At 54.7% G+C, this 57,671-nt stretch carries 49 protein-coding genes (2 of these 49 running past the window's edge); 27 read left to right on the top strand and 22 right to left on the bottom strand.

All coding sequences use genetic code 11. The features are described from left to right. The 10 genes from fhuB to hrpB all read right to left on the bottom strand — a co-directional run. Positions 1 to 145: the start of a Fe(3+)-hydroxamate ABC transporter permease FhuB gene (gene fhuB / locus IM303_RS12945; protein ID WP_192986847.1), read on the bottom strand. It extends 1,838 nt beyond the left edge of the window; 145 of the gene's 1,983 nt are visible here — the first part of the coding sequence; the start codon lies at positions 143 to 145; its stop codon lies beyond the left edge, outside the window. Continuing rightward, entirely contained in the window at positions 142 to 1,032 is an 891-nt protein-coding gene (gene fhuD, locus IM303_RS12940; RefSeq protein ID WP_126326324.1) for a Fe(3+)-hydroxamate ABC transporter substrate-binding protein FhuD, read from the bottom strand. The genes fhuB and fhuD overlap by 4 nt, the downstream gene beginning before the upstream one ends. After that, positions 1,032 to 1,829, bottom strand: coding sequence for a Fe3+-hydroxamate ABC transporter ATP-binding protein FhuC (gene fhuC / locus IM303_RS12935; protein ID WP_048961424.1), 798 nt, complete (start codon positions 1,827 to 1,829; stop codon positions 1,032 to 1,034). The genes fhuD and fhuC overlap by 1 nt, the downstream gene beginning before the upstream one ends. A gap of 50 nt (positions 1,830 to 1,879) precedes the next feature. Further along, on the bottom strand, positions 1,880 to 4,135 hold the full coding sequence (gene fhuA / locus IM303_RS12930; RefSeq protein WP_193052997.1) for a ferrichrome porin FhuA: 2,256 nt from the start codon (positions 4,133 to 4,135) through the stop codon (positions 1,880 to 1,882). Between the two features lie 201 nt (positions 4,136 to 4,336). After that, entirely contained in the window at positions 4,337 to 5,341 is a 1,005-nt protein-coding gene (locus tag IM303_RS12925) for a fimbrial protein (RefSeq protein WP_192971620.1), read from the bottom strand. A gap of 8 nt (positions 5,342 to 5,349) precedes the next feature. Further along, positions 5,350 to 7,830, bottom strand: a complete 2,481-nt coding sequence (locus IM303_RS12920; RefSeq protein WP_192971619.1) for a fimbria/pilus outer membrane usher protein — start codon at positions 7,828 to 7,830, stop codon at positions 5,350 to 5,352. Positions 7,831 to 7,849: 19 nt separating this feature from the next. Next, positions 7,850 to 8,563, bottom strand: coding sequence for a molecular chaperone (locus IM303_RS12915; protein WP_028015559.1), 714 nt, complete (start codon positions 8,561 to 8,563; stop codon positions 7,850 to 7,852). Between the two features lie 43 nt (positions 8,564 to 8,606). Continuing rightward, positions 8,607 to 9,179: a fimbrial protein gene (locus IM303_RS12910; protein WP_028015558.1), complete on the bottom strand. Its 573-nt coding sequence runs from the start codon at positions 9,177 to 9,179 to the stop codon at positions 8,607 to 8,609. 333 nt (positions 9,180 to 9,512) lie between these two features. Then, positions 9,513 to 12,038, bottom strand: coding sequence for a bifunctional glycosyl transferase/transpeptidase (mrcB, locus tag IM303_RS12905; RefSeq protein WP_045631651.1), 2,526 nt, complete (start codon positions 12,036 to 12,038; stop codon positions 9,513 to 9,515). A gap of 145 nt (positions 12,039 to 12,183) precedes the next feature. After that, positions 12,184 to 14,613 (bottom strand): ATP-dependent helicase HrpB, encoded by a 2,430-nt coding sequence (hrpB, locus tag IM303_RS12900; RefSeq protein WP_193360003.1) that lies wholly within the window; start codon positions 14,611 to 14,613, stop codon positions 12,184 to 12,186. A gap of 73 nt (positions 14,614 to 14,686) precedes the next feature. Between hrpB and thpR the strand changes: the two genes are divergently transcribed. From thpR to IM303_RS12820, 16 genes are all read left to right on the top strand, one after another. Beyond that, positions 14,687 to 15,241: an RNA 2',3'-cyclic phosphodiesterase gene (gene thpR / locus IM303_RS12895; protein WP_049000544.1), complete on the top strand. Its 555-nt coding sequence runs from the start codon at positions 14,687 to 14,689 to the stop codon at positions 15,239 to 15,241. Further along, a complete protein-coding gene (gene sfsA, locus IM303_RS12890; protein ID WP_049000542.1) occupies positions 15,231 to 15,935 on the top strand; it encodes a DNA/RNA nuclease SfsA in 705 nt (234 codons plus the stop codon). Before thpR ends, sfsA begins: the two co-directional genes overlap by 11 nt. Positions 15,936 to 16,111: 176 nt before the next feature. Further along, the gene (gene dksA, locus IM303_RS12885) at positions 16,112 to 16,567 is read left to right on the top strand and encodes an RNA polymerase-binding protein DksA (protein WP_013095632.1); all 456 of its coding nucleotides are present in this window, start codon (positions 16,112 to 16,114) and stop codon (positions 16,565 to 16,567) included. A 59-nt stretch (positions 16,568 to 16,626) separates the two neighbouring features. After that, complete coding sequence (gluQRS, locus tag IM303_RS12880; RefSeq protein WP_049000540.1) at positions 16,627 to 17,517, top strand: tRNA glutamyl-Q(34) synthetase GluQRS; 891 nt, start codon at positions 16,627 to 16,629, stop codon at positions 17,515 to 17,517. A gap of 42 nt (positions 17,518 to 17,559) precedes the next feature. Beyond that, positions 17,560 to 18,957, top strand: coding sequence for a polynucleotide adenylyltransferase PcnB (pcnB, locus tag IM303_RS12875; RefSeq protein WP_028015552.1), 1,398 nt, complete (start codon positions 17,560 to 17,562; stop codon positions 18,955 to 18,957). Then, the gene (folK, locus tag IM303_RS12870; protein ID WP_047367349.1) at positions 18,954 to 19,433 is read left to right on the top strand and encodes a 2-amino-4-hydroxy-6-hydroxymethyldihydropteridine diphosphokinase; all 480 of its coding nucleotides are present in this window, start codon (positions 18,954 to 18,956) and stop codon (positions 19,431 to 19,433) included. Before pcnB ends, folK begins: the two co-directional genes overlap by 4 nt. A gap of 123 nt (positions 19,434 to 19,556) precedes the next feature. Continuing rightward, the gene (gene panB, locus IM303_RS12865; protein WP_045259479.1) at positions 19,557 to 20,348 is read left to right on the top strand and encodes a 3-methyl-2-oxobutanoate hydroxymethyltransferase; all 792 of its coding nucleotides are present in this window, start codon (positions 19,557 to 19,559) and stop codon (positions 20,346 to 20,348) included. Between the two features lie 11 nt (positions 20,349 to 20,359). Next, entirely contained in the window at positions 20,360 to 21,211 is an 852-nt protein-coding gene (panC, locus tag IM303_RS12860) for a pantoate--beta-alanine ligase (protein ID WP_008501942.1), read from the top strand. A 32-nt stretch (positions 21,212 to 21,243) separates the two neighbouring features. Beyond that, entirely contained in the window at positions 21,244 to 21,624 is a 381-nt protein-coding gene (gene panD / locus IM303_RS12855; protein WP_003856284.1) for an aspartate 1-decarboxylase, read from the top strand. Between the two features lie 399 nt (positions 21,625 to 22,023). After that, complete coding sequence (locus IM303_RS12850; protein WP_047367348.1) at positions 22,024 to 22,611, top strand: fimbrial protein; 588 nt, start codon at positions 22,024 to 22,026, stop codon at positions 22,609 to 22,611. Between the two features lie 62 nt (positions 22,612 to 22,673). Beyond that, positions 22,674 to 23,411 carry a fimbrial chaperone gene (locus IM303_RS12845; protein WP_047367347.1) on the top strand — a complete coding sequence of 246 codons (738 nt, stop codon included), beginning with the start codon at positions 22,674 to 22,676 and terminating at the stop codon, positions 23,409 to 23,411. A gap of 65 nt (positions 23,412 to 23,476) precedes the next feature. Next, positions 23,477 to 26,056: an outer membrane usher protein gene (locus IM303_RS12840; protein WP_048961414.1), complete on the top strand. Its 2,580-nt coding sequence runs from the start codon at positions 23,477 to 23,479 to the stop codon at positions 26,054 to 26,056. A gap of 13 nt (positions 26,057 to 26,069) precedes the next feature. After that, positions 26,070 to 26,648: a fimbrial protein gene (locus IM303_RS12835; protein WP_193360002.1), complete on the top strand. Its 579-nt coding sequence runs from the start codon at positions 26,070 to 26,072 to the stop codon at positions 26,646 to 26,648. A gap of 23 nt (positions 26,649 to 26,671) precedes the next feature. Next, positions 26,672 to 27,229, top strand: a complete 558-nt coding sequence (locus IM303_RS12830; protein ID WP_193360001.1) for a fimbrial protein — start codon at positions 26,672 to 26,674, stop codon at positions 27,227 to 27,229. Continuing rightward, on the top strand, positions 27,229 to 27,861 hold the full coding sequence (locus IM303_RS12825) for a fimbrial-like protein (RefSeq protein ID WP_350372277.1): 633 nt from the start codon (positions 27,229 to 27,231) through the stop codon (positions 27,859 to 27,861). The genes IM303_RS12830 and IM303_RS12825 overlap by 1 nt, the downstream gene beginning before the upstream one ends. 34 nt (positions 27,862 to 27,895) lie before the next feature. After that, positions 27,896 to 28,978, top strand: coding sequence for a fimbrial protein StkG (locus tag IM303_RS12820; protein ID WP_192971616.1), 1,083 nt, complete (start codon positions 27,896 to 27,898; stop codon positions 28,976 to 28,978). 1 nt (position 28,979) lies between these two features. Here the strand turns inward: IM303_RS12820 and IM303_RS12815 are convergent, their stop codons facing one another. The 4 genes from IM303_RS12815 to IM303_RS12800 form a co-directional block, all read right to left on the bottom strand. Beyond that, positions 28,980 to 30,227: a polysaccharide deacetylase family protein gene (locus IM303_RS12815; RefSeq protein ID WP_193360000.1), complete on the bottom strand. Its 1,248-nt coding sequence runs from the start codon at positions 30,225 to 30,227 to the stop codon at positions 28,980 to 28,982. A 63-nt stretch (positions 30,228 to 30,290) separates the two neighbouring features. Then, complete coding sequence (locus IM303_RS12810; RefSeq protein WP_049000526.1) at positions 30,291 to 30,731, bottom strand: PTS sugar transporter subunit IIA; 441 nt, start codon at positions 30,729 to 30,731, stop codon at positions 30,291 to 30,293. A gap of 104 nt (positions 30,732 to 30,835) precedes the next feature. Continuing rightward, entirely contained in the window at positions 30,836 to 31,606 is a 771-nt protein-coding gene (locus IM303_RS12805) for an ABC transporter permease (protein WP_023334536.1), read from the bottom strand. After that, the gene (locus IM303_RS12800) at positions 31,603 to 32,529 is read right to left on the bottom strand and encodes an ABC transporter ATP-binding protein (protein WP_028015540.1); all 927 of its coding nucleotides are present in this window, start codon (positions 32,527 to 32,529) and stop codon (positions 31,603 to 31,605) included. The genes IM303_RS12805 and IM303_RS12800 overlap by 4 nt, the downstream gene beginning before the upstream one ends. A 107-nt stretch (positions 32,530 to 32,636) precedes the next feature. On the opposite strand from IM303_RS12800, the gene can reads away from it, so the two are divergent. Then, entirely contained in the window at positions 32,637 to 33,299 is a 663-nt protein-coding gene (gene can, locus IM303_RS12795) for a carbonate dehydratase (protein WP_014882586.1), read from the top strand. Positions 33,300 to 33,360: 61 nt separating this feature from the next. Here the strand turns inward: can and hpt are convergent, their stop codons facing one another. Then, the gene (gene hpt / locus IM303_RS12790; protein WP_032644976.1) at positions 33,361 to 33,897 is read right to left on the bottom strand and encodes a hypoxanthine phosphoribosyltransferase; all 537 of its coding nucleotides are present in this window, start codon (positions 33,895 to 33,897) and stop codon (positions 33,361 to 33,363) included. A 208-nt stretch (positions 33,898 to 34,105) separates the two neighbouring features. Between hpt and IM303_RS12785 the strand changes: the two genes are divergently transcribed. Then, positions 34,106 to 36,496, top strand: coding sequence for a glucose/quinate/shikimate family membrane-bound PQQ-dependent dehydrogenase (locus IM303_RS12785; protein WP_049000524.1), 2,391 nt, complete (start codon positions 34,106 to 34,108; stop codon positions 36,494 to 36,496). A gap of 74 nt (positions 36,497 to 36,570) precedes the next feature. Here IM303_RS12785 and cueO read toward each other — a convergent pair whose 3' ends face one another. After that, on the bottom strand, positions 36,571 to 38,130 hold the full coding sequence (gene cueO / locus IM303_RS12780) for a multicopper oxidase CueO (RefSeq protein ID WP_193359999.1): 1,560 nt from the start codon (positions 38,128 to 38,130) through the stop codon (positions 36,571 to 36,573). A 145-nt stretch (positions 38,131 to 38,275) separates the two neighbouring features. Here cueO and IM303_RS12775 point away from each other — a divergent pair, with 145 nt between their 5' ends. The 3 genes from IM303_RS12775 (at position 38,276) to speD (ending at position 40,403) form a co-directional block, all read left to right on the top strand. Beyond that, positions 38,276 to 38,623, top strand: a complete 348-nt coding sequence (locus tag IM303_RS12775; protein ID WP_014882582.1) for a YacC family pilotin-like protein — start codon at positions 38,276 to 38,278, stop codon at positions 38,621 to 38,623. A gap of 115 nt (positions 38,624 to 38,738) precedes the next feature. After that, entirely contained in the window at positions 38,739 to 39,608 is an 870-nt protein-coding gene (gene speE, locus IM303_RS12770; RefSeq protein WP_028015536.1) for a polyamine aminopropyltransferase, read from the top strand. Beyond that, entirely contained in the window at positions 39,609 to 40,403 is a 795-nt protein-coding gene (speD, locus tag IM303_RS12765; RefSeq protein WP_192986832.1) for an adenosylmethionine decarboxylase, read from the top strand. Positions 40,404 to 40,434: 31 nt separating this feature from the next. On the opposite strand, the gene yacL is transcribed toward speD, so the two are convergent. Together yacL and acnB are read right to left on the bottom strand one after the other, a co-directional pair. Further along, a complete protein-coding gene (yacL, locus tag IM303_RS12760) occupies positions 40,435 to 40,797 on the bottom strand; it encodes a protein YacL (protein WP_041911228.1) in 363 nt (120 codons plus the stop codon). Positions 40,798 to 40,987: 190 nt separating this feature from the next. After that, positions 40,988 to 43,585 (bottom strand): bifunctional aconitate hydratase 2/2-methylisocitrate dehydratase, encoded by a 2,598-nt coding sequence (gene acnB, locus IM303_RS12755; RefSeq protein ID WP_193359998.1) that lies wholly within the window; start codon positions 43,583 to 43,585, stop codon positions 40,988 to 40,990. An 893-nt stretch (positions 43,586 to 44,478) separates the two neighbouring features. Here acnB and IM303_RS12750 point away from each other — a divergent pair. Together IM303_RS12750 and IM303_RS12745 are read left to right on the top strand one after the other, a co-directional pair. Beyond that, positions 44,479 to 46,035: a DUF3300 domain-containing protein gene (locus IM303_RS12750; protein ID WP_193359997.1), complete on the top strand. Its 1,557-nt coding sequence runs from the start codon at positions 44,479 to 44,481 to the stop codon at positions 46,033 to 46,035. A 10-nt stretch (positions 46,036 to 46,045) separates the two neighbouring features. Next, the gene (locus IM303_RS12745; protein ID WP_048961410.1) at positions 46,046 to 46,837 is read left to right on the top strand and encodes a DUF2950 family protein; all 792 of its coding nucleotides are present in this window, start codon (positions 46,046 to 46,048) and stop codon (positions 46,835 to 46,837) included. Between the two features lie 52 nt (positions 46,838 to 46,889). Here the strand turns inward: IM303_RS12745 and lpdA are convergent, their stop codons facing one another. From lpdA to pdhR, 4 genes are all read right to left on the bottom strand, one after another. After that, positions 46,890 to 48,314 carry a dihydrolipoyl dehydrogenase gene (lpdA, locus tag IM303_RS12740; protein WP_023332094.1) on the bottom strand — a complete coding sequence of 475 codons (1,425 nt, stop codon included), beginning with the start codon at positions 48,312 to 48,314 and terminating at the stop codon, positions 46,890 to 46,892. A 175-nt stretch (positions 48,315 to 48,489) separates the two neighbouring features. Beyond that, complete coding sequence (gene aceF / locus IM303_RS12735; RefSeq protein WP_136486631.1) at positions 48,490 to 50,388, bottom strand: pyruvate dehydrogenase complex dihydrolipoyllysine-residue acetyltransferase; 1,899 nt, start codon at positions 50,386 to 50,388, stop codon at positions 48,490 to 48,492. A 14-nt stretch (positions 50,389 to 50,402) separates the two neighbouring features. Continuing rightward, positions 50,403 to 53,066 carry a pyruvate dehydrogenase (acetyl-transferring), homodimeric type gene (aceE, locus tag IM303_RS12730; protein ID WP_028015529.1) on the bottom strand — a complete coding sequence of 888 codons (2,664 nt, stop codon included), beginning with the start codon at positions 53,064 to 53,066 and terminating at the stop codon, positions 50,403 to 50,405. A 123-nt stretch (positions 53,067 to 53,189) separates the two neighbouring features. Next, positions 53,190 to 53,954 carry a pyruvate dehydrogenase complex transcriptional repressor PdhR gene (gene pdhR / locus IM303_RS12725; protein ID WP_006173806.1) on the bottom strand — a complete coding sequence of 255 codons (765 nt, stop codon included), beginning with the start codon at positions 53,952 to 53,954 and terminating at the stop codon, positions 53,190 to 53,192. 263 nt (positions 53,955 to 54,217) lie between these two features. Here pdhR and IM303_RS12720 point away from each other — a divergent pair, with 263 nt between their 5' ends. The 4 genes from IM303_RS12720 to IM303_RS12705 form a co-directional block, all read left to right on the top strand. Further along, positions 54,218 to 54,445: a hypothetical protein gene (locus IM303_RS12720; protein WP_080351077.1), complete on the top strand. Its 228-nt coding sequence runs from the start codon at positions 54,218 to 54,220 to the stop codon at positions 54,443 to 54,445. A 46-nt stretch (positions 54,446 to 54,491) separates the two neighbouring features. Beyond that, a complete protein-coding gene (gene aroP, locus IM303_RS12715) occupies positions 54,492 to 55,862 on the top strand; it encodes an aromatic amino acid transporter AroP (protein WP_028015528.1) in 1,371 nt (456 codons plus the stop codon). Between the two features lie 164 nt (positions 55,863 to 56,026). Beyond that, positions 56,027 to 57,424, top strand: coding sequence for a glycoside-pentoside-hexuronide (GPH):cation symporter (locus IM303_RS12710; protein WP_049000515.1), 1,398 nt, complete (start codon positions 56,027 to 56,029; stop codon positions 57,422 to 57,424). 10 nt (positions 57,425 to 57,434) lie between these two features. Then, positions 57,435 to 57,671 carry the beginning of a family 43 glycosylhydrolase gene (locus IM303_RS12705; RefSeq protein WP_049000513.1) on the top strand. 714 nt of this gene lie beyond the right edge of the window, so the window shows 237 of its 951 coding nt (coding positions 1–237); the start codon lies at positions 57,435 to 57,437; its stop codon lies off the right edge, out of view.

The following is a 57,671-nucleotide window of genomic DNA, read 5'->3' as shown; positions in this document are numbered from 1 at the left end:
TATTGTCGATATCCGGAGCGGCAAACGCGGCCGCCCACTGCTCGCGCGGCAGTGCCGTGGAGAGGTTGAACCCGGTTAGCGCCAGCGCCGCCAGAAAAATCAGCCCCAGCAGCAGCGCCGGGAAACGGGCAATACGCGTACTCATGCTTTGCCCCCCATCACGTTGTCCAGCACGCGGGCAAAGTGCATTGCCGACAGCGTCGCGCCGTAAAACCATACCGCAGGGGCGCGCAGGAAGCGCTGCTCGCGCACGAACGGCATCGCCTGCCATAGCGGGGTCGCCATCAGGGTTTGCATTTCACGCTCGTTGCCGTGGTCAAAGCACAGCACGTCGACGTCTCGAAACGCCGCCAGGCGGTCGATGCCCACGGCGGTGCTTCCCCAGAACGTCATCTCGCCTTCCCAGGCGTTGCGAATGCCGAAGTTGTCGAGCACTTCCTGGAACAGGCAGTTCTTTCCAAAGACCAGCATATGGCGGGCATCCAGCAGCGTCACCATCAGCAAAGGCCGATCGCCACGGCGGGCAAAGCGCGGCTTAAGAGACTCAATCAGCGCGTCAAACTCATCGAGATGCTGTTTTGCTTCCGCTTCCCGGTTGAGGAACTGGGCCATCTCGTGGATGGAATTTTTTGCCATGGTCAGCGGCTTTTTACCGTCGCTAAAGGAAAAGCCTCGTCCCGGCGCAATCTTCGCCATGATCTCTTCCGACGGGCCATACCCCGCAGACCAGAATAAATAAGACGGTTTCATCTGCGTGAGAAGCTCAAGGTTTGGCTCCGTGCGCAGACCGATGTCGATGACCGATTCCGGCAGTTTTGGCTCATTCACCCACAGGGTGTAGTTGGGAATGTCGGCCACGCCGTAGGGCGTGATACCCAGGGCCATCATCAGCTCGACGGGTAACCACTCCAGCGCCACGATGCGGTGCGGATCGATAGCGGCGGCGCGGGCCGGGGCCATCTTCAACAGCAGCGGCGAGAGCGCCATGGCCGTCAGCAGGCGACGGCGGCTAATGTATGTTGAATCCAGCATCAGTAGACAAAGCTCACGGGAGCAGCCCCGGCCGGGTGAGGCAAAATACCCATCGGAATACCGTAAATATGTTCCAGCGTTTCGCTGCGCATCAGCTCAGACGGCGTGCCCTGAGCGATCATTTCACCGCCGCGCAGCGCGACGAGGTAGTCACAGTAGCGCGCCGCCATGTTGATATCGTGCAGGACAGCGATCACCGTCAGGCCGCGCTGCTGGCTTAAGCGATGCACCAGCGCCAGCACGTCGACCTGATGGGCGATATCCAGCGCCGAGGTCGGTTCATCCAGCAGCAGGCAGCGGCTGTCCTGCGCCACCAGCATCGCAATCCACGCCCGCTGACGTTCCCCCCCGGACAGACTATCCACCAGGCGATGCGCCAGCGGTTTTAGCCCTACCAGCGCAATCGCCTCCTCTACTTTCTCCCGGTCGGCGACGCCGAAGCGGCCAAGCGCCCCGTGCCACGGATAGCGGCCAATCGCTACCAGTTCACGCACCGTCATCCCTTCCGCCTGCGGCAGCTGCTGCGGCAAGTAGGCCACCTTGCGGGCAAAGGCTTTACTGCTCCAGCCCTCCAGCGGCCGATCGTCCAGCAGAATATCCCCTTCAGAAGGTGGCTGGTGGCGTCCCAGCATCTTGAGCAGCGTGGATTTACCGGAACCGTTGTGGCCAATCAGGCCCGTCACTTTACCGGCAGGGAACGACAGAGAGAGCGGATGCAGCAGGGTGCGCCCGGGTACGCGAAAGGAGAGATTATTGAGCGTAAAGGTGGTGTCGGATTGCGTTTTATTATCCTGCATGTCAGCCAACTTAAATAAAAAGGGCACGGCGAACCGTGCCCATAAAGAGGTTAGAAGCGGAAGGTCGCGGTGGCGACAACCTGGCGTTCAGCACCCCAGAAGCAACCGTAGGTGTTGAAGCAGCTGGCAACGTACTCACGATCGAACAGGTTGTTCACGTGAAGCGCGACGTTTGATCCGGCCATGCCTACACGCGCCAGATCGTATCTGACCAGTGCATCAACCAGTGTATAGCTCCCAACAGTGAAGCTATTCGCCGGGTCACCTTTGCTGGAGCCGGTATAACGCACGCCGGTACCCAGCGTCAGGCCAGACAGTGGGCCGTCAAACATCGTGTAATCACCCCACAGGGATGCCATATGTTTTGGCACCTGCGCCGGCGTGTTGCCTTTGTAGTTGGTGTCGGTGGTGTATTCCGCATCGGTATAGGTATAAGAACCGACAACGTTCACGCTGGCAGATAACGCCGCTTTGGCTTCCAGCTCTACGCCACGGGCGCGGATCTCGCCGCCTTCAACGGAGAAGGGTGAGCCAGTTGGGTCAGCCATCAGGTTGTTGGTTTTGGTCAGCTGATACACTGCACCGGTGATCACGATCGGACGATCGTTAGGCACGTATTTCACGCCCGCTTCGTACTGTTTGCCTTTAGACGGTGAGAATGGTTTACCTTGAGCGTCGGTCAGGGAAGCCGGTTCAAAGGATTCGCTGTAGCTGAAATAAGGAGTTACCCCGTTGTCGAACAGGTAGTTAACGCCGCCACGCCAGGTGAACTGAGTATCATCACGCTTGGCGGTGGTATTTAATACGCGGTTGTAGGACTCCTGATCGGCCCAATCGTAACGGCCGCCCAGTGTCACCAGCACTTTATCCCATTCGATCTGATCCTGAGCGTAAACGCCGGTCTGCTTCTGCTTGTTCAGCACCTGGTAAGCACCAGACGGTCCAGGGTGTGAACCGAAATCGAAATCGCCACGATCGAGATCGTAAATATCGGATGGCGCAACGGAGCCGGCGTAGCCGAACCAGGAGTTAATGTCATTACGCATGCGCATGAAATCAACGCCTGTCAGCAGAGTATGGTCGAGAGCCCCCGTCGCGAACTTGCTCTGAAGCTGCGTATCAACGGTGAAGTTTTGCAGCTTCTCGTCATCGATCACATACTGGCGAGTCAGCGTATGCCCCCATTGTGACTGAGGAATGCTCGCGCAAGGGCTGGATGCCGGATTATTCGAATAGAGCGGATCGGAACACATGCCGTAGCCGTAAACGCTGTTTTGCGAGGTTTTGTTCTCGGCAAAGCGCAGATTCTGACGCACGGTGAAAGTATCGTTGAATTCGTGGTCGAAGCTGTATCCCACCATTTTCTGGTTACGGGAATAGGTGTTGTTCTTCGCGCCTTCATTGAAGTTAGTCGGCAGACGATCGCCGTTTGGCAGCGGGTCAACCGTCCCCTCTTTTGGTAGCCAGCCGTAGTAGCCCGTTTCAGGCTCGTTCTGGAAGTAGGAGAGGAACGTGAAGGTGGTTTTGTCATCCGGACGCCAGGAGAAGGATGGCGCGATGGCATAACGCTGCTCGCCCTTATCTTCCTGCTGCGAATTGTTCGAGCGCGCAACGCCCGTCAGGCGGTATGAATAGACACCCTCATCGTCGATCGCATCGCTGAAGTCAAAGCCTGTCTGGAACAGGCTGTCGGTACCCACTTTAAACTGGATCTCTTTCAGCGGCTCGGTTGTTGGGCGCTTACTTACCATGTTCAGCAGGCCGCCCGGGCTGCTTTTACCGTACAGAACGGAAACCGGACCGCGCATGATTTCGGCGCGCTCCAGCATGTACGGGTCTATCACCGCGTCGTTATAGAAGTTGCCCTGCATCTTCATGCCGTCGAGGTAGTTGTTCTGGCTCTGGCCATCGGCCGCGAAACCGCGAATAACCAGATAATCATAGGTGTTGGACGCACCACGCGTGCCCACCGCAACGCCCGGCGTGTAGCTCAGGGCTTCTTTAACCGAACGCGGCTGGTGCAGCGCCATCTCTTCGGCCGTCACCACAGAAATAGACTGTGGAACCTTTTGAATTGGGGTGTCTGTTTTGGTACCGGTCGCAGATTGGCGGGCGGCGATAGTCGCAGCAGGTCCCCAGGCACTTTCCTGTGCAGCAGGTGCAGCGGTAACGGTAATAGTATCTTCTTTTTTCGGGGTTTCGGCAGCGTGAGCAAATGCAGACATGCCAGCAACCGCTGTGGCTACGACAACCGCGACTTTACGCAGCGACGTGTTAATTGGCTGAGCAGTATTGGAAAGCGCCATGTTTATCTCTGATGGAAAAGTGAATGATAACGTAAACGAGAATTATTATTATGACCGCAGAATAATATGCGAAACGCTGGATGCATAGCAAGCAGTAAGCGGCCCTACAAGATTTAAGGGTTTAAGAATTAACCAGATGAAAAGAGAGGGTTAACGAAGTTAGTGAAATGATCCTTAGCCCGCCAGAGCGGGCAGGATGAATCAACGGTAAAAGAGCTCGAACGTCGCGACAGAATCGACTTTGCCGGCTTTTATCTCCCCCGTCCTGACGTAGCGAGCCTTGAGTGGGATCTCGACAGGAACGTTGTCCTGCGCGCCAGTTATCGCCGTATAGTTCCGATCGAACTGCAGCACCGTATCATTCTGGTCAAGGATCTGAATGCCGACGCCTTCAGCGGCGGAATCTCCGGAGGCGATCCCCAAAATATTGCCGTTCGTGACGCCCGTTGAGCCCGCGCTGGTAAACTGATAATCCACCTTTGTGCCTGCCGCGCAGTCGGTGATCTCAATCTTAAAGCTGTCGTCCGTGAGGATGTCAGAGTATTGGCCGCTAAAGTCCTGGGTATTGACCGTTTTCAGCGGCACATAGATGTTGCGATCGACCAGGTTACAGGTATTTGTGGTGATGCGAATAGTGGTGGGAGAGAAGCGCATTTCACCGATCGGCGCGTTGCCCAGGATATCCATTGAGGTTAACCGTGAGGTATCAAGATCGCCCTCCTGGATAGCGCCCGTGACGACCAGCTGGGCAGCGGCGCGAAATACAGATGTACTTTGCGAATAACCGTGGATCGATCCCAGAAATTGCATGGGCCGGACTAAATCCTGTTCAGTGTAACCGGGAAGCCGTTCGGTCGACGACGCCGCGCGGATGCCAATACCAGGCACGTTGGTCTGATAAACCCCGCTCATCACACCTTCGCGCGCATCCGCATCCGTGAGGTACAAATACCCGCGTCGAATTTGCGCGTCACCGCTACAATCCACCGTTACCGCTTTACTCTCGACGCTGGCGTCATAAAGCACGGTGCCGACGGGCGTGTCGGGGGCGACAATAATGACCGGAGGAAGCTGGAACGTCACCACGGCATCCGCGTCAGCGCTGCCGTTGAAGGTACAATCTGCCCTGGCTGAATGGCAAAATGCCCCCGCCAGCACAAGCAGTATCGGTGGCAGGAAAGTGTTAACGATACGACGTAGATTCATGAAATACCTCAGTTAAGGCAGTTGACCGTGGCTTTTACAATCCCTGCCGGGCTGTGCGAGGGAAGATCCAGCGTCCCCTGACACTGCCGATCGCGCTCTTCTCCCCACTGCACGCTAAACGTTGTTTTGCCGGACAGCCCGGTCAGGTAAACCTCCCCGTCATCGCCCACGATGGCCGTGGTGTTGTCCAGCGCCACCAGGGCACCAAACGGCACGGGCTTACCCGCGTAGAGCAAGGTCACCAGCGCGCGTCGTCCCACGCGCGCGTCGAACGTGGCCGGCACTGCCGCCCCTTTCGTCGGCACGAGATCCAGCGTTGCCGCGTCGATATCAATATCTTCCCGATCCTGCGTATTCACGGTGATGATGTTGTGCCGGTAGGCCGTCAGAGAAGGAACAATCGCGTTACCAAAACGGTCCGTCGCGATACCGCGCCCGTTTTGCACTTTGACGTTATCACCATCTTTAATGTGCACAATGGCGAAGGCGTCGCGTACGGGTTGACCCAGCGTCACGCCATGCTCGTGAGCAACGATTGACCCCTGAGCGCTGTAGTTCCACTGCCGATTGTTACCACCGTAGCTGTACCCCATCCCTACCTCACCGGAAGCCCCGCGATAACGCCCGGACAGGCTGCCGCCGTAGCCCGTATCCTGGTTGGCATAGGTCTGCTGGAGGTTGTAGCTCAGCTTATTGTCTTCCAGCGCGGTACCGCCAAGCCCAACCTGATGCGAGACAAATCCGCCACTGGAGGTATTGGCACTGTAGGTTGCCCAGGAATTCGGCAGCCACTTTGATAACGGAATGTTGACCGTCAACGCCATTTGCCGGTCGGTATCGGCATCTGGCGTGCGGGTCAGGTTGTAACTTATCGACCAGGTGATGTCGCGCCAGCTGGAGCTGAACCCCGCGCTGACGCTACGCTCATGGCCGTCCATATCCCAGTAGTCCTGCTGATAGCCGTTGAGATAGGCCGAGCCCCAGTCAGAAACCCGCTGGGAAAGGTTGAGCTGCATGCGGCTACGGCGGTTATTAGTTCTGCGGTAGGTATAAATGCCGTCATCGATTTCGCTGTCACGCTGATCGATAGCTTCCTGAAAGGTATAGAACCCCGATGTGGAGTAGCGATAGCTGGCAAGCGTAATGGTGGTATCCGTGTCGGGAATATCTTTTGAATACTGCGCCCGCCAGGATAAACCGCTGGCATCGTCACGCCCGTCATCAAACGCGGTACGCGCGGCCGTGAGGTCGACAGAGGCGGAGCCGAAATGCCCCAGATCGGCACCGAGCCCCAGCAGCAGCGCGTGATACAGTGATGAACCCAGCGCGCCGGTATACGCCGTGACGCCGTAAGGCAGACCATAGATGGCCGTGCCTTGCGCAAAGGTGGGTTCGTCTTCACCTTCATTACCGCGATAGCGCCCTGCGGCCAGCGAATACTTAAAGCCGCCTTCCCGCTGTAACACTGGCACCGACGCGCTGGCCTGGATGAAGCTATGCTCGCTGCCGTCCGCCTCTTCGACAGTCACTTCCAGATCGGCTCCGGATGTTACCTGGCTTAAATCGCGGATCTCGAACGGCCCCGGTGAGACGTTTGTCTGATAGATGGTGTAACCGTTTTGCTTGATAGTGACTTTCGCATCGCTATTGGCAATACCGCGCACGACGGGCGCAAAGCCCTGCTGACTAACAGGCAGCATAGAAGTATCCGTTTCCAGCTTCACGCCGGTCATCTGGACGCTGTCAAAAAGCTCACCATTGGTATATGTCTGACCAATCTCAAGCTGGCTTTTCAGCGTTTTGATGTCGCGTTGTAACGTGCTGGCAATGGCCTCCCAGCCGGAAGCGTCGCTCCAGGTGCTGTTATTTCGCAGCCGCCACGCCCCAAGGTTAATCCCCGACTCCAGGCCAAGCCAGGTCGAAGAGGTTTTGCCCGAACTGTAGTGCTGCTGAGAACCGCTGAGTTGATAGCTTGTCCAGGCGGCAGGCGCGCCGTCATCCCAGAATTTTGGATGTATCGCGCCAGCGGCAGCATGGTCGCGATACGCCTGCGGGATGACCAGCTTCAGGGTCTGGTCATCCTGATTGTATTCGTAACGGGCATTTTCAATGAAATGGGAGATATCGCGGACATAAGCGCCGTCATCCAGATCTTTTAAGTCCGGGATCGTGTCGACTTTCACGCCGTAATCGCGCAGATCCGCTTTCGTCAGCTCCGGCAGCAGGCGCTGTTTATCGTCAGACAGCACGAAAGCGATGGGACGTTTATCCACTACATCCCGATCCCACATAACAGTCGTAAGATAGCTTCCGGCAAGTAGCCCGTTATCATTGATGAAGTTTTCTAGCGTAGAGGTATTTTCGAGGGGCGTATCCAGCTCAAGGATCCGCAGGTTAAATTCGTCATCAGCACTTGCAGGCTGGATCGCGGCGAGCAGCGTCAGCGCGATCCCGTACAGTACCTGTTTGTGAAGCAGAGATGACGACATAAAACACCAACATGATGATTTAAAGAGCCTGCTTGCGCTGCGGGGTTTGCCCACCGAAATCATTGATTGCCGTCCAGGTCACCGCGCCCTTTGCTGAATTCGGTAACGCGAAACGCTGCTCGCTGAACGGAGCCACCATCATTGAAATGGCGCCTGGCGTGGTTTTGGTCTCTTTCACCGGAACACTTTTCCCACCAACGGCCAGCTCGCCAAACGAGACGTAAAACGGGGTCGGGTTGTTTGCAATTAGCGTGTCGCCCTGACGCTGGAATGTGATTTTTGTGTAGGCTTCCAGGGCATCGCTTTCCTTCAGCTGAGCCGGACGCCAGAAAAGCTTCAGGCGCGTTTTCATCGCAAATTGCAGCGTATTTTTCTCTTTCAGCTCCGGCGAGAGTGCCGATACGGATTTAACGTTTGCCAGAAACAGAGATTCCCGGTCTGCGGGCAGGCTTTTTTTATCGCCGGTAAAAATAACGTGCAAAAGGGTTTGACGATTTTCCTGCAATTTGTAAACAGGAGGAGTAATAATAAATGGCGCTTTCGCATCATTGGGGTAACTTACCCAGCTTTGCACCAGATAACGTGTATGCGGATCTTTATTTTTAAGTGCTATCTGAACTTCTGATTTATTCGATGGATAAATAATTCGCGTACCACCGAGAACAACACTTGCCTGTACTGAACAGCAGGAAATAATTAAACAACCACATAACAATTTAAATAAAGTCTTCATACAATGTTCCAAAAAGGCAGCCGTTCAGGCTGCCCGTCATTGCTTAGCGATAGACAACCTCGAATGTTGCAGAGGAGGAGTAATGGCCCGCGGTTGGCGCGGTATCCCCCACCTGAATCACTTTCGCGGTGTAGTTAAAGACAGAAGCCGTTGCCCCGGTTGCGTCGTTGTTCACATCGGTACCCGCATCCGGTACTGAACCGTCGAAAACAACATCGCCTTTAGCGCCGTTCTCATTGCTGACGATGATGCCAACGTTGGTCGCATTGCCTGCGCCAGTCAGATCGTTCTTCAAACGCTTGTTAGCGGCGTCTGTTGTCGTGCCGCTAAACTTGAGGTTCAGTTTAGCGACCAGCGGATCACATTTTTTCACTTCAATCTTAAAGGCTTTTGAGGTGCCAACCGTACCGTCAGCGCCAAAATCCGAAGGATAGGTATCTGCGAAAGTGACGGTGGAAGTGTTAGTCCCTGTGCCATCAACGTTAATTTCACAGGTATCGGCAACAATTTTTCCGGCGAAGTTCACCGTACCGGAATCGTTTGATGCAAATACAGGCAGAGACAGCGCGGCCATAACGCTTCCGGCTAAAAATGTAGAGACAATTTTTTTGTTCATGAAAAATATCCTTATATTTGACAATTGTGGCATCCATTCGCACTACAAATATTTTGAGTCGAAATGTTATCCAGCATGTTACACATGACTGACTAAATAGGAATATCCTATGAGCCAGTGAATTTCTTATGGCGATTACATCAGATTATTCTTCATTGTGTCCAGAGAGGATAAAGTTACGCAACATGTAGAAGATTTCAAATGCATGTTTTAGATGCAAAAAATGAGAACTTAAAAATTCTAAATTAGATATTTAATTTTTTTAAAAATTGCAGGATGTAAAAAACAAAAAAGCCGCTTTATATTAAAGCGGCTTTTTATTCAGGGAATTAATTAATTCCCACCAAACATATCCTTGATCCAGCCGGCCACGCCATCACTGTCTTTCTTCTCGTTCTGCTGCTGGGCCGGTTGTTGCTGCGGCTGCTGCGGCTGAGAAGATTGATCGAACGGGTTGCCCGTTGGCTGTTCAGGCTGGCTCTGCTGGCACAGTGAGTCCGGGTTGGTCGTCCAGACCGGGAGGGTTCGCATCCCGCCGCCGCAGATAAAGTTCCCGGAACCATCCACGCCCATATCGACGATATCTTCCGGCGCGACCAGGTTCAGCGGCACAGGTGACTGGTTCGCCAGGTAGCGCTGGTAAATCGACATCGCCCCGCTCGCCCCGTAAAGTTTGGTCGGCTGGTTGTTGTCACGGCCTACCCAGGTGATCACCACTTCACGGCCATCAATACCGGCAAACCAGGTATCGACGTTGTTGTTGGTGGTCCCGGTTTTACCCGCCAGATGCAGACCAGGATACTTCGCCCCCAGCTGACGACCGGTACCGCGCTGTACAACCTGCTGCATCGTCCACAGCGTCATGTAGGCCGCCTGCGCAGGAACGGCACGTTCAGCCTGCGGGAAGCTCTGATACAGCACGGAGCCATCTTCGGCAATCACCGAACGCAGGGCAGAGAGCGGTGCGCGGTTACCCCCGCTGGCAATAGTCTGGAACGCCTGCGCCACTTCGATCGGCGTCAGGTTAAGCGCCCCCAGAATCATCGCCGGAACAGGGTGCAGCTGATCTTTCGGTACGCCCAGCTTCTGCCAGGTGTCGACAATGGCCGGCAGGCCCAGCGCCATACCGAGATTAACCGTAGGTACGTTCATGGAGCGGGTTAACGCATCCACCAGCATCACCTGGCCGCTGAACTGTTTATCATCGTTCTGCGGTGACCAGACCTGGCCGTTAGGCTGACGCAGGGAGATTGGCGCATCGGCGATCCAGGTGTTCAGGCGATACAAATTCGGCTGGCTCAGCGCGGTGAGATAGGTCGCCGGTTTAGCCAGAGAGCCAATCGAACGACGCGCCTGCATCGCGCGGTTGTAGCCCGCATACTGCGGCTCTGCGCCGCCCACCATCGCGCGCACTTCGCCGGTATTGCGGTCAACCACCACCATCGCGGTTTCCAGATCGCTCAGCTTGCGCTGTTTCTTCAGCGCCGGAATGCCTTCCACCGCCGCTTTTTCTGCCGCGTCCTGGGCTACCGAGTCAAAGGTTGTGAAGATCTTCACGCCGGAGAGATCTTTGACCTTATCACCGAGCTTGCTTTGCAGCTCCTGGCGCACCATCTGCATGAAAGCAGGCTGCGGAGAGATCACCCCACCGCGCGGCTGCACGCCCAGCGGACGTGCGCTAAGCATGTCGTATAATTCCTGGTCAATCACCTGCTGCTGTTGCAGCAGACGCAGTACCAGGTTACGACGCTCCAGCGCCAGTTTCGGGTTGCGCCACGGGTTATAAATGGACGCCCCTTTCACCATGCCCACCAGCAGAGCCTGCTGGTCAAGGCTGAGCTCTTCCACCGGACGGCCAAAGTAGTACAGGCTCGCCAGCGGGAAGCCGCGGATCTCGTTATCGCCGCTCTGGCCGAGGTACACCTCGTTCATGTACAGCTCAAGGATACGATCCTTGCTGTAGCGCGCATCCATCAGCACGGCCATATACGCTTCGTTGGCTTTACGCCAGTAAGAACGCTCGCTGGAGAGGAACAGGTTCTTCACCAGCTGCTGGGTAAGCGTACTCGCCCCCTGCACGGTACGACCCGCAGTCAGGTTCGCCAGCACCGCACGGCCGATGGAGTAGAGACTGATACCGTCGTGCTCGTAGAAATGGCGGTCTTCGGTTGCCAGCAGGGTATCCACCAGCAGATCCGGGAAGCCGTTACGCGCCACGAACAGGCGCTGTTCGCCATTGGCGGACGAGAGCATGGTGATCAGACGCGGATCAAGACGGAAGAAACCGAACTGGCGGTTATTGTCCATGTTCTCAATGGTTTCCAGCCGATCGCCGTCAAAAGTCAGACGCGCGCGCACCTGCCCCTCTTTGCTGTCCGGGAAGTCGAACGGGCGGCGGATCATCTCAATGCTCTTCGCCTGGACGGTAAATTCGCCCGGGCGGGTCATTTTCGTGACCTGACGATACTGCGTAGCTTGCAGCAGTTTCACCATCTCGTTCTTGCTAATGGACATGTCCGGCTCAAGGTTCACCATGCGACCATACACTGCCGCCGGCAATTGCCAGACTTTCCCGTCGATACGGCTGCGGATCTTCTGATCCAGATAAACGCCGTAAATCGCGATCAGCACAACAAAAACAATGAACAGCTTCAGCAGCAGCCAGAACCAGCCGCGCTTCCCACGAGGCTTACGCCCTTTGCCTTTTCCTTTACGCGGCATGGGTTCTTCATCCTCATAATCGTCTTCATAGTCATCGTCATACTCCTCATCTCTGAGGCGACGACGGCTTACCTTTTCTTTCGCCGGACGCGCGGGTTTTCCCTTACGTCCTATTGGCTCGCGGTCATTCCCCGCCATGCTTTTTCTCCGCAACTTTCAGGCGCAAAGGCCAGATTTTCTTTTCTTCCACAGGCCTGTGAAAGAAGAAATCTCTCAAAATTGGTTTTCTCCCTCTCTCCGTGGGAGAGGGTCGGGGTGAGGGCATCAGGCCGCACTTTCCCCACTACGAATATTTCTTCGTCCGCCGCGTCGGCGCCGTATTCGCCGGATCGTCCGGCCATACGTGTTTGGGGTAGCGCCCTTTCATCTCTTTCTGCACTTCACGGTAGCTTCCCGCCCAGAACGCCCCCAGATCGCGGGTGATCTGCAACGGACGATGCGCAGGCGAGAGCAGCTCAAGCACCAACGGCACCCGCCCTTCCGCAATAGACGGCGTGGTTGCCTCACCAAACATCTCCTGCATCCGAACCGCCAGCGCCGGAGGATTATCCTCATGATAACGAATGGCAATCCGGCTCCCGGTGGGCACAGTGTAATGCCCAGGAAGCTCACTATCCAGACGTTGACGTAATGACCAGTCCAGTAAATTCTGTAACGCGGTCTTAACATCAAGCGTCTTAAGGGCGCGCAGAGAGTGCACGCCGCTCATTTGCGGCAGCAGCCACTGCTCAAGCGTCGCGAGCAGCGTCTCATCATCCACCGCGGGCCAGCCGTATTCCGGTAGCCACTTCGCGGCGCAGTGCAGACGAATGCGATACTGTTCAGCTTCCGGCGTCCAGTTCAGGACGTTAAGGCCCTTTTCCCGAATGCCGTTCAGCATTGCCTGGTGTAACTCTTCTTCCGACGGCTTCGCCAGCGGTTTCGTCCCGAGGATCAGTTTGCCAATCTGACTACGCCGAAACGCCTTTAGCGTCCCCTGAGCGTCATCCCATTCCACGATGTCCGATTGCTGGAGCAGCTGCGGGCAGGTACGCGTCAGGGCATCTATGTCCACGGCAATCGCCTGTAAAATACGGGCATCAGGAGACTGGCTGCCCTGAAGCAGGAGCGGCGCGATCAGCCATTCATGTCGCGTCAGGGCATCATCGCTGTCCAGCATCGCCCCCATGCCGTTTGCCAGCTGGTAGCGTCCATCCAGCCCGCGGCGGCGCGCAATCCTGTCCGGGAAGGCCAGCGCCAGAAGGGAGGCAATCTTATCGCCGTCAGGTGAACCGCCCCGGCAGTTCAGGCCTTTGCACAGCTGCTGCGCCCGCTGCTGCCAGTTTCCCTGATTGCGCGAAAACGCCTGCCCCAGATCGCTGCTGCCTCCGCGCGGCGGCTCCTCAAGAATAGCCACCAGTTTCGCCGCTGTGGCAATTTCATCTTCGCCCTGAGCGGCCACCAGCATCGCCGCCAGACGCGGATCGTTGCCCAGCGCCGCCATTTTCTGACCGCGCGCCGTCAGACGTTCCCCTTCCAGCGCGCCAAGCTGGGTGAGCAGGCTGCGCGCGGCGGCGAGATTCACGACAGGCGGTGGATTAAGCCAGGTGAGCTGTTCAGGATCCGGGCAGCCCCACAGCAGGAGATCCATCACCAGCCCGGAGAGATCGCTTTGTAAAATCTCCGGCGTGCTTTGCTGTGCCACGCGTTCAGCCTGCTCCGCGCTGGTCAAATGCAGGCAAATACCCGGCTCTAGACGCCCCGCACGGCCCGCGCGCTGCACCATTGACGCCTGACTGATGCGTTGTGTCAGCAATTTAGTCAGCCCGGTGCGCGGATCAAAGCTCGCCACCCTCTCCTGCGCGCTATCCACCACCAGGCGAATGCCTTCGATGGTTAAACTGGTTTCGGCAATGTTGGTTGCCAGCACGACTTTACGCTGCCCCGCCGGGGCGGGAAGGATGGCTTTACGCTGCTCGGTCAACGACAGGGCGCCATAGAGCGGGCAAAGCAGTACGTCACTGCCCACCCTGGAGGCCAGCCGCTCCTGCACGCGCTGAATCTCCCCCACGCCGGGCAAAAACAGCAGCAGCGAGCCGGGCGCCTGGCGAAGCAGGTCAGCAGTAGCAATAGCTACCGCTTCGTCAAAGCGCTGATGGGCAGGAAGCGGCTGATAGCGACGCTCAACAGGAAATGCCCGTCCTTCTGAGCTGATGACCGGCGCATCGGGTAATACCTGTCGTAGCCGCTCGTTATCCAGCGTCGCCGACATAATCAGCAGCCGCAGATCGTCGCGCAGCCCCTGCTGAACGTCGAGCAACAGCGCGAGGGCCAGATCGGCCTGCAGGCTGCGCTCGTGGAATTCATCCAGGATCACCAGCCCGACACCGTTCAACTCCGGGTCGTTTTGCAGCATGCGGGTAAGAATGCCCTCGGTGACCACCTCAAGCCGCGTGGACGGGCCGACGCAGGTTTCGGCGCGCATCCGGTAGCCTACCGTTTCGCCCGGTTTTTCATTCAGCAGTTCCGCCAGGCGCTGCGCCACGTTGCGCGCGGCCAGCCTGCGCGGCTCCAGCAGGATAATTTTCCCGGCAATCTTCCCCTCTTTAAGGATCTGCAGCGGCAGCCAGGTAGATTTACCCGCCCCCGTAGGCGCGTTAAGCAAAACCTGCGGGGCATGTTGTAAGGCAGCGAGAAGCTCAGGAAGAACGACGGCGACCGGCAATGAGGACACTAACAGCTCCAAAGAGTTAACATTAGTCGGCGTACATTGTAGCATCGGCGCATATCATTACCGAGTCCCCCGTATGTCTGATTCGAAACGGCTGTTTTTTGCCATTGAATTGCCCACCCCCCTTCAGCGGCAAATCGTTCGCTGGCGCGCGGAACATTTTCCACCGGAAGCGGGCCGACCCGTTGCGGCGGCAAACCTGCACCTGACGCTGGCCTTTTTGGGTGACGTGAGCGCCGAAAAACAGCGGGCATTAGCCGCCATGGCCGAGCGTATTGTCCAGCCGGCGTTTACGCTGCACCTTGACGATGCGGGTCAGTGGCTGCGTTCGCGCGTGGTCTGGCTGGGTACGCGCCAGCCGCCGCGCGGGTTGTTACAGCTCGCCAATATGTTGCGCGCGCAGGCAGCGCGCAGCGGCTGTTACCAGAGCCCGCAGCCGTTTCATCCGCACGTCACGCTGCTGCGCGATGCCGGTCAGGCTGTTGCCATTCCGCCGCCGGGTTTTCACTGGGCTTTTCCGGTTAATGAATTCGCGCTTTATGAATCCGTCTTTGCACGGGGACGCACCCGCTACAGGCCGCTACAGCGCTGGACGTTGGGCGACACCACAAGGAATTCCGATGAAGTTTAGTCCTGCACTCCAGTCCGCCACGCTGATCCAACGCTACAAACGCTTCCTCGCCGACGTGGTGACGCCGGCAGGCGAAGAGCTCACCCTGCACTGCCCCAACACCGGCGCCATGACCGGTTGCGCCGCGCCGGGTGACACGGTCTGGTATTCCACTTCAGAAAATACTAAACGCAAATATCCCCATACCTGGGAAATAACCGAAACGCAAAACGGGGCGTTTATTTGTGTTAATACTCTGCGTGCAAATCAGCTGGTTAAGGAAGCGCTGACGAATGGCGCCATTCCCGAACTGGTGGGTTACGGTACGCATAAAACAGAAGTGAAATACGGCGATGAAGGCAGCAGAATTGACTTCATGTTACAGGCGGAAGGCCGTCCTGAGTGCTATATTGAAGTAAAATCAGTGACGTTAGCGGAACAGGGAAACGGCTTCTTTCCGGATGCGGTAACGCTACGCGGGCAGAAGCATCTGCGAGAGCTAATGAGTGTTGCGGCGGCGGGCAAACGCGCCGTATTGCTGTTTGCGGTGTTGCATACAGCGATTGAACGGTTTTCCCCTGCCCGCCATATCGATCCTAAATACGCACAACTGTTGAATGAGGCACAAAAGCAGGGGGTAGAGGTTTTAGCTTATAAAGCGGAACTTTCTGCCGATAATATGACTCTGAGATCGTCTCTTCCCATTGTCTTATAAGGGATTAGACGATTGATGAATAAGTGTTCTGGCCGCGTGCGCAAATACGCTTTTCCTCACAGGCTTGTCAAGTGTTACGTTTAGATAATTGCCATACGGAAAAGCATCTGCTATTTATAGCGACCTGATTTTTCCCCCAACACGGGGATCGATAGTGCGTGTTAAGGAGAAGCAACATGCAAGAAGGGCAAAACCGTAAAACATCGTCCCTGAGTATTCTCGCCATCGCTGGGGTGGAGCCGTATCAAGAGAAGCCGGGCGAAGAGTATATGAACGAAGCCCAGCTGTCGCACTTCAAGCGTATTCTTGAAGCATGGCGTAATCAACTCAGGGATGAAGTGGATCGCACCGTTTCGCATATGCAGGATGAAGCTGCTAACTTCCCGGATCCGGTAGACCGTGCCGCTCAGGAAGAAGAGTTCAGCCTCGAACTGCGTAACCGTGACCGCGAACGCAAGCTGATCAAAAAGATCGAGAAAACGCTGAAAAAAGTCGAAGACGAAGATTTTGGCTACTGCGAATCCTGCGGTGTTGAAATCGGTATTCGTCGCCTGGAAGCGCGTCCAACCGCCGATCTGTGCATCGACTGTAAAACGCTGGCCGAAATCCGCGAAAAACAGATGGCCGGCTAACGCCAGCGCTGTTTATACACTTCAAAGGCGGGAGTCTCTCCCGCCTTGTTACTGTTGATATGTCTGAATCACACTATATCGGGCGCTTTGCGCCATCTCCTTCCGGTGAATTACACTTCGGCTCATTAATTGCCGCGCTTGGCAGCTACCTGCAGGCTCGCGCCAGTCAGGGTAAATGGCTCGTCCGCATCGAAGATATTGACCCTCCGCGTGAAGTTCCCGGTGCTGCAGACACCATTCTGCGTCAGCTGGAACATTACGGTCTTCACTGGGACGGCAACGTTCTGTGGCAGTCACAACGTCATGAGGCTTATCGGGAACGTCTGGCCTGGCTCAGCGCTCAGGGGCTCTCCTATAACTGCACCTGCACCCGCGCGCGTATCCAGAGCGTGGGAGGTGTGTATGACGGCCACTGCCGCACGCTGAATCTTCCCCCGGAAAATGCCGCCGTACGCTTGCTACAGCGCGCGCCCGTCACCCGCTTCCACGATCGGCTCTCCGGTGAGATTAGGGCAGATGAACGTCTGGCATGTGAAGATTTTATTATTCACCGTCGTGATGGTCTGTTTGCGTATAACCTGGCGGTGGTCATCGACGATCATTTCCAGGGCGTGACGGAAATTGTGCGCGGGGCGGACCTGGTCGAACCGACCGTACGGCAAATCTCGCTTTATCATCAGTTTGGCTGGACGGCGCCGGATTACATTCATCTGCCGCTGGCGGTCAATGCGCAGGGCGTTAAGCTCTCCAAGCAAAACCACGCCCCGGCCCTGCCAGACGGCGATCCGCGTCCTGTTTTGATCGACGCGCTGCGATTTCTCAACCAGAATGTAACCAACGAATGGCAGGATCTGCGCATTGACGAATTGCTGAAAATAGCCATTGCCAACTGGACGCTCGCGGCAGTGCCAAAAATCCAGCATTCTCAAATGCGTTGCGCTGAGCTATGATTAGCCGCTTTTTTCATAACAAAACACACTACGAGGTGTACCATTTTTACCCGAGTCGCTAATTTTTGCCGTAAAGTGCTAAGCCGCGAAGAGAGCATGGCGAACGACGCTATTGCACAGCCACACATGTCGGTTATTCCGCGTGAGCAGCACAATATTTCCCGCAAAGATATCAGTGAAAATGCCCTCAAGGTACTCTATCGTCTGAATAAAGCGGGCTACGAGGCCTATCTCGTTGGCGGTGGGGTGCGTGATTTACTGCTGGGCAAAAAACCGAAAGATTTCGACGTGACGACCAGCGCCACGCCCGAGCAGGTGCGTAAATTATTCCGCAACTGCCGTCTCGTTGGCCGCCGTTTCCGTCTGGCTCACGTGATGTTTGGGCCGGAAATCATCGAAGTGGCGACCTTCCGCGGCCACCACGAAGCGGGTGCATCCGACCGCACCACGTCACAGCGCGGCCAGAACGGTATGCTGCTGCGCGACAATATCTTCGGCTCTATCGAAGAAGATGCCCAGCGTCGCGACTTCACCATCAACAGCCTTTATTACAGCGTGGCGGATTTCACCGTGCGTGATTACGTCGGCGGCATGCAGGACCTGAAAGAGGGTTTGATCCGCCTGATCGGCACGCCGGAAACGCGCTATCGTGAAGATCCGGTGCGCATGCTGCGCGCCGTGCGTTTTGCCGCCAAGCTGAACATGCGCATCAGCCCGGAAACCGCAGAGCCGATCCCGCGTCTGGCGACGCTGATTAACGACGTGCCGCCTGCCCGCCTGTTTGAAGAGGCGCTGAAGCTGCTGCAGGCCGGCTACGGGTTCGAAACCTACAATCTGCTGCGCGAATACAACCTGTTCCAGCCGCTGTTCCCGACCATTACCCGTTACTTCACCGAGAACGGCGACAGCCCAATGGAACGGATGATTGCGCAGGTACTGAAAAATACCGACACCCGCATCCATAACGATATGCGCGTGAACCCGGCATTCCTGTTTGCGGCAATGTTTTGGTACCCGCTGCTGGAAACGGCTCAAAGAATCACCCAGGAGAGCGGCCTCGCCTATTACGATGCCTTCGCGCTGGCCGCGAACGATGTATTGGACGAAGGGTGCCGCACGCTGGCTATCCCAAAACGTATTACTACCCTGGTGCGCGACATCTGGCAGCTTCAGCTGCGCATGTCCCGCCGTCAGGGCAAACGTGCCTGGAAGCTGATGGAGCATCCAAAGTTCCGCGCCGCCTTCGACCTGCTGTCGCTGCGTGCGGAAACTGAACGCAATCAGGAGCTGCAGCGCCTGGCGCAGTGGTGGGCCGAATTCCAGGTTTCCGCCCCGCCGGAGCAGAAAGATATGCTGACCGGGCTGGATGAAGAACCTGCCCCGCGTCGCCGTCATCGTCGTCCGCGCAAACGCGCACCGCGTCGTGAAGGGACAGCATGACCCTCGCGTATATCGCCATCGGCAGCAATTTAGCCTCTCCACTGGAGCAGGTGAATGCTGCCGTACAGGCGCTGGGTGAGATCCCGCAAAGCCGTATCGTGGCGGTCTCCTCCTTCTACCGCACGCCGCCGCTAGGCCCGCAGGATCAGCCTGATTATCTGAACGCCGCCGTGGTGCTGGAAACATCCCTCGATGCCGAAACGCTGCTGGACAACACTCAGCGCATCGAACTGCAGCAGGGGCGCGTACGCAAAGCCGAACGCTGGGGGCCGCGCACGCTTGATCTCGATATTATGCTGTTCGGCCATGAGGTGATTAACACTGAACGCCTCACCGTACCGCATTACGACATGAAAAATCGTGGCTTTATGCTCTGGCCGCTCTTTGAAGTGGCGCCCGATCTCACCTTCCCGGAAGGCATCCCGCTCAAGGCCGTTCTGGACAACCTGAACGCGGAAAGACCCGCTCGCTGGTGATCCTCTTTCCTCACCGGTTGACCACAAAATAATTGTGGTTAATCGATTGCCTAAAATCATTGTTCCCTCGAATGTTACTGTTAGAATGCGCAAAGATTCGCTTTTGGGCTATCAGGAAACAGTATGAAACCAACCACCATCTCCTTACTGCAGAAATGCAAACAGGAAAAAAAACGCTTCGCCACCATCACCGCGTATGACTACAGCTTCGCCAAACTGTTTGCCGAAGAGGGGATCAACGTCATGCTGGTCGGGGATTCGTTAGGGATGACGGTACAAGGACATGATTCCACCCTGCCGGTCACGGTCGAAGATATTGCATATCACACCCGCGCGGTACGCCGCGGTGCGCCAGGCTGCCTTCTGCTTTCCGACCTGCCGTTTATGGCCTATGCCACGCCAGAGCAGGCATTTGAAAACGCGGCGGCAGTGATGCGCGCTGGCGCTAACATGGTCAAAATTGAAGGCGGCGCCTGGCTGGTGGAGACGGTGAAAATGCTCACCGAACGCGCCGTGCCGGTGTGTGGTCATTTGGGCCTGACCCCGCAGTCCGTCAACATCTTTGGCGGGTATAAGGTGCAGGGCCGCGGCGACGCAGCGCAGACGCTGTTTGAGGATGCCCTGGCGCTGGAAGCCGCTGGCGCACAACTGCTGGTGCTGGAGTGCGTGCCGGTTGAGCTGGCGAAACGCATCACCGACGCACTCTCCATTCCGGTGATTGGTATTGGTGCAGGCAACGTGACCGACGGTCAGATTCTGGTGATGCACGACGCCTTTGGTATTACTGGCGGGCATATCCCGAAATTTGCCAAAAATTTCCTCACTGAAGCGGGCGACATGCGCGCTGCGGTCAGGCAGTATATTGCCGACGTTGAATCCGGTGTTTACCCGGGTGAAGAACACAGTTTCCATTAAGGAGTCTCGTTGTGCTAATCATTGAAACCCTGCCGCTGCTTCGCCAGCATATCCGCCGCGCGCGTCAGGAAGGTAAACGTATCGCACTGGTCCCGACCATGGGCAATCTGCATGACGGCCACATGAAGCTCGTCGACGAAGCCCGTGCGCGAGCAGATATCGTGGTGGTCAGTATCTTCGTGAACCCCATGCAGTTTGACCGCGCCGACGATCTGGCACGCTATCCGCGCACCCTGCAGGAAGATTGCGAGAAGCTCAAAAAACGCCACGCGGATATCGTCTTCTCACCTGCACCGGCGGACGTTTACCCGCAGGGTACCGAAGAGGCGACCTACGTTGACGTCCCGGGCATTTCTACCATGCTGGAAGGAGCCAGCCGTCCGGGCCACTTCCGCGGCGTCTCCACCATCGTCAGCAAGCTATTTAACCTGGTGCAGCCGGACGTTGCCTGCTTCGGTGAGAAAGATTTCCAGCAGCTGGCGCTGATCCGCAAGATGGTTGCTGACATGGGTTACGATATTGAGATCGTCGGCGTACCGATTGTGCGTGCGAAAGACGGTCTGGCGCTCAGCTCGCGGAATGGTTACCTGACCGCCGAACAGCGTAAAATCGCGCCGGGCCTGAGCAAGGTTATGAACACCATGGCAGAGCAGATGCTGGCAAAAGAGTTAACAGCAGAAGAGATTATTGCCCTTGCCGAGCAGGCGCTTAACGATAAGGGCCTTCGTGCTGACGACGTACAAATTCGTGATGCTGATACGCTGCTGGAATTAACCCAGAACAGCAAGCGCGCAGTCATCCTGGTGGCGGCATGGCTCGGCCAGGCACGCCTGATTGACAATAAAGTGGTTGAGCTGGCGTAGTTCTTCACCCTTGATAATTAAAGGTAAACGTAATGATTCGCAAAATGCTGCAAGGTAAGCTTCACCGTGTGAAAGTCACGCAGGCCGACCTGCACTATGAAGGCTCCTGCGCCATTGACCAGGATTTTCTCGACGCGGCGGGTATTCTTGAAAACGAAGCGATTGATATCTGGAACGTGAACAACGGTAAACGCTTCTCTACTTATGCGATTGCCGCCGAGCGCGGTTCTAAAATCATCTCCGTTAACGGCGCTGCGGCGCACTGTGCGGACGTGGGCGACATTGTGATCATCGCCAGCTTCGTGATGATGTCTGACGAAGAAGCCCGCCGCTGGCAGCCTAAAGTGGCCTACTTCGAAGGCGACAATGAAATGAAGCGCACCGCAAAGGCGATTCCGGTTCAGGTTGCCTGATTCCAACAAGGAGCGGAACCCTCTGGATCCGCTCCTTAACAGGAAAAAACACATCATTCTGAATTATGTAAATAGCATCTCTTTACTCATTTCACTTATTTTCACCTCTCTTTTCGCGTCTCCTTTCTTAAATAAACATTCCCCTCAATTATATACAAAGGGAAAATGATCAATGTCATTAATAATCCAAGCCTGCCAATAGCATATCAACGCAATAAAAAATAACCCCCAGTGTTTTTTTTGAGATCATTTTCAAGATCTTTTTCAATGACTTATCAATCTTTAATTTTTTCTAATTATAACTTTTAGTAATTCTAAATACCCAACGTATACAGAGATCCCTATCATCATTTTGCTTGTATTAAATCATTACAATGTTTTTTAAATGGAATTTCAATTATGTTAAAAAAAACGTTATTAGCTTCAGCTGTAGCTTTGTTTGCAGTAGGTTCTTTTTCAGCAATCGCAGATACGGATCTTGGTTTAATCACCTTTGATGGTGCGGTAACAGACACAACATGTAATATTTCCACCTCTAATGGTGAATCACAAAGCAATATTACTATTACCTTACCCGTCGTTAAAAAATCTGAAGTTGAATCCACAACTATTGATACTGGCGTCGGTTCCAAAAACTTTGAACTGCTGCTCACCAATTGCCCTGAGACATTAAAGAATGCCTCTGCAAGCTTCATGTCAAAAAATATGGGCGCTATTGCGAACGGTACTATTGAACCCGATGCTAACGTACAAGGCTCTGCAACCAACGTTGCACTTGCCCTGTTTAACAATGCCCCAACCATTTCATCTCGTATTATGGTAGGCCAGCCTGACAATAATACGCAGAAAACAGACCTGAAAGCCGGCTCCGGTAAACTGTTCTACCGTGTTGCTTATGTCCCTGGCTCCAATTGGGTGAAAGATACTAGCCCTGTGCAGTCAGGTAAAGTTAGCGCCAACGCTTACTTCACCATGAGCTACGAATAATTTTATTCGTCCTGTTAATGTGCCCAGCCGGGCACATTTTTTCGTATTATTTGAGAGTAGACATGTACTTACTGAATATTAAGAGCGGATTAAAAGCCCTGCTGCTGGCCTCGGTGAGCGTTTTTGCTCTTAACGCCAGTGCAGATATTGTGATTTCCGGCACCCGTGTCATTTATCCAGAATCAGCAAAAGACGTAACGGTGTCTATGGATAACCGTGGCACCAGACCTTTACTGGTACAAACCTGGCTCGATGACGGAAGAGATACCACTAATCCTCAAGAGCTGAAACTTCCCTTTATTGTCACGCCTCCTGTATCGCGTGTAGAACCGCAAAAAGGGCAAACGGTCAGAATCACCTGGCTTGGTCAGTCATTGCCAAAAGATAAAGAATCTCTGTTCTGGTTTAACGTTCTGGAAGTTCCGCCAAAGGCAAAGGAAAGCGATACGCAAAGCATGCTTCAGCTGGCATTCCGTACCCGCATAAAACTCTTTTTCCGGCCTACAGGTTTGAAAGGAGAACCGACAGATGCGGCTAAAAATCTTAAATGGACTGAAACCCGGCAAGGTCAAAATATCGTTTTAAGTGCGAAGAATGATTCACCTTATTATGTATCACTGGCGGGGGCAACGCTTATTGCTGGTGCTAAAAGCTACGATATTGAAACGCATTATATTGAGCCATTCTCAAGCCAGACTATGAACGTAAAAAATCATAACACCTTGGGGTATAACAAAATCACCTGGCAAGCCATCAATGATTTCGGTGGAATTGATAAGTATGAATCCATACAGAATTGATTATTTATCCGCCTCGTATCATTCGGAATAACTATAATTAGCTTAACTCTGGGACAGAGTACATCATGCGGTTTAAACGTTCACTACTATGTTTATCGATAAGTGCGGTATTGCCGTTTTGTGCATTTGCTGCTGAAAATAATAAAGAAGAAGACGTGCAGTTTAACGATCAGTTTCTTTATAACACCGGTACATCAATTGATGTCAGCCGTTTTTCAAAAGGCAACCCTGTTCTTGCCGGGACGTATAAGGTGAAGGTGGTTATTAACGGGAAACCTTCCATTACCACGGATCTTGTATTTAAGGAGAATGGTACACCGCGCGCCACGCCCTGCATCACGCGTAAACTGCTCACCCAGACAAATGTAGCAACCGAGCAACTTAAACCAGCAGGGGATGATTCCGAAGATACGTGCATCTCTGTGTCAGACGCCTATCCCGGCTCACGTGTGGCTTACGATCCTTCCACGCAGGAGTTGGACCTTTCTATTCCCCAGGCTTTCGTCATTCAGCGCCCGGCGGGATTTGTCGATCCTTCACTTTGGGAAGACGGGATCCCGGCGGCGATGCTCTCCTGGGATCTTAACGGCTGGCACGCGGACACGTCTGATTACAGCACCGATACGGCCTACGCAGGGTTGCGCTATGGAGCAAACCTGGGCCCGTGGCGGCTTCGGGCACGAGGTAATCTGAACTGGGATCGGGATTCCGGTACTCATTACGCCAGCCAGGACATTTATCTCCAGCGTGATATCACGCCGCTGAAAGCACAGTTTATCGCGGGAGATTCCTACACCCGTGGAGATGCTTTCGATTCCATTAGTCTGCGCGGGGCGCGTTTATATAACGATGATCGTATGCTTCCTAATGGCATATCGACTTATGCGCCGGTGATTCGGGGTGTGGCAAACAGCAACGCCAAAGTCACGATCGCCCAGAGCGGAAACACGATTTACGAAACCTCCGTCCCGCCGGGGCCCTTTGAAATCTCAGATCTCAGTACGACGGGTTATGGCAGCGATCTTATCGTCACTGTAGAAGAAGCGGATGGCAGCAAACGTTCCTTCTCGGTCGCGTATTCCTCGGTCGCGCAAATGCTGCGCCCGGGCTACTCCCGATGGGATGTCGGCGTGGGTGAACTGCGTGACGATAACCTACGTGACAAGCCAAAGGTAGGTTACGCCACGGGCTATTATGGATTAACCAATACCTTCACAGGTTATGCGGGTCTGGAGTACACCGATAGCGATTTTTACGCCGCATTGGTGGGTTTGGCTATGAACACCCGCATTGGCGCATTCGCCTTTGATGTCACGCATTCTGATGCCCGGATCGACGGCTTACGGCATCTTAAGGGTGAGAGTTATCGTATCTCCTACAGCAAACTCATGGAAGCCACGAATACCTCTTTCAACGTAGCAGCATACCGGTTTTCGACATCTGACTATCTCAGCCTGAGCGATGCAGCTTCCTTGACCAACGAGATCAAATACCGTGACAGGGAGCTTAACCCTGACCGCGATAACAGCGATGTGTACCAGACTTTCCAGCGCATGAAGAACCAGATCCAGGTGAACATCAGCCAGCCGTTGGCCTTTAACGGCCTTGATTTGGGATCGCTGTATGTCAACTCCACCTGGCAGGACTACTGGAATGAAAGCAGCTCATCAGCGCAGTACTCGGTTGGCCACAGTCAATCGTTAAGCTGGGGAAGTTACAGCCTCTCCGTGCAGCGCACCTACAACGAGTTCGGGGAAAAGGATGATAGTGTCTATCTGAGCCTCACAATTCCTTTCGACACGCTGATGGGTAACGGCAAGCGTGCAGGCGGGTTCTCATCCCTCACCACGGGCATCGGCAGCGATCTAAAAGGCGGTGGAAGTTTTAACGCCAGCGCCAACGGCAACACCGAAGATAACCGGTTCAGTTACAGCATCACTGAAAGCACCACGCGTAACGACGATACATTAAATCAGCTAAGCGGTTACGGGAGTTATAACGGCCCGCATGGACCGGTGAGTCTTTCCGTCTCCGCATCCGATGACGATAGCCGACAATATTCCGCCAGCTATAGCGGCGGGATGATTCTGCACTCTGGTGGCATAACACTCGCCCCTGGCAGCATTAGCGAAAGCGATACGCTTGCGCTGATTAAAGCTGAGGGAGCAGAAGGTGCCCGAGTCTCCATCGGTAACGGTGAAATTGGCTCTTCAGGCTATGCCCTTATGCCCTATCTGTCTGCCTACCGTGAAAACAACGTCGGTCTTGATATCAGCGATATGCGCTCTGACGTTGAAGTGAAAAATACCCGTTCCACTACTGTCCCGCGTAGCGGTGCCGTTGTGCTGGTTAATTTTGAGACCGATCAAGGGCGTTCAGTGTTAATGGAACTGACGCGTGACGACGGTGGGTTTATTCCGCTTGGTGCCGATGTTCAAACTGAGCAAGGCGTATCCGTAGGTAGCGTAGGCCAGGCCGGGCAAGCCTGGATTCGCGGAATTGAAGATAAAGGGTTGTTAAAAATCGTCTGGGGAAGTGAGTCCGGCACATCCTGTACTGTCTCCTATCAGATTCCGCCCAATGCGAAAAAGATTGGACCAACAACGCTGCTGACAGGCCAGACCTGCCGCATCACAGTATTATAAAAGGAGTTAGAGCATGCTTTTTAAACCTGGGAAAAAAACAGGATTATGGGTATTAAGTTCGAGTCTGATGGCGCTGTCGCTCGGAACATACGCCGATAATCTCGATATTACCTTTACCGCTAATATCCGTGACACCACCTGCGATATGAAAATTGAAGGTGGCAGCGGTGATGGCTCCAGCAACGTTATTCCCATTGGCACCGACGGCAAGGTACGCCTGGATTACATCATCCTCAAAAATGCCAAAGCAACAACAAATTTTAAACTCAAAATGGTCTCATGCCCTTCGAGTCTGACAAAGCTGAACACGACCATTAGTGGTAGTGCCAGCCCACTGAATACGGCAATTAAAAATTCACTCTCCGGTGAGGGCAGCGCAGAAAATATTGGCGTGGCGATTTCCCGCACCGCCACTCCGGATGCCCCTTTTGTCATTAATTCATCCACTGATACTCAGCGCCTCGTCTGGTCGAGCGGAGAAATAAGTGCTGGCGAAATTCAACTCCTGGCGACGCTGGTGGAAACTGCAAGCGGGCAAGGCATGACCGGCAACTTTAGCGGTATCGCTACGTTTAATTTCACCTATGAATAACTGGCGCAATACGGAGCGTTAATATGAAAAAGAAAATGACATCACTGGTGTTTGCGATGACTGCCATCCTGCCTTCCGTTTGTTTGAGCGCCATTACGGGTACGACGAGCGTTCAGGCCACCTTTACGTCCACCATTGAAGCCGGAACCTGTAATGCCGAGATTCAGGATGCGAGCGGGGCTCCCATTAGCATTTTGCAGTTTGGCGATGTATTTAAGTCCGATCTGGTGAGCCAGAACCGAACAGGGGCATTCAAAATCGCGTTCACTAACTGTGCCGGGGTCAAAAATGCCTCCGTTCAAGCCACGCCGGGTGCTGGCGGGTCCTGTACTGGCAATGCCAAAAATGGGAACTCATATGCAGCCGGGCATAACGTTGGTTTTGAAATCTGGAAAGGTTCTGTCGACTCAGGTTCCCTGCTGAACTGCGCCACGGCCCCAACTTCTATCGTCAACCTGTCTAACGGGGCGGGAAAATTTGAAATGGATGCGCGCATCGTTATTGCTAAAGATAAAACCATTTCTGACGTGACCACTGGTTCGGTCAGCGCCCCTGTGACTTTTATCGTGACCTATCAATAATGTTTATTAAGACTGATAGCTTAAACAGGATGTTCCACTCCCGCTTAAACTTTAGAAGTGCGATGTTATGGCTCGCCTGCTGTCTGGGGTTTCCCGCAGCAGGTTTTGCCTCGAGCCTGGAGATGGATATGACGGCAAACATCATCAACAATACGTGTCAGGTAAGTATTCCGAATGATGGCAAAGTTATTTTACCGATCGTTGGCAAAGGTTGGTTTTATAACTCCGACGGCAGCCCACGGCTACAACCCGGTGACGCAGCTGGGGGAACTCGCTTCGAAATACAGCTGAAAAGCTGTGCGGAAAGTGAATCTGGACTGGCAAAAACCCTGCATTTTGAGTTTAAACCTCAAAGTGGGATAGTTATCGGAAGCTCTCAACAGGTGTTCGCCAATGAAATTCCCGCCTCCGGGGGAGGAGCAGAGAACGTCGGCATTGTGATTTTCTCAGAAAAAGACAATACCAATGTGGTCAATGCGTCAGGAACGTCAGATGTTATTTTTGATGTATCTAACCAAACCGAAAGCCAGTATTTAACAAATTATAATTTCTATGCCCGTTATCAAGACACAGGGATTGTCAGCGCGGGGAAAGTTACCACAAGCGTGCTGGTCAGCGTTATTTACAATTAAAATATACCAAGCATCCGATATAAGGAATTTTTGAATGTGTTATATAGCAGGAGCCGGAACAAGTCATTTCTTCATAAAAGGTGCAGGCCTTGCTTTGTCAATTCTTGCAATAAGTTTCTCTGCATCGGCCGATTTATGGGAATGCAAATTTAATAGTTACAGTGTTCAGCCTATTTCGGATGTCAAAGGTGCAAAGCCCAAGATCGTTCCCCTGGAGAGCGTCAGCGCGCCAACAAAAATAAGCGGCCTTATTGAGTTGCAGGTGACTCCCGGCCTCTACTCCTGGTGCTCAATGGGTAATGATGGCGAGCGCGTCTATCAGAAAACGGACAGTACACTGGTTGTCGGTGGCGTGGACGGAAAAGCACTCTTTAAAACTAACGTAACGGGGATCGCCTATACGCTGGCCATGTACCCGACCAACAACGCTTTTAATGCCTTTTTCCCTTCGACTACAGGAAGTTATGTAGTAACGGCCAATCAGGGAGATAATTCAGATCTGGTTAAAGCAGTATGGTGGTCTGCCCGTATGGAATTTTATCAATTACCCTCATATGCTGGCGTGCCCGCAAGCGTCACACAGATTGGTCCAGTGGCCGGGAATATTGGCAATATTGTCGTAGGTAACCCCAACACATCAGATGAACAGGACCATCCACGTCCGTTAATCACGATACCCGATATGGCCTTCAATGTTCCTGTTGAAAAACCGACCTGCACTCTTACGGCCCCTAAAACCGTAGATCTGGGGGAGTATGATGTTTCCGATGTCGAGAACGATAACACGCAAAAAGTCTCTGCTACCGTGTCAGGGAATTGCACCAACACACGCAAAATTACGATGAAGTTGACCACCAGCAAGACAACCGGGACTGATGGCTCTTTACTCGCGAACACTGCATCGTCGAATGCGGCAAAAGGCGTGGGCGTGTTGCTGAAGTGGCCGGACAACAGCCTGGCGGTGCCTAATTCAACTAACAACTATGCGACAAAAGGGAACACTATCATCCCTTCATTTAGCGAGTCTCTCACGGCTCAGTTGGTTAAGTCTGGTACAGAAAAAATCACTTCAGGCACGTTCAGCGCCATCGGCACGTTGCAGATCACCTACGAATAGCTTATCCCTGCGGCTGATTGCTGATCAGCCGCGACATCGTCTCCAGCGAATCCGTTCTTAAGATATATAGTCGTTTGAGTAAGAACGGATTATCCCCCGGCTTCACCTTCCCTTTCACCGTCGTCACCGCCAGATGAAAACCGGCGTCGTTCGCCGCCTTGATCGCCTTATTGTCATAGCCACCAAACGGATAAGAAAGGTACAGCACGCGCGGGTTGAACTGTGACAGCGCACGACGAGAACGCTCAAAATCAAACAGGGTCACGTGATAGCTGCGGCTCAGTAAGATCGGGTGTTTATACCCGTCCACGCGATGCAGGAAGTGCGTGTGGGACTGAATATCGAAGACATCCTGTATACCCTTAATTTCCTGAACGCTCATAAACTGCAGCGATTTCGGGTCCCACTTCTGCGGATGGCCTTTGATACGTGACGAAATGATAAACGCCGTCGCGGTGAAGCCGTACTGTTTCAGAACGGGGTACGCGTAGCGGCTCACCGATTTCAGGCCGTCGTCAAAGGTGATCACCACCGCCTTCGCGGGCAGATTCATCTTGTTACGCACGTAGCCTTCCAGCTGATACATCGTCAGCGTGGCGTAGCCCTGGTCGCGCAGCCAGGTCATCTGGTTGCTGAATGCGCGTACGCTGGTGGTGGTGGAGGTATGGCGGAAGCGGGTGTTCTCTTCGTCGCGCAAAATATGGTGGTAGGTCAGAACCGGAATGCCGTTATCTTCCTGCGCGTCCAGGCTGCTGATCCACGCCAGGCGGTTGCCGATGCGGATCTGATACCAGGTCTGGTTCAGGCGGTCTTTGAGTTTATTCAAAATGGGATAGCGCAGGTTGGCGCTCAGGGTGCCAAAGGGCGCGCTTCCGCTATTGGGCGCGTTATAGACGGGCGTATCTTTCCAGGTGATGAGATTCTGGTTACTGAGCGGCTTGTTCAGATCGCCCAGGCTGTCCTCAACGCGTTGCTTGCCCTGCACTTTCTCAAGGTGGTCTTTATCAATAAAGCCAGTACCGAACCCGAAGCGAAATTCGTAATAATCAGCCGCCGCGGGAAAGACCGCGATGATCTGCCCTGCGCGAATATTGCCCACGTTAACCACGGAGTTACCTACCTGAGCCCAGATGGCAGCAGCCTCAGTGGTTTGCATATATTGAGCAGGAAGCCCTTGCTGACTTATCAGGCTGGCGGATACCCCACCGGAAACCAGCAGCAAAAGGAGAAAGAACACGCGCATGAACATAGGATATAAATCGACACGGGAAATCAGTCGCCATTGTAGCAAAAGCGACATCAATACCAATGTTTAATGCTTATACAGATCGTGAAGCAGAACGAAAGGCGGGTTTTTCTGCTGCTGGTGCCACAGGCTGCTCACGCCCGGCGAGCCCTGCGCCACAATGGCATTTCGAAATTCAGCACTGCTTAATGAGGCGCGAAAAGGATACAGGGTTTCGAGTAAAGGCAGGTTGATACCGGAGATTACTTCACAGTTATTATGCTTGTGGCTAAGCAACGCCGCGGCCCGGTAAGGTGCGGCACCGGATTTATCGGTAAGAAAAATCACCCCATCACCGGTATCCGTTTCATGCAGGGCATCGCACATCATCCGGCTGAGCATGTTAGTGCTTAGCCCGCGCCAGTAGTTAACCACCCGGCATTGCGCCAGCGGGCCAAATTTGGCTTCAAGCGTGTCCAGCATGTCCTGCGCTCGTTCATCGTGGCAGGTGATCACCCATCCCAGCATAACTCTCTCCTTAGCAGGCAAGTAGTTTAGCGGAGTGAAGGTTTGCTTACGGTGATAACCGTCAAAGAAAGTGCCCGGCAACCAGAGCGTCGCCGGGCAGAGGGTTAACTACGCAGACCGCGCCCGCGCTGGATCAGATACCAGCACAGCAGATAGAAGGCGATGATGAACACCACCAGCACCGCCACCGTGGTAAACAGCGGAACATCGGTAATGCCGAGGAAGCCAAAGCGGAAGCCGCTGATCATGTAGACGATCGGGTTCAGATGCGACAGCGCCTGCCAGAACGGCGGCAGCAGCGTCAGGGAGTAGAACACCCCGCCGAGATAGGTCAGCGGCGTCAGCACAAAGGTCGGGATCAGGCTGATGTCGTCAAACGTTTTAGCGAACACCGCGTTCAGCAGACCGGCCAGCGAGAACAGAATTGCCGTCAGCAGCAGAGTCAGCGCCACGAACAGCCACGAGTGTACCTGGAACGGCACGAAGAACAGCGAAATCGCCGTCACCAGGATGCCCACGCACAGCCCGCGCGCCACGCCGCCGCCCACGTAACCGGCTATGATGACGTGCGTTGGCACCGGCGCCACCAGCAACTCTTCAATATTGCGTTGGAACTTAGCGCTGAAGAACGACGAGGCCACGTTTGCGTAGGCGTTGGTGATCACCGCCATCATAATCAGGCCCGGCACGATAAACTGCATATAGGTAAAACCGTGCATCTCACCAATGCGGGAACCAATCAGGTTGCCGAAGATGATGAAATAGAGCGTCATGGTGATGACCGGCGGTACCAGGGTTTGCACCCAGATACGCATAAAGCGGTTTATCTCTTTCGCCCAGATACTTTTCAGCGCGACCCAATAAAGATGCGTCATGCCTTGTCTCCTTGTTTATCCTGCACCAGAGAGACAAACAGCTCTTCCAGTCGGTTCGCTTTGTTACGCATGCTTAAAACCTGAATCCCCTGCGCGCTCAACTGGGAGAACACGCTGTTGATCCCCTGCTCGCGCAGCACTTCCACTTCCAACGTTGAGGTATCAACCAGGCGATACTGGTACCCTTCAAGCTTCGGTAGCGGGCTTTTTGCCGCCAGATCGAGAATAAACGTTTCGGATTTCAGCTTGGAGAGCAGATCCTTCATCGAGGTGTTCTCCACCAGCTCGCCGTGCTGAATGATGCCGATGTTGCGGCATAGCATCTCTGCTTCTTCAAGGTAGTGGGTGGTCAAAATGATGGTGGTGCCTTTGTCATTAAGATCCTTGAGGAAACCCCACATAGAACGACGCAGTTCGATATCCACGCCTGCGGTGGGTTCATCAAGGATCAGCAGCTTCGGCTCGTGCATCAGCGCGCGGGCAATCATCAGGCGGCGCTTCATCCCCCCGGACAACATCCGCGCACGTTCGTTACGCTTTTCCCACAGATCGAGCTGTTTCAGGTACTTTTCGCTACGCTCAAGCGCCTCTTTACGCTCAACGCCGTAATAACCCGCCTGGTTAACGACAATCTGCTGCACCGTCTCAAACGGGTTGAAGTTGAACTCCTGCGGTACCAGCCCCAGCTGGCGCTTGGCGTTTACCACATCTTTTTGCAGGTCGTAACCAAAGACGCTCACCCGTCCGGACGTTTTATTCACCAGCGAGCTGATGATCCCGATGGTGGTGGATTTCCCCGCCCCGTTCGGCCCCAGAAGCGCGTAAAAATCCCCGGCCTCTACTTTTAGATCTATCCCGCGTAGCGCCTGAACGCCACCCGGATAGGTTTTTTTAAGCTGCTCAAGCTCCAGTGCAATTGCCATGAATTTAACTTACCTTCAGTTCTTACACACGTTGTGTGGTTTCATTAAAAGTCGGGTTACCCTATAGTAGCGCAACGCAATTACTCGGTTACAGGTCGCTAACCTCCATGAACGACATAGATACACTCATTAGCAACAATGCACTATGGTCAAAAATGCTGGTGGAGGAAGACCCCGGATTTTTTGGAAAACTCGCACAAGCCCAGAACCCGCGCTTTCTCTGGATTGGCTGTTCAGACAGCCGCGTACCTGCCGAGCGCCTGACCGGCCTTGAGCCCGGCGAACTGTTTGTTCACCGCAACGTCGCCAACCTGGTGATTCATACCGATCTCAACTGCCTTTCCGTGGTTCAGTATGCCGTTGACGTCCTGGAAGTCGAGCACATCATTATTTGCGGCCACTACGGCTGCGGCGGCGTGCAGGCGGCGGTTGAAAACCCGGAACTGGGTTTAATTGATAACTGGCTGCTGCACATCCGCGATATCTGGTTCAAACATAGTTCACTGCTCGGCGAAATGCCGCAGGAGCGACGCATGGACACGCTGTGCGAGCTGAACGTGATGGAGCAGGTATATAACCTTGGGCATTCGACCATCATGCAGTCGGCGTGGAAACGCGGGCAGAAGGTATCAATCCACGGCTGGGCGTACGGTATTCACGATGGCCTGCTGCGCAATCTGGAAGTCACCGCCACCAACCGCGAAACGCTGGAGCAGCGTTACCGTTCGGGGATTGCCAACCTCAAGCTTAAGCATGTGAACCATAAATAAAGCCGGGGGTTTTCGCCCTCTCCCCGTGGGAGAGGGTAGGAGTGAGGGCATCAGCCCGCAATTACTCGTCCAGCAGTACCACTTTCCCAACATACGGCAGATGACGATAACGCTGCGCGTAATCAATGCCGTAACCCACCACGAACTCGTCCGGGATGGAGAAACCGACAAACTCTACCGGCACCTGCACTTCACGACGCTCCGGTTTATCCAGCAGCGTACAAATCGCCAGCGATTTCGGCTCGCGCAGGCTCAGGATCTCGCGCACCTTTGAAAGGGTGTTGCCGGAGTCGATAATGTCCTCAACGATCAACACATCTTTGCCACGAATATCTTCATCCAGATCTTTCAGGATTTTCACATCACGGGTTGTGGACATGCCGCTGCCGTAGCTGGAAGCGGTCATAAAATCGACCTCGTGCGGTACCTGCACTTCACGGCACAGGTCTGCCATGAACATGAAAGAACCGCGCAGCAGACCAACCAGCACCATTTCGCTGCCGCTGTCCTTGTAATGCTCGGTGATTTGACGACCCAGTTCGGCGATACGCGCTTTGATCTCGGCTTCCGGGATCATCACTTCAACAGTATGTTTCATATTACTAACCAAATGATTTTGATGAAAATCTTTCAATGCGGATGAATCTTGCTCCGGCATCGATACGCAAGCCAGTCATTATATCAGTAAATGGATAAGCCTGGCGTATGAGTTATAAAAAGCAAATATTGTGATTCCGATCACACTTGTTAACACCTATAATTAGTTGCTAGCAAATTATTAACAAAAACTGACGAGTACACTTTCTATGGCTGAAACAAACACTAAACAGCCGCGTCTACTGGTGACACTAACAGCGCTATTCGCCGCCTTCTGCGGCCTGTACCTGTTAATCGGTGGCGTCTGGCTGGTCGCGATCGGCGGCTCCTGGTACTACCCGATTGCGGGCCTGGTTATGCTTGGCGTAACCGTCCTGCTCTGGCGTAGAAAACAATCCGCACTGTGGCTGTATGCCGCCCTCCTTCTTGCCACCATGATCTGGGGCGTCTGGGAAGTCGGTTTCGATTTCTGGGCCCTGACGCCGCGCAGCGACATCCTGGTCTTCTTCGGTATCTGGCTGATCCTGCCGTTTGTCTGGCGCCGCCTGATTGTTCCTTCCAGCGGTGCCGTTGCAGCCCTGCTGGTGGCTCTGTTAATCAGCGGCGGCATTCTCACCTGGGCTGGCTTTAACGACCCGCAGGAGATCAACGGTACGCTGAACGCGGAGTCCACGCCTGCGGCAGCTATCTCGCAGGTCGCTGACGGTGACTGGCCTGCTTATGGCCGTAACCAGGAAGGTCAACGTTACTCCCCGCTGAAGCAGATCAACGCGGACAACGTGAAAAACCTGAAGGAAGCCTGGGTATTCCGTACCGGCGACCTGAAAATGCCGAACGATCCGGGCGAGCTGACCAACGAAGTGACCCCGATTAAAGTGGGCAACATGCTCTACCTGTGTACGGCGCACCAGCGTCTGTTCGCGCTCGACGCGGCCACCGGTAAAGAGAAATGGCACTTCGATCCACAGCTGAACTCCAACCCGTCCTTCCAGCACGTGACCTGCCGCGGCGTTTCTTACCACGAAGCGCGCGCCGATAATGCCAGCCCGGAAGTCATTGCTGACTGTCCTCGCCGCATTATGCTGCCGGTGAACGATGGCCGTCTGTTTGCCATCAACGCTGAGACCGGCAAGCTGTGCGAAACCTTCGCCAACAAAGGCATTCTGAACCTGCAGACCAACATGCCGGACACCACGCCGGGTCTGTATGAGCCAACCTCCCCGCCAATCATCACCGATAAAACCATCGTGATTGCCGGTTCGGTAACGGATAACTTCTCTACGCGTGAAACCTCCGGCGTTATCCGTGGTTTCGACGTGAACACCGGTAAACTGCTGTGGGCTTTCGACCCGGGCGCGAAAGATCCAAACGCGATCCCGTCTGACGAGCACACCTTTACCTTCAACTCGCCGAACTCCTGGGCACCAGCCGCGTATGACGCGAAGCTGGACCTGGTCTACCTGCCGATGGGCGTATCCACGCCGGATATCTGGGGCGGTAACCGCACGCCGGAGCAGGAACGTTATGCGAGCGCTATCCTGGCGCTGAACGCAACCACCGGTAAGCTGGCGTGGAGCTATCAGACCGTTCACCACGATCTGTGGGATATGGATATGCCGTCCCAGCCGACGCTGGCGGACATTACCGTTAACGGCAAAACCGTGCCGGTCATTTACGCTCCGGCTAAAACCGGCAACATCTTCGTGCTGGATCGCAGCAACGGTAAGCTGGTTGTGCCTGCCCCGGAAAAACCGGTTCCGCAGGGTGCGGCCAAAGGCGATTACGTCAGCAAAACCCAGCCGTTCTCTGACCTGAGCTTCCGTCCGAAGAAAGACCTCAGCGGTGCAGACATGTGGGGTGCCACCATGTTTGACCAGCTGGTGTGCCGCGTGATGTTCCATCAGCTGCGCTATGAAGGCATCTTCACGCCGCCGTCTGAGCAGGGTACGCTGGTCTTCCCGGGCAACCTGGGAATGTTTGAGTGGGGCGGTATTTCCGTCGACCCTAACCGTCAGGTGGCGATTGCCAACCCAATGGCGCTGCCGTTCGTTTCCCGTCTGATCCCACGCGGTCCGGGTAACCCGATGGAGCAGCCGAAAGACGCGAAAGGCAGCGGGACCGAAGCCGGTATCCAGCCGCAGTATGGCGTACCGTTTGGCGTTACCCTGAACCCGTTCCTGTCTCCGTTTGGTCTGCCGTGTAAACAGCCTGCCTGGGGTTACATCTCCGGTCTGGATCTGAAAACCAACCAGATCGTCTGGAAAAAACGTATTGGTACCCCACAGGACAGCATGCCGTTCCCGATGCCGGTTCCGGTGCCGTTCAATATGGGTATGCCAATGCTGGGTGGTCCAATCTCCACAGCCGGTAACGTGCTGTTCATCGCGGCAACCGCAGATAACTACCTGCGCGCGTATAACATGACCAACGGTGAAAAACTGTGGCAAGGCCGTCTGCCGGCCGGTGGACAGGCAACGCCGATGACCTATGAAGTGAATGGCAAGCAGTACGTTGTCATTTCTGCGGGCGGTCACGGTTCGTTTGGTACGAAGATGGGCGACTATATTGTCGCGTATGCATTGCCGGACGAAGGCAAATAAAAGCAAAACGGCAACGAAAGTTGCCGTTTTTTGCAATGCAGGCCGGGTAAGGCGAAGCCGCCACCCGGCTTTTTTTATACGGTAAAACCGAGCATCATCCCCGTATCTTCATGCTCCAGCAGATGACAGTGCGCCATATAGGCAAACTCTTCAGGCGCTTCATGGTCGAACTTCACCAGCACCTCGCTGACGCCGCCTTCCACTCTCACCGTATCTTTCCAGCCTGCTCGATGCGCTTCCGGCGCTTTGCCGTTCTCAGACAGAATACGGAACTGCGTGCCGTGGATATGGAACGGGTGCAGCATCATGTCCCCTTCCCCTGAAACCACCCAGCGCTCAAACTGCCCCTTCGCGGCGGCAAACATCGGCGTGTTCATATCGAACGCTTTGCCGTTGATCTTGTTGGCGTTGTGGAAATCGAACCCGTGACCGCCGTGATCCATACCGCCCATTTTGCCGTGGTCCATATTCATGTGGCCCATCATCTGGCCGTGGTGCATTCCCGCCATGGCCTGATTGCCATACTTTTTCATCAGCGCCTGCATGCCCATCATGTCAAGCATCGGGTCCATGGAGAGCTGAAGCTTACGCTGCGTGAGCCCATCCAGCGACGGGAGAGCTGGCAGCGTGGCTAAGGTGTCCGGCAGCATACCGGAGGCCGTGACCTGTAGCGGCTGAATGCGCAGCACCGGATGCGGTTTATCAAACGGCGCCACTGCCATCCCCATCTGGCTGACAGGCAGCGTTACCAGGTCAAACGGCTTGCCGTCGCTGATGTCCACCAGCACTTCGAAGCGTTCGCCCATCAGCATCGGCAGCTCGCTCACTTTTACCGGTTCTGGCAGCAGGCCGCCGTCGCTTGCCACCACGTAAAGCGGGCGCTTATCGCTGGTGGCGAAGTTCAACGAGCGGGCGTTACAGCCGTTAAGCAAGCGCAGGCGCAGCCAGCCTTTCGGGGCGGCGTGCTGCGGATAGATCGCACCGTTGGCCAGCAGCGTATCGCCAAACCAGCCGACCGCCGCGCTCATCACGTCCAGCTGGTAGTCAATCTGCCCGTCAGCGCTGAATTTTTTGTCCTGCACAATCACCGGCACATCGTCGATACCCCACTGTTTCGGCAGGCGCAGGAGACCGCTTTCGTCATCCTCAATCAACACCAGTCCGGCCAGCCCCATTGCCACCTGATGGCCCGTTTTGCCGTGCTGATGCGGGTGGAACCAGCAGGTTGCTGCCCGCTGGTCAGGGGTAAAGGTTACGCTGCGTTTACCCCCAGGCTTGATAACGCCCTGGGGACCACCATCCACTTCGCCCGGGACTTCCAGACCGTGCCAGTGCAGCGTGGTCTCCTCGGCAAGCGTATTGTGGATATCCACCGTCACCGCTTTCCCTTTGCGTAACTGAAGCGCCGGGCCGAGCAGATTGCCGTTGTAGCCCCAGGTTGTGGCGCTGTGCCCACCGAAGGAGGTTTTACCGGCCTGAACAACGAGCTGAATACGGCTACGGGCGTCTGCGGTCAGTAAGTCAGGAATGGGTAAGGCAGGCCTTTCAGCCGCAAAAACCGCGCGGCTCCAGAGTGGTAATGCGCTGGTAACCCCCAGCACAGCGGAATATTTTAAAAAATCACGACGTTGCATGTTCATTTCCTTATTTCCAGCAGGCGATCTTTTGAGCATAAACCCTCCCCTTACCGGAAGGTCAAGTAAAGCGGCAATAATAAAGATCGTCGCACTGGCATCAAGTGTGCTAACGTTAATTTTCCGTGAAGAAGTGGTAGAAGCAATGAAGACGTTTTTCAGGACAATTTTGTTCGGAAGCCTGATGGCAATGTGTGCGAACAGCTATGCGCTCAGTGAAAATGAAGCGGAAGATATGGCCGATTTAACGGCGGTTTTTGTATTCCTGAAAAATGATTGTGGCTACCAGAATTTACCCAACGGGCAAATTCGCCGCGCGCTGGTCTTTTTCGCCCAGCAGAACCAGTGGGATCTCAGCAATTACGACAGCTTTGACATGAAAGCGCTCGGTGAAGACAGCTACCGTGACTTGAGCGGTATTGGCATTCCCACGGCTAAAAAATGCAAAGCGCTGGCCCGCGATTCGCTCAGCCTGCTCGCCTACGTGAAATAACCTTCCCGACGCCCCCTGTTCAACCTATACCCGTGCAACCACGGTTATAGTTAGCTATCATGTTTCGCTCATTTTTTGTGAGCGTTACGGATGTTAACAAAGGAGGAGTCCGCGTATGGCCGACCACACGTTGTGGCATGAAACACTGCATGACCAGTTTGGTCAGTACTTTGCCGTTGATAACGTGCTCTATCATGAGAAAACGGATCACCAGGATCTGATCATCTTCGAAAACGCCGCCTTTGGCCGCGTGATGGCCCTGGATGGCGTAGTGCAAACGACCGAGCGCGACGAGTTTATTTATCATGAGATGATGACCCACGTTCCGCTGCTGGCCCACGGACACGCGAAGCATGTTCTGATTATCGGCGGCGGCGACGGCGCAATGCTGCGCGAGGTTTCACGTCATCGTTCCATTGAAACCATCACCATGGTTGAGATCGATGCGGGCGTGGTCTCTTTCTGCCGCCAGTACCTGCCCAACCATAATGCCGGCAGCTATGACGATCCGCGCTTTAATCTGGTTATCGACGACGGCGTTAACTTTGTTAACCAGACCACGCAGACCTTCGATGTGATTATCTCTGACTGTACCGACCCCATCGGCCCTGGCGCGTCGCTGTTTACCTCCTCGTTCTACGAAGGCTGCAAGCGCTGCCTGAACCCTGGCGGGATCTTCGTCGCACAAAATGGCGTCTGCTTCCTGCAGCAGGACGAAGCGCTCGACAGCCATCGCAAGCTCAGCACCTATTTTGGTGACGTCAGCTTCTATCAGGCGGCGATTCCAACCTATTACGGCGGGATCATGACCTTTGCATGGGCAACGGACAACGACGTGCTGCGTCATCTCTCTACCGAAATTATCCAGGCCCGCTTCCATCAGGCCGGGCTCACGTGCCGCTACTACAATCCGGCTATTCATACCGCAGCGTTTGCTCTGCCGCAGTACCTGCAAGACGCATTATCCACTAAGGGGGTGAGCTAATTGAAAAAGCTTAAACTACATGGCTTTAACAACCTGACTAAAAGCCTGAGTTTTTGTATTTACGATATCTGCTATGCCAAAACAGCGGATGAACGCGATGGTTACATCGCCTATATCGATGAACTCTACAACGCCAACCGTCTGACCGAGATCCTGTCAGAAACCTGCTCGATCATCGGTGCCAATATTCTGAACATCGCCCGACAGGATTATGAGCCCCAGGGTGCCAGCGTCACCATTCTGGTCAGCGAGGAGCCGGTCGACCCGCAGCTTATCGACAAAACTGAACACCCGGGTCCGCTTCCGGAAGTGGTCGTCGCCCACCTCGACAAAAGCCATATCTGCGTTCACACCTACCCGGAAAGCCACCCGGAAGGCGGGCTGTGCACGTTCCGCGCGGATATTGAAGTATCGACCTGCGGCGTGATTTCCCCGCTGAACGCGCTGAACTATTTAATCCACCAGCTGGAATCGGACATCGTCACGATTGATTATCGCGTGCGCGGTTTTACCCGTGATATCAACGGCATGAAGCACTTCATCGACCACGAGATCAACTCCATTCAGAACTTTATGTCCGAGGACATGAAATCGCTGTATGACATGATGGACGTGAACGTGTACCAGGAAAACATCTTCCATACCAAGATGATGCTTAAGGAGTTCGACCTTAAGCACTACATGTTCCACACGAAGCCGGAAGATTTAAGTGAAGAAGAGCGCAAGGTCATCACCGACCTGCTCTGGAAAGAGATGCGCGAAATCTACTACGGCCGCAATATTCCGGCCGTGTAAGTGTTGCCCGGAGCAGGGACGCTTCGGGAAGTTACTTCTGTTTCATAAACTCACGGTAGGCATTCACTACCTGCAGGAAGTCTTCCACGCCGCACAGCGACAGGCTCTCTTCGTCGTAGTAGCTCATCCCCTCTTCCATCTCATCCCCTGAAAACTCAAGCTGGTTGGCGCGCACCATCACCTCTTCGCCGTCCATCCACAGGGTGTATTCATGTCCGGCGCGTTGCCAGGAGCGCTCGCTGCCTTTCACCGTATTTGCCGCCTGTTCGACTTCATCAAGAAGGGCGAGATTTTCTTTCACCTCTTCGTTAAACCAGTGTCCAACGGCTTCGTGCCCCATCGACATGCGCACTTTCACCACACCGGTGATGTCGCGCAAAAATTCGTAATCCATAGCGTTTTCCTCAGCAAAGCCATTAGGGTAATTATCGCAGCAGAGGGAAAGAAAAAAAGCGGGAGAGGTGGGAGGAATGAAAATAAAAAGGTGAGAGCAAGACCCTGCGGCCTGATGCCCTCACCCCGTCCCTCTCCCACGGGAGAGGGTGCAAACACTAAAAACCGTCTCGTAGAGACGGTTTTGCTGTTTATACTGCCGTCTGGAAGATCACCCCGTCAGCCTTCTCGGTGTACTGAGAAAGCTGGTCGAAGTTCAGATAGCGATAGGTATCCACCGCCGTCTTATCCACCTGCGCCACAAAGGTCTGGTACTCTTCCGGCGTTGGCAGTTTGCCAATCAGCGCCGCAACCGCCGCCAGCTCCGCAGAGGCCAGGTAGACGTTCGCACCAGTACCTAAACGGTTCGGGAAGTTACGGGTAGAGGTGGAAACCACCGTCGCACCGTCGGCCACGCGCGCCTGGTTACCCATACACAGGGAGCAGCCAGGGATTTCGATACGCGCCCCGCTCTTACCGAACACGCTGTAGTAACCCTCTTCGGTCAACTGAGCCGCGTCCATACGGGTTGGCGGTGCCACCCACAAGCGGGTCGGCAGCTGGCCTTTGTGGGTATCCAGCAGCTTACCGGCGGCGCGGAAGTGGCCGATGTTGGTCATGCAGGAGCCGATGAACACTTCGTCGATCTTATCGCCCTGCACGTCAGAGAGCAGACGCGCGTCGTCCGGATCGTTCGGCGCACAGAGGATTGGCTCTTTAATATCCGCCAGATCGATGTCGATCACCGCCGCGTACTCTGCGTCTGCGTCAGCTTCCAGCAGTTGCGGATCCGCCAGCCATTTCTCCATGCCCTGAATACGACGCTCCAGCGTACGACGATCGCCGTAGCCTTCCGCAATCATCCACTTCAGCAGCACGATGTTGGAAGTCAGATACTCAATGATCGGCTCTTTGTTCAGCTTGATGGTACAGCCTGCCGCAGAACGCTCGGCGGAGGCGTCGGTCAGCTCGAACGCCTGCTCCACTTTCAGATCCGGCAGACCTTCAATTTCCAGGATGCGGCCAGAGAAGATGTTTTTCTTGCCTTTCTTCTCAACGGTCAGCAGGCCCTGTTTGATGGCATACAGCGGGATCGCGTGAACCAGGTCGCGCAGAGTGATGCCCGGCTGCATTTTGCCCTTGAAGCGCACCAGCACGGATTCAGGCATGTCCAGCGGCATTACGCCGGTCGCTGCAGCAAACGCCACCAGGCCGGAGCCCGCCGGGAAGGAGATACCAATTGGGAAACGGGTATGGGAATCACCGCCGGTACCCACGGTATCTGGCAGCAGCATGCGGTTCAGCCAGGAGTGGATGACACCGTCACCCGGACGCAGTGACACGCCGCCGCGGTTCATGATGAAGTCTGGCAGCGTGTGGTGCGTGGTCACGTCAACCGGCTTCGGATAGGCCGCCGTGTGGCAGAAGGACTGCATCACCAGGTCAGAAGAGAAGCCCAGGCACGCCAGGTCTTTCAGTTCGTCACGTGTCATTGGGCCAGTGGTGTCCTGAGAGCCCACGGAGGTCATCTTCGGCTCGCAGTATGCGCCAGGACGGATACCGGCTACGCCGCACGCGCGACCCACCATTTTCTGTGCCAGCGAGAAGCCGCGGTTGCTTTCTGCCACGTCTTTCGCGTGACGGAAAACGTCGGAGTGCGGCAGACCCAGCGCTTCACGCGCTTTGGTGGTCAGGCCGCGCCCGATGATCAGCGGAATACGGCCACCGGCACGCACTTCGTCAATCAGCACGTCGGTTTTCAGTTCGAAGCTTGCCAGCAGCTCGTTGGTTTCGTGGTTGCGCACTTCGCCTTTATACGGGTAGACGTCAATCACGTCACCCATGTTCAGGTTGCTCACATCTACTTCAATTGGCAGCGCGCCCGCATCTTCCATGGTGTTGAAGAAGATTGGCGCAATTTTGCCGCCGAGGCACAGGCCGCCGCCGCGCTTGTTAGGCACGTGCGGAATGTCGTCGCCCATGAACCACAGTACGGAGTTGGTGGCGGATTTACGGGAAGAACCGGTACCCACAACGTCACCGACGTAGGCCAGCGGGAAACCTTTTTGTTGCAGAGCTTCGAGCTGTTTGATCGGGCCCACCACGCCCGGCTGATCTGGCTCAATGCCTTCACGGGCGTTTTTCAGCATCGCCAGGGCGTGCAGCGGGATATCAGGACGAGACCACGCGTCCGGTGCCGGAGACAGGTCATCGGTGTTGGTTTCACCGGTCACCTTAAAGACGGTCACGGTAATTTTTTCCGCCAGCGCAGGGCGGTTCAGGAACCATTCGGCATCGGCCCAGGACTGCATCACCTGCTTCGCATAGACGTTGCCCGCTTTGGCTTTTTCTTCTACGTCGTAGAAGTTATCGAACATCAGCAGCGTGGAAGAGAGCGCTTTAGCGGCAATCGGTGCCAGCTTGTCGTTATCCAGCGCGTCAATCAGCGGATGAATGTTGTAACCACCCTGCATGGTGCCGAGCAGTTCAATGGCTTTTTCAGGAGTAACCAGTGGGGAGGTGGCTTCGCCTTTGGCGATAGCAGCAAGGAATCCGGCTTTTACGTAGGCAGCTTCATCTACGCCAGGCGGTACGCGGTTGATCAACAGATCTAACAGGAATTCTTCTTCGCCCTTAGGCGGGTTCTTCAGCAGCTCGACGAGCGCGGCCATTTGGGTTGCATCTAAAGGTTTGGGTACAATTCCCTCGGCGGCACGTTCTGCTACGTGCTTACGGTATTCTTCTAGCACGACGGTTCTCCTCGCTCTCATTGTCATATGCGGCGGGCGTTCTCTTCACGCTCCTGTGAGACAGCAGTTTGTAGGGTAAATGCCCGATACCGCGTCGGGCAGCATAGCAGGATTTCTGCACAGTGTTAATCCGTTTACAAAAAAGCAACATTAAAAAGTTTGCTGAATCGTTAAGCATGGTGTAGCGGGGAGGAGAGGTGAATTTTGGGGACAAAAAAACCGCCTGATAGCGGTTATTTTGTTGCCTTGCGGTGGTAGCACACCGGGTTGGCAGATTTGCGGCAATGCACTCGGCATGAATAATGCTCCTGAGTATGCAGATCCGCAAGCACATATTTTGTATTTACGAGCCGCCATCCAGTTTCGAATGTAAAAGGATGAAACTGCATTTCACCTCTTTTCAGTCCATTTCGGCTGTAATACTGTTGCCCCCGGCCTGCTTCGCTGGTGTAGCAACCAGTCACCGGGCCCGGAAGCAGTTCCGTAACCTACGCGGCAATGTACTCATTTGCCTGGTTCTGCCTTTTCCGGTGAAGAAGGAACCCGCGTAGCCTGTACAGGAACGCACGCAATGGAGATGCGAATCACTGCGCTGATCGTTGCGATCGGTTTACTGCTTACCGCGCTGCACGGTGGCTGGAACATATCCGACATCACGGTGCTGTTTGTCGTCAACCTCGGCAACTAGCTGCTGGCCGCTCGTAAGAGCGGTCTTCTGAATTCCCGGCGCCTTTTCCCGCATCGCATATAATTGTGTAATAAATACTCACACTCTTTATCCGGACGTACCGGACGCTTCCCAATAAAAGTCAAAACAGTAAAAGACGGGTGAATAATACTCACGCCAACCGTAACGCCTCACGGCACAGCGCCTGTCTCGTTGGAGTCATTTTATGAAGTTGCCCTTTAAGCCACATCTGCTTGTCCTTCTGTGCAGTGCTGGGCTGTTTGCCGCCTCAGGCGTCATGTTTGTCAAAAGTCGTGCAACGGAACCCGTTGCGTCGGCCCCCGTCGCGCAACAGCCAGTTGCTCCGGCTACGCCGGCAGTAGCACAACCCGCCCCTGTCGTCGCGCCAACCTACACTGCCGCGCAAATCGATCAGTGGGTTGCCCCCATCGCGCTCTACCCGGATGCTCTGCTGTCACAGATCCTGATGGCCTCGACCTATCCGGCCAACGTGATTCAAGCGGCGCAGTGGTCCAAAGACAACCCCAAAATGGAAGGGGACGCCGCGATTCAGGCCGTTGCCAGCCAGCCCTGGGATCCCAGCGTAAAATCCCTGGTCGCGTTTCCTCAGCTTATGTCGCTGATGGGAGAGAATCCGCCGTGGGTACAAAATCTGGGCGATGCGTTTCTCGCGCAGCCGAAAGATGTAATGGATTCGGTACAACGGTTGCGCGCGCTGGCGCAGAAGACCGGCGCCTTGCAATCTACGCCTCAGCAGACGGTCACCACGGTAACGAAACCCGCACCGGCAAAAACCAGCACCACCGAGTCAACGTCAACCACCACGTCCGCACCGGCCCCGACGGTGATCAAAATTGAATCTGCCGACCCGCAGGTGGTTTACGTCCCCACCTATAATCCCAATACGGTTTACGGAACCTGGCCCAACACCGCTTATCCGCCAACCTATCTCCCGCCGTCACCCGGGGAGCAGTTTGGCAACAGCTTCGTCAACGGCTTAGGTTTCAGCCTCGGTGTCGCCACAACTTATGCCATCTTCAGCAATATCGACTGGGATGATGACGATGACTGGGACCATCATCATGACGGTGACTGGGATAATCACGGCGGCTACAACCGCAACGGTGATAACAACATCAATATTAACGTTGAGAACTTCAATAAAATCAGCGGACAACGTCTGACGGACGCCAACCGTACCTGGCAGCACAACCCGGCCTATCGGGAAGGTGTCCCCTACCCGACAAACCAGCTCAACACGCGTTTCCACTCCACCAACACGGCCACGGGGCTTAGTGCAACGCAACAACCGGTTAATCGCGATAGCCAGCGTGAGGCGGCGCTGAGCCAGATGGAGAAATCGACAGGTAAAACCTTCCCACAGACTGCACGCCCGGGCACGAAAGCGGCGCAGCGACAGGCCTCAAGTGAACAGCTGAAACAGATTTCTCAGCGCAATAACTACCGTGGCTATGACACCAAACCGCAGACGGCGAAGCGGGCCACCACGCAGCAGCGAGAAAACCGCCAGACCGCCGCGCAGAGACAAGAGAAACGGGTTCAGCCCACTCAGCAACGTCCCTTCCAGCAGCGAAACAGTCAACTCCGGGCCAATGCACTGAGCGGCAACGACAGCCGTTCCGCCAACTGGCAGGCGCAGCAGCAGCGTGGGGCGCAAAGCAGACACCTCGCCGCTCGTCAGCAGCAGCTACGCCCGGCAGCGGCTGGACGTGCTGAACACCGTGAATTCCGTCATCGCTAAGGGAGCCGACATGAAACGTAAATTACTCAGTGGAATGGTGTTGTTCATGGTCTCGGCGACCGTCATGGCGCAGCAATCCTTCAGTTCACCAGAACAGGCTACCAATGCGCTGGAAAGCGCCATCCGCGATCAAAACGAAAGCGCGATGAGCAACCTGCTCGGTGAGAACTGGCGCGACTTCCTGCCCCCTGAAGGCGTTGATCCTGACGCAGTCGATCGCTTTCTGCGCGACTGGAAAGTCCGTCATAACACCATTGTCGAAGGCGATAAAGCGCATCTGGTTGTCGGAGACAGCGGCTGGCAACTTCCCATTCCGGTGATCAAAACCGCCTCCGGCTGGCAGTTTGACATCAAAGAAGGCGCCGAGGAGATCCTGACCCGCGAAATTGGGCGCAACGAACTTGCCGCCATCGAAGCCCTGCATGCTTACGTGGCCGCTCAGCAGAGCTATTTCGCAATGAACCAGAAATACGCGCAGAAGATTGTCAGTTCTGAGGGGAAAAAGGACGGTCTGTACTGGCCCGTCTCGCCCGGCGAAGCGCCAAGCCCGCTTGGTCCGGCATTTAGCCCTAAAGAGCCAGGCGCGGGTTACCATGGCTATCGCTTCCGCATCCTGCCCGATAATCACGGTTTCGCGATGGTGGCGTGGCCTGTCAGCTATGGTCAGACAGGCGTCATGAGCTTTGTGATAAACCAGGACGACAAGGTGTACCAGTCCGATCTCGGCAGCGATTCGGAGCAGAAGGCCCGGGCGCTGGCCTCATACGCACCTGATAACACCTGGCAGCCTGTAGCCCCCTGAACGCCGCGCATAAAAAAAGCGGCCTCAGGCCGCTTTTTTCATCTGAAGAAACTTATTTCTTCTTCGCTTTCGCGTTTGGCAGGTCAGTGATGCTACCTTCAAACACTTCAGCCGCCAGGCCCACGGACTCGTGCAGCGTCGGGTGCGCGTGGATGGTCAGCGCGATGTCTTCCGCATCACAGCCCATTTCGATAGCCAGACCGATTTCACCCAGCAGCTCACCGCCGTTGGTACCGACAATCGCACCACCGATTACGCGGTGAGTCTCTTTGTCGAAGATCAGTTTGGTCATACCGTCTGCGCAGTCGGAAGCGATAGCACGGCCAGAAGCAGCCCACGGGAAGGTGGCGGTTTCGTAGCTGATGCCTTTCTCTTTCGCTTCTTTCTCGGTCAGACCGACCCATGCAACTTCTGGCTCGGTGTACGCGATAGATGGGATCACTTTCGGATCGAAGTAGTGCTTCATGCCGGCGATAACTTCAGCAGCAACGTGACCTTCGTGAACGCCTTTGTGCGCCAGCATTGGCTGACCGACGATGTCGCCGATAGCAAAGATGTGCGGCACGTTGGTGCGCAGCTGTTTGTCAACGCGGATGAAGCCACGGTCGTCCACTTCCACGCCAGCCTTGCCCGCGTCGAGGTTTTTACCGTTCGGTACACGACCGATAGCCACCAGCACGGCGTCGTAACGCTGTGGTTCGGATGGGGCTTTTTTGCCTTCCATGGAAACGTAAATACCGTCTTCTTTCGCTTCAACGGCAGTCACTTTGGTTTCCAGCATCAGGTTAAACTTCTTGCTGATGCGCTTGGTGAAGACTTTAACGATATCTTTGTCAGCAGCCGGGATAACCTGGTCGAACATTTCAACCACGTCAATGTCTGAACCCAGCGCATGGTACACGGTACCCATTTCCAGACCGATGATACCGCCGCCCATAACCAGCAGACGCTTAGGAACGGTTTTCAGCTCCAGGGCATCGGTGGAATCCCACACGCGTGGATCTTCATGTGGGATGAATGGCAGTTCGATTGGGCGAGAGCCTGCCGCGATGATCGCGTTGTCGAAGTTGATCACGGTTTTGCCGTTTTCGCCTTCCACTTCCAGGGTGTTCGCACCGGTGAATTTACCCAGACCGTTTACCACTTTCACTTTACGGCCTTTGGCCATACCCGCCAGACCGCCGGTCAGCTGAGTGATAACTTTCTCTTTCCAGGTACGAATTTTGTCGATATCGGTTTTCGGCTCGCCGAAGACGATACCGTGTTCAGCCAGCGCTTTGGCTTCTTCGATAACTTTCGCTACGTGCAGCAGCGCTTTAGAAGGGATACAGCCGACGTTCAGACAAACACCGCCGAGGGTGCTGTAACGCTCTACGATGACGGTTTCCAGACCTAAATCCGCGGCGCGGAATGCTGCGGAGTAACCTGCCGGGCCTGCCCCAAGTACTACGACCTGAGTTTTGATTTCTGTGCTCATCATGACCTCTTAGTTTATACCCGTCGTCCACCGGGTCGTTCTATCCGCCCGCAGTTTACAAAATTGTTAACAATTTTGAAACAACAAACGGCTCACGAATTGTCGCTTTCACCAATAACCTCATAAACACCATGAGATTATCAGAAAAAAGCCGGCCGACTGGCCGGCTTTTCGATTACATCACCAGGCGGCGAATGTCGCTCAGCATGTTGTTGATGATGGTGATGAAACGCGCACCATCAGCCCCGTCGATCACGCGGTGGTCGAAGGACAGAGAGATTGGCATCATCAGACGCGGCACGAACTCTTTGCCATTCCACACCGGCTCCATCGCGGACTTGGACACACCGAGGATAGCCACTTCCGGCGCGTTCACAATCGGCGCGAAGTGGGTGGTACCCAGGCCGCCGATGCTGGAGATAGTGAAGCAGCCGCCCTGCATTTCGCCGGCAGTCAGCTTACCATCACGCGCTTTCTTGGAGATGGTGGTCAGTTCACGGGACAGCTCAGTGATGCTCTTCTTGTTCACGTCTTTGAATACCGGAACAACCAGACCATTTGGCGTATCTACCGCAACACCGATGTTGATGTATTTCTTCAGCGTCAGCTTCTGGCCGTCTTCGGACAGGGAGCTGTTGAAGCGTGGCATCTGCTCCAGAGCAGCGGCAACGGCTTTCATGATGAAGACCACTGGGGTGAATTTCACGTCCAGCTTACGCTTCTCGGCTTCGGCGTTCTGCTGTTTACGGAACGCTTCCAGATCGGTGATATCGGTTTTGTCGAAGTGGGTAACGTGCGGGATCATCACCCAGTTACGGCTCAGGTTCGCACCAGAGATTTTCTGGATACGGCCCAGCTCCACTTCTTCGATTTCGCCGAACTTGCTGAAGTCCACTTTCGGCCATGGCAGCATGCCCGGGATACCGCCGCCAGCGGCTGCCGCAGGTGCAGCTTCGGCGCGTTTCACCGCGTCTTTCACGTAAGCCTGAACGTCTTCGCGCAGGATACGCCCCTTACGGCCGGTACCTTTCACTTTCGCCAGGTTCACACCGAATTCGCGCGCCAGGCGACGAATCAGCGGAGTCGCGTGGACGTAAGCGTCGTTTTCAGCGAACTCTGATTTTTCTGCTTTTGCAGCAGGGGCAGCGGCTGGTTTAGCAGCCTGAGCCGGTGCAGCAGCAGGTGCTGGAGCAGCCGCGGCAGCCGGAGCTGCGGCAGGCGCAGCGCCTTCCACTTCGAAGACCATGATCAGGGAGCCGGTAGACACTTTGTCGCCGGTGCTGATTTTGATCTCTTTAACGGTACCGGCGAACGGCGCAGGCACTTCCATGGAAGCCTTGTCGCCTTCAACGGTGATCAGTGACTGTTCAGCGGCAACTTTGTCGCCCACTTTTACCATCACTTCGGTGACTTCAACTTCGTCACCGCCGATGTCCGGTACGTTAACGTCTTTCGCACCGCCAGCAGCGGCTGGTGCAGCGGCCGGAGCCGGAGCAGCGGCCTGTGCTGGCGCGGCAGCAGGTGCAGCACCCGCCACTTCGAAGATCATGATAAGCGACCCGGTAGACACTTTATCGCCGGTGTTGATCTTGATCTCTTTTACGGTACCGGCGAATGGCGCTGGTACTTCCATAGAGGCTTTGTCGCCTTCTACGGTGATCAGTGACTGCTCGGCCGCAACGGTATCGCCCACTTTCACCAGGATTTCAGTGACTTCAACTTCGTCACCGCCGATGTCAGGCACGTTCACTTCTTTCGCTGCTGCGGCAGCTGCTGGAGCAGCGGCGGCCGGAGCGGCTTCTTTCTTCTCTTCCTGCGCAGGTGCAGCAGCTGCTGCACCGTCGGCGGAATCGAAAATCATGATCAGTTTGCCGGTCTCGGTTTTATCGCCAACGGAGACTTTGATCTCCTTAACGATGCCAGCCTGAGGAGACGGGACTTCCATAGAGGCTTTATCGCCTTCTACGGTGATGAGCGACTGTTCAGCTTCAACTTTGTCGCCCACTTTGACCAGGATCTCGGTGATTTCAACTTCATCAGCCCCGATGTCCGGTACTTTGATTTCGATAGCCATTATTCTTTTACCTCTTACGCCAGACGCGGGTTAACTTTTTCTGCATCGATGTTGAATTTGGTAATTGCGTCCGCAACCACTTTCTTATCGATTTCGCCACGTTTAGCCAGTTCGCCCAGTGCTGCTACAACCACGTAAGAAGCATCAACTTCGAAGTGGTGACGCAGGTTTTCGCGGCTGTCAGAACGACCGAAGCCGTCAGTACCCAGTACGCGATAATCATCAGCTGGAACGTATGTACGAACCTGCTCAGCGAACAGTTTCATATAGTCAGTGGACGCCACCGCTGGCGCGTCGTTCATCACCTGAGCGATGTACGGAACGCGTGGGGTTTCCATTGGGTGCAGCATGTTCCAGCGCTCACAATCCTGGCCATCACGCGCCAGTTCGGTGAAGGAAGTCACAGAGTACACGTCGGAACCCACGCCGTAGTCTTTCGCCAGGATCTGCGCTGCTTCACGAACGTGACGCAGGATAGAACCGGAGCCCAGCAGCTGAACTTTACCTTTGCTACCTTCAATGGTTTCGAGTTTGTAGATACCTTTACGGATACCTTCCTCGGCACCTGCTGGCATTGCCGGCATGTGGTAGTTTTCGTTCAGGGTGGTGATGTAGTAGTAAATGTTCTCTTGCGCTTCACCGTACATGCGCTGCAGGCCGTCATGCATGATGACAGCAACTTCGTACGCGTAGGACGGGTCGTAAGAGATACAGTTCGGGATAGTCAGAGACTGAATGTGGCTGTGGCCATCTTCGTGCTGCAGACCTTCACCGTTCAGAGTCGTACGTCCAGAAGTACCACCGATCAGGAAGCCGCGAGCCTGCTGGTCGCCTGCCTGCCAGCACAGGTCACCAATACGCTGGAACCCGAACATGGAGTAGTAAATGTAGAACGGAATCATCGGCAGGTTGTTGGTGCTGTATGAAGTCGCAGCAGCCAGCCAGGATGCGCCTGCGCCCAGCTCGTTGATACCTTCCTGCAGAATCTGACCTTTCTCGTCTTCTTTGTAGTATGCAACCTGCTCACGGTCCTGCGGGGTGTACTGCTGGCCGTTCGGGCTGTAAATACCGATCTGACGGAACAGACCTTCCATACCGAAAGTACGCGCTTCGTCGGCGATGATTGGAACCAGACGATCTTTGATCGACTTGTTCTTCAGCATCACGTTCAGGGCACGAACGAAAGCGATGGTGGTAGAGATCTCTTTGTTCTGCTCTTCCAGCAGCTGAGAGAAGTCTTCCAGCGCTGGCAGTTCCAGCTTCTCGGTGAAGTTAGGCTGACGAGCTGGCAGGTAGCCTTTCAGCGCCTGACGACGTTCGTGCAGGTACTTGTGCTCTTCAGAGCCTTCCGGGAAGGTGATGTAAGACAGGTTTTCTACCTGCTCATCGGTCACTGGAACGTTGAAACGGTCGCGGATATAGCGCACGCCGTCCATGTTCATTTTCTTAACCTGGTGAGCGATGTTTTTACCTTCTGCGGTATCACCCATGCCGTAACCTTTGATGGTGTGGGCCAGGATTACAGTCGCTTTACCTTTGGTTTCACGCGCTTTTTTCAGTGCAGCGTAGATTTTCTTCGGATCGTGACCACCGCGGTTCAGGGCCCAGATCTGCTCATCAGTCCAGTCGGCAACCAGCGCTGCGGTTTCTGGATATTTGCCGAAGAAGTGCTCACGCACGTAGGCACCGTCTTTGGATTTGAAGGTCTGATAATCGCCGTCAACGGTTTCGTTCATCAGCTGGATCAGTTTACCGCTGGTGTCTTTACGCAGCAGTTCGTCCCAACGGGAACCCCACATGACTTTGATCACGTTCCAGCCAGCACCTGCGAAGATGCCTTCCAGTTCGTTGATGATCTTGCCGTTACCGGTTACCGGACCATCCAGACGCTGCAGGTTACAGTTGATGATGAAGCACAGGTTGTCCAGCTTCTCACGGGTTGCGATGGTGATCGCACCTTTAGATTCTGGCTCATCCATTTCGCCGTCGCCCAGGAAGGCGTAAACGGTCTGCTCAGAGGTGTCTTTCAGACCACGGTGTTCCAGATACTTCAGGAATTTAGCCTGGTAGATCGCACCGATTGGGCCCAGACCCATAGATACGGTCGGGAACTGCCAGAATTCAGGCATCAGTTTAGGGTGCGGATAAGAAGACAGACCTTTACCGTGAACTTCCTGACGGAAGTTGTTCATCTGCTCTTCAGTCAGACGACCTTCCAGGAATGCACGTGCATAGATGCCCGGAGAGATGTGGCCCTGGAAGTACACCAGATCGCCGCCGTCTTTCTCGTTAGCTGCACGGAAGAAGTGGTTGAAGCACACTTCGTAAACGGTCGCAGAAGACTGGAAGGACGCCATGTGGCCACCCAGTTCCAGGTCTTTCTTGGACGCGCGCAGAACGGTCATGATGGCGTTCCAGCGGATTGCAGAACGGATACGACGTTCCAGATCCAGATTGCCCGGGTATTCCGGTTCGTCTTCAACGGCAATCGTGTTTACGTAGTTGCTAGCCCCTGCACCTGAAGCAACCTTCACGCCGCCTTTGCGAGCTTCAGAAAGCAGCTGATCAATCAGATACTGAGCGCGCTCAACACCTTCTTCACGGATGACCGATTCGATCGCCTGTAGCCAGTCGCGAGTTTCGATCGGATCCACGTCATTTTGGAGACGTTCTGACATGGGGGTATTCCTTATCTATCTAATACGTTGATTTGTCTGGAACCTGTCCCATTGTGCTCTTGGGCAAGAACACAATAAGACAGGTTCTGCGTTTAGTTGCCGCGCTCTAAAAGTACCTGGCGCTTAATCCTTTCGTTGCTGTATGCGGCGTAATGAACGTTCGCGACGCGATTGTTCACGGCTGCGGTCCAGCAAGATTTCCTCAATGAAAGCCAGGTGACGGTGCGACGCTTCGCGCGCCTGCTCCGGCTCCCCGGCCATTATCGCCTCGAATACTCGGGTGCGATGGTTGCTTACCAGCGGGAGCATCTCCCGACGGGCATACAACAATTCAAAATTCTGACGAACGTTCTGGGCCAGCATCGGCTCCATGCAGCGTAGCAGATGGAGGAGCACCACGTTGTGTGCCGCTTCGGTGACGGCGATTTGATACTGGACAACGGCGCTGGACTCGGCGTCTAAATCGCCGGACTGCTGTGCCCGTTCAATGGCCTGATGCAGTTCGCGGATACGCACGCGATCTTCATCAGTGCTGCGAAGGGCGGCGTAATAGGCCGCAATACCTTCAAGCGCGTGACGGGTCTCAAGCAGGTCAAACTGGGATTCTGGGTGGTCAGAGAGAAGTTCTACCAGCGGATCGCTGAAGCTCTGCCACAGGCTGTTTTGCACAAAGGTTCCGCCGCCCTGGCGACGAAGCAGCAAGCCCTTTGCTTCGAGGCGTTGAATCGCCTCACGCAGAGAGGGACGTGAAACGTCGAACTGTTTTGCCAGCTCGCGTTCTGGCGGAAGTTTCTCACCCGGGCGCAGAGTCCCTTCGAGGATTAAAAACTCCAGCTGCTGCTCAATCACATCAGATAGTTTTGGTTGGCGAATTTTGCTGTAGGCCATATTCCCTGTCTTACGCCTTTTTGCCCGGAGTCAATTGGTCTTACCAATTTCTAGTTCGTATCGCTAAAGTAACAAAGTATTCACCTTCTGTCCATATTGGTTTTGATTGAAATCAGTAAACCCTGCACATTTTAACAACCTTACAGAAATAACGTTTCAGAAATGTAACTTTGCACAAATGTGTTGATTACTCCCAAAGAGGGAGTTTTAACCATAATGAAACGAGGGGTTTTGCAATCTGAAGCGATTCAACATGGCAAATAATGAAAATTCGCCCACTTAAGAAGCATTTCTATTCTATAGGTTGGGTTAGGAAGAATAAGCGGGCCGATTTACAAATGCTTTCTTTTTATTCAAGTCGTCAGCATCCCTTCATAAAGCAGGTGCATTCGCAGGCGCTTACCACTATTCTGGCGCGTACGGAAGTCTTCTCCGCTTTTTTCGGTTTGTTTAACCGTAAAGAAATAAATACAGAATATGGACTTTCATAATTACACACGCACAGCGTGAACATAACAACCACACACGAGGTTTCAAATGGAAGCTCAACAGCACGGCGATCAGCTAAAGCGCGGACTTAAAAACCGCCATATACAGCTCATCGCACTGGGCGGTGCGATTGGTACCGGCCTGTTTCTGGGCAGCGCATCCGTTATCCAGTCAGCCGGTCCGGGTATTATTTTGGGTTACGCGATTGCGGGTTTCATTGCTTTTCTGATCATGCGCCAGCTTGGCGAAATGGTCGTTGAAGAGCCGGTCGCAGGCTCGTTCAGCCACTTTGCCTATAAATACTGGGGCAGTTTTGCGGGCTTCGCCTCCGGCTGGAACTACTGGGTGCTGTACGTTCTGGTTGCTATGGCCGAGCTGACCGCCGTCGGGAAGTACATTCAGTTCTGGTATCCGGAGATCCCAACATGGGCGTCTGCTGCAGCCTTCTTCGTGATTATCAACGCCATTAACCTGACCAACGTAAAAGTGTTCGGCGAGATGGAGTTCTGGTTTGCCATTATCAAAGTCATTGCCGTTGTGGCGATGATTATCTTCGGTGGCTGGCTGCTGTTCAGCGGCAACGGCGGCCCGCAGGCTACCGTGCGTAACCTCTGGGAACAGGGCGGCTTCCTGCCTCACGGCATGACCGGTCTGGTGATGATGATGGCAATCATTATGTTCTCCTTCGGCGGCCTGGAGCTGGTGGGTATTACCGCCGCCGAAGCCGATAACCCGGAGCAAAGCATCCCGAAAGCCACAAATCAGGTTATCTACCGTATTCTGATCTTCTATGTGGGCTCACTGGCCGTGCTGCTCTCCCTGCTGCCGTGGACGCGCGTTACCGCTGACACCAGCCCGTTTGTTCTCATCTTCCACGAGCTGGGCGATACCTTTGTCGCCAACGCCCTGAACATCGTGGTGCTGACCGCAGCGCTCTCCGTTTACAACAGCTGCGTATACTGCAACAGCCGTATGCTGTTCGGCCTGGCCCAGCAGGGCAACGCGCCGAAGATGCTGCTCAACGTGGATAAACGCGGCGTGCCGGTGAATACCATCATTGTTTCAGCCATCGTGACCGCGCTGTGCGTGCTGATTAACTACATGGCACCGGAATCGGCGTTTGGCCTGCTGATGGCGCTGGTAGTCTCTGCTCTGGTTATCAACTGGGCGATGATCAGCCTGGCGCACATGAAGTTCCGCCGCGCGAAACAGCAGCAGGGCGTCACCACGCGCTTCCCTGCCCTGCTCTATCCGCTGGGTAACTGGATTTGCCTGCTGTTTATGGCGGCCGTGCTGGTGATCATGCTGATCACGCCGGGCATGGCGATTTCCGTCTACCTGATCCCGGTCTGGATTGCGATCCTTGGCGTTGGCTATCTCTTCAGCCAGAAAAGCCGTAATGCCATGAAGGCGCACTAAACCTCTCGCCGCGGCACCTGTTTTTGCGGGTGCTGCGCGTTGTTACCTCCTTCACACTTTCACGCCAATAGCACATTTATCCATATCACCGCCCTGATACTGCAACGCATATATTCCTTTGCCAGCGAATAATTCTCCCCATACCGTAAACCGGAGAGCTGTCGATGGATAACAACAAACTGTCAGTAAAAGAAAAGATCGGCTATGGGATGGGCGACGCGGGATGCAACATCATCTTCGGCGCCATCATGCTGTTTGTTAACTATTTCTATACGGATATTTTTGGCCTGGCGCCTGCGCTGGTCGGCGTGCTGCTGCTGTCCGTCCGCGTAATTGATGCCGTAACGGACCCGATTATGGGGGCGATTGCCGACCGTACCCGCAGTAAATATGGCCGGTTTCGTCCATGGCTGCTGTGGATTGCGTTCCCCTACGCGCTGTTCAGCATTCTGATGTTCACCACCCCGGAGTGGAGCTATAACAGCAAAGTTATCTATGCGTTTGTCACCTACTTCCTGCTCTCGTTAACCTATACGGCCATCAACATCCCTTACTGCTCGTTAGGTGGGGTGATCACCAACGATCCAAAAGAGCGCGTGGCCTGCCAGTCGTATCGCTTCGTGCTGGTCGGCATCGCCACGCTGCTGCTCTCCTTAACGCTGCTGCCGATGGCCGACTGGTTTGGCGGGGATAACAAAGCCAAAGGCTACCAGATGGCGATGACTGTCCTGGCGCTGATTGGTACCTGTATGTTCCTGTTCTGCTTCGCCACCGTGCGCGAGCGCGTGCGTCCGGCAGTGCAAACCAACGACGAACTGAAAAACGACCTGAAAGACGTGTGGAAAAACGACCAGTGGGTGCGCATTTTGCTGCTCACGCTGTGCAACGTCTGCCCGGGCTTTATCCGCATGGCGGCGACCATGTATTACGTCACCTGGGTGATGGGCCAGAGCACCCACTTCGCCACGCTGTTTATCAGCCTGGGCGTTGTCGGCATGATGCTTGGCAGCGTGCTGGCGAAAGTGCTGACCGACCGCTGGTGTAAGCTGAAGGTCTTCTTCTGGACCAATATCGTGCTGGCGGCATTCTCCTGCGCCTTCTATTTCTTCGACCCGAAAGCCACCGTTACCATCGTGGTGCTCTATTTCCTGCTGAACATCCTGCACCAGATCCCGTCTCCACTGCACTGGTCGCTAATGGCCGATGTGGACGACTACGGCGAGTGGAAAACCGGAAAACGCATCACCGGGATCAGCTTCTCGGGTAACATCTTCTTCCTGAAACTGGGCCTGGCGATTGCCGGTGCGATGGTCGGCTTCCTGCTCTCCTGGTACGGTTATGACGCGGGCGCAAAAGCGCAAAGCGCGGACGCCATTAACGGGATCGTGCTGCTCTTTACCGTCATTCCGGGCATTGGATACTTAATTACCGCTGGGGTGGTACGTCTGCTGAAAGTGGACCGTGAGACCATGAAGCAGATCCAGTCCGATCTGGAAAAACGCCGCAACAATTACCGCGAGCTGAATGACTATCAGGAACTCAAAGCCGCTGAGACTAAATAAGGAAAGCCGCATGCATAACTGGCCAAACCCGTTTATCGAACAACGCGCCGACCCGTACATTTTACGCCATGAGGGACAGTACTATTTTATTGCCTCCGTGCCGCAGTACGACAGGCTGGCGATCCGCCGCGCAGACTCGCTGGAAGGCTTACGTCATGCCGAAGAAGTGGTGGTCTGGCGCAAACCCGAGACCGGCCCGATGAGCCAGCTAATCTGGGCGCCAGAACTGCACCACATTGACGGAAAG

The sequence above is a fragment of the Enterobacter cloacae complex sp. P38RS genome (genome assembly GCF_014930775.1).
Classification (GTDB): Bacteria; Pseudomonadota; Gammaproteobacteria; order Enterobacterales; family Enterobacteriaceae; genus Enterobacter; species Enterobacter bugandensis.
The sequence above is the reverse complement of the archived record's forward strand: the minus strand, read 5'-3'. Positions and strand labels throughout refer to the sequence as shown.

Coding starts and splice junctions, on each gene's coding strand:
- fhuD (WP_126326324.1), bottom strand. CDS start 1,032: ATGCTGGATTCAACATACATTAGCCGCCGTCGCCTGCTGACGGCCATG.
- fhuC (WP_048961424.1), bottom strand. CDS start 1,829: ATGCAGGATAATAAAACGCAATCCGACACCACCTTTACGCTCAATAAT.
- fhuA (WP_193052997.1), bottom strand. CDS start 4,135: ATGGCGCTTTCCAATACTGCTCAGCCAATTAACACGTCGCTGCGTAAA.
- IM303_RS12925 (WP_192971620.1), bottom strand. CDS start 5,341: ATGAATCTACGTCGTATCGTTAACACTTTCCTGCCACCGATACTGCTT.
- IM303_RS12920 (WP_192971619.1), bottom strand. CDS start 7,830: ATGTCGTCATCTCTGCTTCACAAACAGGTACTGTACGGGATCGCGCTG.
- IM303_RS12915 (WP_028015559.1), bottom strand. CDS start 8,563: ATGAAGACTTTATTTAAATTGTTATGTGGTTGTTTAATTATTTCCTGC.
- IM303_RS12910 (WP_028015558.1), bottom strand. CDS start 9,179: ATGAACAAAAAAATTGTCTCTACATTTTTAGCCGGAAGCGTTATGGCC.
- mrcB (WP_045631651.1), bottom strand. CDS start 12,038: ATGGCGGGGAATGACCGCGAGCCAATAGGACGTAAGGGAAAACCCGCG.
- thpR (WP_049000544.1), top strand. CDS start 14,687: ATGTCTGATTCGAAACGGCTGTTTTTTGCCATTGAATTGCCCACCCCC.
- sfsA (WP_049000542.1), top strand. CDS start 15,231: ATGAAGTTTAGTCCTGCACTCCAGTCCGCCACGCTGATCCAACGCTAC.
- dksA (WP_013095632.1), top strand. CDS start 16,112: ATGCAAGAAGGGCAAAACCGTAAAACATCGTCCCTGAGTATTCTCGCC.
- gluQRS (WP_049000540.1), top strand. CDS start 16,627: ATGTCTGAATCACACTATATCGGGCGCTTTGCGCCATCTCCTTCCGGT.
- folK (WP_047367349.1), top strand. CDS start 18,954: ATGACCCTCGCGTATATCGCCATCGGCAGCAATTTAGCCTCTCCACTG.
- panB (WP_045259479.1), top strand. CDS start 19,557: ATGAAACCAACCACCATCTCCTTACTGCAGAAATGCAAACAGGAAAAA.
- panD (WP_003856284.1), top strand. CDS start 21,244: ATGATTCGCAAAATGCTGCAAGGTAAGCTTCACCGTGTGAAAGTCACG.
- IM303_RS12850 (WP_047367348.1), top strand. CDS start 22,024: ATGTTAAAAAAAACGTTATTAGCTTCAGCTGTAGCTTTGTTTGCAGTA.
- IM303_RS12845 (WP_047367347.1), top strand. CDS start 22,674: ATGTACTTACTGAATATTAAGAGCGGATTAAAAGCCCTGCTGCTGGCC.
- IM303_RS12840 (WP_048961414.1), top strand. CDS start 23,477: ATGCGGTTTAAACGTTCACTACTATGTTTATCGATAAGTGCGGTATTG.
- IM303_RS12835 (WP_193360002.1), top strand. CDS start 26,070: ATGCTTTTTAAACCTGGGAAAAAAACAGGATTATGGGTATTAAGTTCG.
- IM303_RS12830 (WP_193360001.1), top strand. CDS start 26,672: ATGAAAAAGAAAATGACATCACTGGTGTTTGCGATGACTGCCATCCTG.
- IM303_RS12825 (WP_350372277.1), top strand. CDS start 27,229: ATGTTTATTAAGACTGATAGCTTAAACAGGATGTTCCACTCCCGCTTA.
- IM303_RS12820 (WP_192971616.1), top strand. CDS start 27,896: ATGTGTTATATAGCAGGAGCCGGAACAAGTCATTTCTTCATAAAAGGT.
- IM303_RS12815 (WP_193360000.1), bottom strand. CDS start 30,227: ATGTTCATGCGCGTGTTCTTTCTCCTTTTGCTGCTGGTTTCCGGTGGG.
- IM303_RS12810 (WP_049000526.1), bottom strand. CDS start 30,731: ATGCTGGGATGGGTGATCACCTGCCACGATGAACGAGCGCAGGACATG.
- IM303_RS12805 (WP_023334536.1), bottom strand. CDS start 31,606: ATGACGCATCTTTATTGGGTCGCGCTGAAAAGTATCTGGGCGAAAGAG.
- IM303_RS12800 (WP_028015540.1), bottom strand. CDS start 32,529: ATGGCAATTGCACTGGAGCTTGAGCAGCTTAAAAAAACCTATCCGGGT.
- can (WP_014882586.1), top strand. CDS start 32,637: ATGAACGACATAGATACACTCATTAGCAACAATGCACTATGGTCAAAA.
- hpt (WP_032644976.1), bottom strand. CDS start 33,897: ATGAAACATACTGTTGAAGTGATGATCCCGGAAGCCGAGATCAAAGCG.
- IM303_RS12785 (WP_049000524.1), top strand. CDS start 34,106: ATGGCTGAAACAAACACTAAACAGCCGCGTCTACTGGTGACACTAACA.
- cueO (WP_193359999.1), bottom strand. CDS start 38,130: ATGCAACGTCGTGATTTTTTAAAATATTCCGCTGTGCTGGGGGTTACC.
- IM303_RS12775 (WP_014882582.1), top strand. CDS start 38,276: ATGAAGACGTTTTTCAGGACAATTTTGTTCGGAAGCCTGATGGCAATG.
- speE (WP_028015536.1), top strand. CDS start 38,739: ATGGCCGACCACACGTTGTGGCATGAAACACTGCATGACCAGTTTGGT.
- yacL (WP_041911228.1), bottom strand. CDS start 40,797: ATGGATTACGAATTTTTGCGCGACATCACCGGTGTGGTGAAAGTGCGC.
- IM303_RS12750 (WP_193359997.1), top strand. CDS start 44,479: ATGAAGTTGCCCTTTAAGCCACATCTGCTTGTCCTTCTGTGCAGTGCT.
- IM303_RS12745 (WP_048961410.1), top strand. CDS start 46,046: ATGAAACGTAAATTACTCAGTGGAATGGTGTTGTTCATGGTCTCGGCG.
- lpdA (WP_023332094.1), bottom strand. CDS start 48,314: ATGAGCACAGAAATCAAAACTCAGGTCGTAGTACTTGGGGCAGGCCCG.
- aceF (WP_136486631.1), bottom strand. CDS start 50,388: ATGGCTATCGAAATCAAAGTACCGGACATCGGGGCTGATGAAGTTGAA.
- aceE (WP_028015529.1), bottom strand. CDS start 53,066: ATGTCAGAACGTCTCCAAAATGACGTGGATCCGATCGAAACTCGCGAC.
- pdhR (WP_006173806.1), bottom strand. CDS start 53,954: ATGGCCTACAGCAAAATTCGCCAACCAAAACTATCTGATGTGATTGAG.
- IM303_RS12720 (WP_080351077.1), top strand. CDS start 54,218: ATGAAAATTCGCCCACTTAAGAAGCATTTCTATTCTATAGGTTGGGTT.
- aroP (WP_028015528.1), top strand. CDS start 54,492: ATGGAAGCTCAACAGCACGGCGATCAGCTAAAGCGCGGACTTAAAAAC.
- IM303_RS12710 (WP_049000515.1), top strand. CDS start 56,027: ATGGATAACAACAAACTGTCAGTAAAAGAAAAGATCGGCTATGGGATG.